Origin of the sequence: Streptomyces sp. NPDC088354 (genome assembly GCF_044753585.1) — a bacterium.
Taxonomy (GTDB): Bacteria; Actinomycetota; Actinomycetes; order Streptomycetales; family Streptomycetaceae; genus Actinacidiphila.
Genome location: NZ_JBIVNJ010000038.1, coordinates 1 through 57,671, shown reverse-complemented (window position 1 = coordinate 57,671; position 57,671 = coordinate 1). Strand labels below are relative to the sequence as shown.

The 57,671-nt window shown below is 70.7% G+C and carries 43 protein-coding genes, 2 pseudogenes and 1 riboswitch (1 of these 46 running past the window's edge); of the genes and pseudogenes, 23 read left to right on the top strand and 22 right to left on the bottom strand.

Going from position 1 to position 57,671, the window contains the following annotated elements:
- Together ACIP98_RS34780 and ACIP98_RS34775 are read left to right on the top strand one after the other, a co-directional pair.
- A protein-coding gene (locus ACIP98_RS34780; RefSeq protein ID WP_401979960.1) for an aldehyde dehydrogenase family protein crosses the window boundary here: on the top strand, nucleotides 1-290 show its 3' portion. Its footprint begins 1,144 nt before the window's first position; 290 of the gene's 1,434 nt are visible here — the last part of the coding sequence; its start codon lies off the left edge, out of view; the stop codon is at nucleotides 288-290.
- 272 nt (nucleotides 291-562) lie between these two features.
- Nucleotides 563-1,387, top strand: coding sequence for a helix-turn-helix transcriptional regulator (locus ACIP98_RS34775; RefSeq protein WP_319661014.1), 825 nt, complete (start codon nucleotides 563-565; stop codon nucleotides 1,385-1,387).
- 124 nt (nucleotides 1,388-1,511) lie between these two features.
- Here ACIP98_RS34775 and ACIP98_RS34770 read toward each other — a convergent pair whose 3' ends face one another.
- Nucleotides 1,512-2,060: a GNAT family N-acetyltransferase gene (locus ACIP98_RS34770; protein WP_401979956.1), complete on the bottom strand. Its 549-nt coding sequence runs from the start codon at nucleotides 2,058-2,060 to the stop codon at nucleotides 1,512-1,514.
- Nucleotides 2,061-2,635: 575 nt separating this feature from the next.
- Here ACIP98_RS34770 and ACIP98_RS34765 point away from each other — a divergent pair.
- Genes ACIP98_RS34765 through ACIP98_RS34740 form a run of 6 tightly spaced genes read left to right on the top strand, consistent with a single transcriptional unit; the run spans nucleotide 2,636 to nucleotide 8,329 of the window.
- Nucleotides 2,636-3,364, top strand: a complete 729-nt coding sequence (locus ACIP98_RS34765) for a DUF1684 domain-containing protein (protein ID WP_401979955.1) — start codon at nucleotides 2,636-2,638, stop codon at nucleotides 3,362-3,364.
- Between the two features lie 46 nt (nucleotides 3,365-3,410).
- Nucleotides 3,411-4,934: an ABC transporter substrate-binding protein gene (locus ACIP98_RS34760; RefSeq protein ID WP_401979953.1), complete on the top strand. Its 1,524-nt coding sequence runs from the start codon at nucleotides 3,411-3,413 to the stop codon at nucleotides 4,932-4,934.
- A complete protein-coding gene (locus tag ACIP98_RS34755; protein ID WP_319661009.1) occupies nucleotides 4,934-5,899 on the top strand; it encodes an ABC transporter permease in 966 nt (321 codons plus the stop codon). The genes ACIP98_RS34760 and ACIP98_RS34755 overlap by 1 nt, the downstream gene beginning before the upstream one ends.
- Nucleotides 5,896-6,771 (top strand): ABC transporter permease, encoded by an 876-nt coding sequence (locus ACIP98_RS34750; RefSeq protein WP_401979950.1) that lies wholly within the window; start codon nucleotides 5,896-5,898, stop codon nucleotides 6,769-6,771. Before ACIP98_RS34755 ends, ACIP98_RS34750 begins: the two co-directional genes overlap by 4 nt.
- On the top strand, nucleotides 6,768-7,568 hold the full coding sequence (locus ACIP98_RS34745) for an ABC transporter ATP-binding protein (RefSeq protein WP_401979947.1): 801 nt from the start codon (nucleotides 6,768-6,770) through the stop codon (nucleotides 7,566-7,568). The genes ACIP98_RS34750 and ACIP98_RS34745 overlap by 4 nt, the downstream gene beginning before the upstream one ends.
- Nucleotides 7,565-8,329 carry an ABC transporter ATP-binding protein gene (locus ACIP98_RS34740; protein ID WP_401979945.1) on the top strand — a complete coding sequence of 255 codons (765 nt, stop codon included), beginning with the start codon at nucleotides 7,565-7,567 and terminating at the stop codon, nucleotides 8,327-8,329. The genes ACIP98_RS34745 and ACIP98_RS34740 overlap by 4 nt, the downstream gene beginning before the upstream one ends.
- Here the strand turns inward: ACIP98_RS34740 and ACIP98_RS34735 are convergent.
- The 13 genes from ACIP98_RS34735 to ACIP98_RS34675 form a co-directional block, all read right to left on the bottom strand.
- Nucleotides 8,284-9,453 carry an LLM class flavin-dependent oxidoreductase gene (locus ACIP98_RS34735; RefSeq protein WP_401979944.1) on the bottom strand — a complete coding sequence of 390 codons (1,170 nt, stop codon included), beginning with the start codon at nucleotides 9,451-9,453 and terminating at the stop codon, nucleotides 8,284-8,286. The two genes, ACIP98_RS34740 and ACIP98_RS34735, sit on opposite strands and share 46 nt — an antisense overlap.
- Before the next feature lie 13 nt (nucleotides 9,454-9,466).
- On the bottom strand, nucleotides 9,467-11,128 hold the full coding sequence (locus tag ACIP98_RS34730; RefSeq protein ID WP_401979941.1) for a dipeptide ABC transporter ATP-binding protein: 1,662 nt from the start codon (nucleotides 11,126-11,128) through the stop codon (nucleotides 9,467-9,469).
- A 41-nt stretch (nucleotides 11,129-11,169) separates the two neighbouring features.
- On the bottom strand, nucleotides 11,170-12,099 hold the full coding sequence (locus ACIP98_RS34725) for an ABC transporter permease (protein ID WP_401979938.1): 930 nt from the start codon (nucleotides 12,097-12,099) through the stop codon (nucleotides 11,170-11,172).
- A complete protein-coding gene (locus tag ACIP98_RS34720) occupies nucleotides 12,096-13,055 on the bottom strand; it encodes an ABC transporter permease (protein ID WP_319661001.1) in 960 nt (319 codons plus the stop codon). Before ACIP98_RS34720 ends, ACIP98_RS34725 begins: the two co-directional genes overlap by 4 nt.
- Nucleotides 13,056-13,059: 4 nt before the next feature.
- A complete protein-coding gene (locus tag ACIP98_RS34715; protein ID WP_401979984.1) occupies nucleotides 13,060-14,625 on the bottom strand; it encodes an ABC transporter substrate-binding protein in 1,566 nt (521 codons plus the stop codon).
- 281 nt (nucleotides 14,626-14,906) lie between these two features.
- A complete protein-coding gene (locus tag ACIP98_RS34710; protein WP_319661000.1) occupies nucleotides 14,907-15,023 on the bottom strand; it encodes a putative leader peptide in 117 nt (38 codons plus the stop codon).
- A gap of 35 nt (nucleotides 15,024-15,058) precedes the next feature.
- Nucleotides 15,059-15,172: riboswitch (SAM riboswitch) on the bottom strand.
- A 10-nt stretch (nucleotides 15,173-15,182) separates the two neighbouring features.
- Complete coding sequence (locus ACIP98_RS34705; protein ID WP_401979935.1) at nucleotides 15,183-15,707, bottom strand: hypothetical protein; 525 nt, start codon at nucleotides 15,705-15,707, stop codon at nucleotides 15,183-15,185.
- 55 nt (nucleotides 15,708-15,762) lie between these two features.
- A complete protein-coding gene (locus ACIP98_RS34700; protein WP_319660998.1) occupies nucleotides 15,763-17,454 on the bottom strand; it encodes an ABC transporter family substrate-binding protein in 1,692 nt (563 codons plus the stop codon).
- Nucleotides 17,455-17,530: 76 nt separating this feature from the next.
- Nucleotides 17,531-19,618: a dipeptide ABC transporter ATP-binding protein gene (locus tag ACIP98_RS34695; RefSeq protein WP_401979933.1), complete on the bottom strand. Its 2,088-nt coding sequence runs from the start codon at nucleotides 19,616-19,618 to the stop codon at nucleotides 17,531-17,533.
- On the bottom strand, nucleotides 19,615-20,532 hold the full coding sequence (locus ACIP98_RS34690; RefSeq protein WP_401979931.1) for an ABC transporter permease: 918 nt from the start codon (nucleotides 20,530-20,532) through the stop codon (nucleotides 19,615-19,617). The genes ACIP98_RS34695 and ACIP98_RS34690 overlap by 4 nt, the downstream gene beginning before the upstream one ends.
- Nucleotide 20,533: 1 nt before the next feature.
- Complete coding sequence (locus ACIP98_RS34685) at nucleotides 20,534-21,475, bottom strand: ABC transporter permease (RefSeq protein ID WP_401979982.1); 942 nt, start codon at nucleotides 21,473-21,475, stop codon at nucleotides 20,534-20,536.
- Between the two features lie 412 nt (nucleotides 21,476-21,887).
- The gene (locus ACIP98_RS34680; protein ID WP_401979928.1) at nucleotides 21,888-22,598 is read right to left on the bottom strand and encodes a response regulator; all 711 of its coding nucleotides are present in this window, start codon (nucleotides 22,596-22,598) and stop codon (nucleotides 21,888-21,890) included.
- Complete coding sequence (locus ACIP98_RS34675; protein WP_401979925.1) at nucleotides 22,595-23,866, bottom strand: sensor histidine kinase; 1,272 nt, start codon at nucleotides 23,864-23,866, stop codon at nucleotides 22,595-22,597. The genes ACIP98_RS34680 and ACIP98_RS34675 overlap by 4 nt, the downstream gene beginning before the upstream one ends.
- A gap of 132 nt (nucleotides 23,867-23,998) precedes the next feature.
- Between ACIP98_RS34675 and ACIP98_RS34670 the strand changes: the two genes are divergently transcribed.
- Complete coding sequence (locus ACIP98_RS34670) at nucleotides 23,999-24,565, top strand: class I SAM-dependent methyltransferase (RefSeq protein WP_401979923.1); 567 nt, start codon at nucleotides 23,999-24,001, stop codon at nucleotides 24,563-24,565.
- 128 nt (nucleotides 24,566-24,693) lie between these two features.
- Here ACIP98_RS34670 and ACIP98_RS34665 read toward each other — a convergent pair whose 3' ends face one another.
- Both ACIP98_RS34665 and ACIP98_RS34660 read right to left on the bottom strand, forming a co-directional pair.
- Nucleotides 24,694-27,600 (bottom strand): S8 family serine peptidase, encoded by a 2,907-nt coding sequence (locus ACIP98_RS34665; RefSeq protein WP_401979921.1) that lies wholly within the window; start codon nucleotides 27,598-27,600, stop codon nucleotides 24,694-24,696.
- Nucleotides 27,601-28,169: 569 nt separating this feature from the next.
- Nucleotides 28,170-28,874, bottom strand: coding sequence for an SDR family oxidoreductase (locus ACIP98_RS34660; protein ID WP_319660989.1), 705 nt, complete (start codon nucleotides 28,872-28,874; stop codon nucleotides 28,170-28,172).
- 103 nt (nucleotides 28,875-28,977) lie between these two features.
- Here ACIP98_RS34660 and ACIP98_RS34655 point away from each other — a divergent pair, with 103 nt between their 5' ends.
- Both ACIP98_RS34655 and ACIP98_RS34650 read left to right on the top strand, forming a co-directional pair.
- Entirely contained in the window at nucleotides 28,978-29,943 is a 966-nt protein-coding gene (locus ACIP98_RS34655; protein WP_401979919.1) for an AraC family transcriptional regulator, read from the top strand.
- Nucleotides 29,944-29,983: 40 nt separating this feature from the next.
- Nucleotides 29,984-30,679, top strand: a complete 696-nt coding sequence (locus ACIP98_RS34650) for a PP2C family protein-serine/threonine phosphatase (RefSeq protein WP_401979916.1) — start codon at nucleotides 29,984-29,986, stop codon at nucleotides 30,677-30,679.
- Nucleotides 30,680-30,730: 51 nt separating this feature from the next.
- Here ACIP98_RS34650 and ACIP98_RS34645 read toward each other — a convergent pair whose 3' ends face one another.
- On the bottom strand, nucleotides 30,731-30,946 hold the full coding sequence (locus tag ACIP98_RS34645; RefSeq protein ID WP_401979914.1) for a DUF2945 domain-containing protein: 216 nt from the start codon (nucleotides 30,944-30,946) through the stop codon (nucleotides 30,731-30,733).
- 561 nt (nucleotides 30,947-31,507) lie between these two features.
- Between ACIP98_RS34645 and ACIP98_RS34640 the strand changes: the two are divergent.
- Nucleotides 31,508-32,072 (top strand): annotated as a pseudogene (locus tag ACIP98_RS34640) (endonuclease).
- Nucleotides 32,073-32,230: 158 nt separating this feature from the next.
- Here the strand turns inward: ACIP98_RS34640 and ACIP98_RS34635 are convergent.
- Nucleotides 32,231-34,057 carry a thiamine pyrophosphate-requiring protein gene (locus ACIP98_RS34635; RefSeq protein WP_401979911.1) on the bottom strand — a complete coding sequence of 609 codons (1,827 nt, stop codon included), beginning with the start codon at nucleotides 34,055-34,057 and terminating at the stop codon, nucleotides 32,231-32,233.
- Between the two features lie 483 nt (nucleotides 34,058-34,540).
- On the opposite strand from ACIP98_RS34635, the gene ACIP98_RS34630 reads away from it, so the two are divergent.
- The 11 genes from ACIP98_RS34630 (at nucleotide 34,541) to ACIP98_RS34580 (ending at nucleotide 47,822) form a co-directional block, all read left to right on the top strand.
- Nucleotides 34,541-34,771 (top strand): hypothetical protein, encoded by a 231-nt coding sequence (locus ACIP98_RS34630; protein ID WP_319660982.1) that lies wholly within the window; start codon nucleotides 34,541-34,543, stop codon nucleotides 34,769-34,771.
- A gap of 693 nt (nucleotides 34,772-35,464) precedes the next feature.
- Nucleotides 35,465-36,673 (top strand): PP2C family protein-serine/threonine phosphatase, encoded by a 1,209-nt coding sequence (locus ACIP98_RS34625; RefSeq protein WP_401979980.1) that lies wholly within the window; start codon nucleotides 35,465-35,467, stop codon nucleotides 36,671-36,673.
- 256 nt (nucleotides 36,674-36,929) lie between these two features.
- Nucleotides 36,930-38,240: an aldehyde dehydrogenase family protein gene (locus tag ACIP98_RS34620; RefSeq protein ID WP_401979909.1), complete on the top strand. Its 1,311-nt coding sequence runs from the start codon at nucleotides 36,930-36,932 to the stop codon at nucleotides 38,238-38,240.
- Between the two features lie 395 nt (nucleotides 38,241-38,635).
- Entirely contained in the window at nucleotides 38,636-40,030 is a 1,395-nt protein-coding gene (gene lat / locus ACIP98_RS34615) for an L-lysine 6-transaminase (protein ID WP_401979906.1), read from the top strand.
- A gap of 50 nt (nucleotides 40,031-40,080) precedes the next feature.
- Nucleotides 40,081-40,788, top strand: a complete 708-nt coding sequence (locus tag ACIP98_RS34610) for a TauD/TfdA family dioxygenase (protein ID WP_319660977.1) — start codon at nucleotides 40,081-40,083, stop codon at nucleotides 40,786-40,788.
- 9 nt (nucleotides 40,789-40,797) lie between these two features.
- The gene (locus ACIP98_RS34605; protein WP_319660976.1) at nucleotides 40,798-41,526 is read left to right on the top strand and encodes a TauD/TfdA family dioxygenase; all 729 of its coding nucleotides are present in this window, start codon (nucleotides 40,798-40,800) and stop codon (nucleotides 41,524-41,526) included.
- Between the two features lie 132 nt (nucleotides 41,527-41,658).
- Nucleotides 41,659-42,624: a cysteine synthase family protein gene (locus tag ACIP98_RS34600; RefSeq protein ID WP_319660975.1), complete on the top strand. Its 966-nt coding sequence runs from the start codon at nucleotides 41,659-41,661 to the stop codon at nucleotides 42,622-42,624.
- Between the two features lie 49 nt (nucleotides 42,625-42,673).
- A complete protein-coding gene (locus ACIP98_RS34595; RefSeq protein WP_319660974.1) occupies nucleotides 42,674-43,588 on the top strand; it encodes an EamA family transporter in 915 nt (304 codons plus the stop codon).
- Between the two features lie 70 nt (nucleotides 43,589-43,658).
- Nucleotides 43,659-44,774: a GNAT family N-acetyltransferase gene (locus ACIP98_RS34590; protein WP_319660973.1), complete on the top strand. Its 1,116-nt coding sequence runs from the start codon at nucleotides 43,659-43,661 to the stop codon at nucleotides 44,772-44,774.
- Between the two features lie 79 nt (nucleotides 44,775-44,853).
- Nucleotides 44,854-46,233 carry an AMP-binding protein gene (locus ACIP98_RS34585; protein WP_319660972.1) on the top strand — a complete coding sequence of 460 codons (1,380 nt, stop codon included), beginning with the start codon at nucleotides 44,854-44,856 and terminating at the stop codon, nucleotides 46,231-46,233.
- 14 nt (nucleotides 46,234-46,247) lie between these two features.
- Complete coding sequence (locus tag ACIP98_RS34580) at nucleotides 46,248-47,822, top strand: aldehyde dehydrogenase family protein (RefSeq protein WP_401979902.1); 1,575 nt, start codon at nucleotides 46,248-46,250, stop codon at nucleotides 47,820-47,822.
- A gap of 202 nt (nucleotides 47,823-48,024) precedes the next feature.
- Here the strand turns inward: ACIP98_RS34580 and ACIP98_RS34575 are convergent, their stop codons facing one another.
- The 4 genes and pseudogenes from ACIP98_RS34575 to ACIP98_RS34560 form a co-directional block, all read right to left on the bottom strand.
- The gene (locus tag ACIP98_RS34575; protein ID WP_401979901.1) at nucleotides 48,025-51,714 is read right to left on the bottom strand and encodes a S8 family peptidase; all 3,690 of its coding nucleotides are present in this window, start codon (nucleotides 51,712-51,714) and stop codon (nucleotides 48,025-48,027) included.
- Between the two features lie 756 nt (nucleotides 51,715-52,470).
- Nucleotides 52,471-55,275, bottom strand: a complete 2,805-nt coding sequence (locus ACIP98_RS34570; protein WP_401979900.1) for a kelch repeat-containing protein — start codon at nucleotides 55,273-55,275, stop codon at nucleotides 52,471-52,473.
- Between the two features lie 367 nt (nucleotides 55,276-55,642).
- Nucleotides 55,643-56,152: pseudogene (locus tag ACIP98_RS34565) on the bottom strand (S8 family serine peptidase); the annotation flags it as partial.
- Nucleotides 56,153-57,111: 959 nt separating this feature from the next.
- Nucleotides 57,112-57,474, bottom strand: coding sequence for an HIT domain-containing protein (locus ACIP98_RS34560; RefSeq protein ID WP_319660967.1), 363 nt, complete (start codon nucleotides 57,472-57,474; stop codon nucleotides 57,112-57,114).
- Nucleotides 57,475-57,671 lie beyond the last annotated feature (197 nt).

Genomic DNA, 57,671 nt, shown 5'->3' with positions numbered 1-57,671 from the left:
CGCAGGAGGAGATCTTCGGCCCTGTGCTGGCCGTGATCCCGTACACCGACGACGACCACGCCGTCGAGATCGCCAACGGCACCGTCTACGGGCTCAGCGGTGCCATCACCGGTGACGAGGAGCACGCCATGGCGATCGCCCGGCGCCTGCGCGTCGGCCAGGTCGACGTCAACGGAGGGAAGCACAACTTCCAGGCCCCCTTCGGCGGCTACAAGCAGTCGGGCAACGGCAGGGAGATGGGCCGCGCAGGCATCGAGGAGTTCCTGGAGAGCAAGGCGATCACCCGCTGACGCCCTCCTGGTGAAGACTCCCGGAGGGCACGGGTTCCCCCACCCGAGCCCTCCGGGTGCCGAGGGCGGCCGTGGACGGCACCACTGTCCGCGGCCGCCCGTGAGGGATGGTGCCGGACGGCACACCCTCCCTCGGATGGGAATCGTCGGCCACGTCACGTTGCTCACCCCCACATGGGTCACCTCCTCGGCCGTGGCTGCCGTCTTTGACGCAGGCGGGGCCCGTGGCCCACGGATCGCACGGGAACGGCCGGCAGAGCGAAAGGACGACGATGGCGGATCGGGCAGGACTGGCCGCGTTTCTGCGGGCACGGCGCGAAGCCCTGCAGCCGGAGGACGTAGGGCTGCTCCGCGGCCGGCGCAGGCGCACCCGCGGGCTGCGCCGAGAGGAGGTGGCCGCGCTGTGCGACATGTCGGCCGACTACTACAGCCGGCTCGAGCAGCCACGCGGCCCCAACCCGTCGGAGTCCATGCTCGCCGCCATCGCCCGCGGTCTCCACCTGTCCCTGGAGGAGCGCGACCACCTCTTCCAACTCGCCGGTCACGCCAAGCCCCGGCAGCGGCGGCGTGACGACCACATCAATCCGGGGATGATGCGCGTCCTGGACCGGCTGGAGGACACTCCCGCCCAGGTCATGAACCACCTGGGCGAGACCTTGAAGCAGACGCGCATGGCGGCCGCGCTGCGAGGCGACGAGACGGGCCACACGGGACTGGCCCGCAGTGCGCACTACCGGTGGTTCACCGACCCCGCGTCGCGTCTTGTGCACCCGGAGAGCGACCACCCCGAGCAAAGCCGGCTGATGGTGGCGGACCTGTACGGCGCCTACACCCGGGACGGCGCGGACTCACGAGCCGCCGAACTCGTCGACGCGCTGCGATCCGAGAGCGCCGAGTTCGCCGGGCTGTGGCACGAGCGGCCGGTGCTGGGGCCGTACTGCGCCTCCAAACGCTTCCGGCATCCGCAGGTCGGCACGCTGGAACTGCACTGCCAGACGCTCGTCGACCCCGACCAGTCCCAGCGGCTTCTGGTCTACACCGCGGTGCCGGGCACCGAGAGCCACACCAGCCTCCAGCTCCTGTCGGTCGTCGCGTGACGGTTCGGGCGGCGGGCACCGGGCCGGGCGGCGGCCCGTATGTTCCGACCCGCTCACCTCGCGCGCCCACCCGCTGAAACGCCTGGTCGCGTCCCACCGCCGGAACCCGCGCCGTTGAAGCTCTCTAGACCTGGGGAAGCGAAGGATCGGCCGTCCAGGGAGATGGTGCGGTGAGGGACCAGCGTTCGTGGTCGTGCCAGGCCCCATTGACGTAGAGATAGGCGGGCGACAGGCCTTCGTAACGAAAGCCCAGGCGCTGGACCAGGGCCGAAGACGCCTTGTTCGCCGGTCTGATGTTGGCCTCCAGGCGGTGGAGGCGCAGGTCGTCGAAGGCGTGGTGCAGGGCGACGGTGACCCCTTCGGTCATGTAACCCCGGCCCGCGGACGGGGCGAAGGCCGCATAGCCGATGGAAGCGCCCTGGTAGCGGCCCCGGATGATCGAGTTGATGTTGACCATGCCGGCAGCCGTACCGGTCTCCTTGACCCGGATCATGAAGCCGAGGTTGGTGCCGTCGCTGAAGCGGTGCATCCATCCGTGGAACTCCTCCGCGGTCGCGGGCAGTTGCATCCACGGTAGGTGGAACTCGGCGCTGGCCCTCACGAGCGAGCAGAACTCCTCCTGGTCGGCGAGGGTGAGCGGACGCAGGTCGACCCGTGACGGCGTAGTGGGCATGGGCCAATGGTAGGGCTGTGTACGGAGCGGAAGATCACCGCGAAGCGCTGCCGCCGACGATGGCCGAGCTGATGAAGCCGAGGACAGCGTTCGGCGGCTCCCGTACCCCGTCGGCTTCGATGCCCCCGTGGCAATGCGGGTCAGGACCGAGCCGCCCGCCGGCCGCGGTCCACGACGCACACGTCAGGCATGGCCGGACGGTCGCCGGTGGTGACGCCGGGTGGCGGGCCGGTGACGCTTCGGAAGGCGCAGCGGTGTCGCAGAGTCGGCGGCCGACGCGCTCAGTCCTAGCAATCGTCTCGAATAGTGGACGCGCGTGGACCTGGTCACCCTCGGACTCGGGGTGCAGCGATGAGGTGCGTCTTCCCAGCTCAAAGGCGCCTTTGTGGCTTCGTGCGAGAGCGAACACAGTCGATGTCGGCTTCCGTTTCCGGCGAGAATCGTCTCGCTATATGGGACGCCTTTGACGTGGGATCTCCGCCTGGCGGATAAAGAACACACCCATAGGCCATTTCTTCGCGCAGCGTCACCTCGCGGCGTGAGTGCCGGCGATCCTCTACGCGAATGAGTGCAACGTGTCCCACCCCACCGCCATCGGACCCGCGTCCGTCCCCAACGGGCTGTGGCACGCGTGGCGCGCCGAGCGCCATCGCAGCCTCACCTCGCCGACGGGGAACCTCGCCCTCGTGGAGACCCGCTGGCTCCCGGCGGGTGAGCACTCCGACGGGCAGAAGGAGGGCGAGGGGCAGCCGGACACGGTGACCGTCACCGCGCTCCAGCGCACCGACATCGTCACCGGCGAGCCGGAGAACGGCCTGCGCTTCTGGGACGCCGACTCACCGGCCATCCGGCACTTCGACCGCGTCGACGTCTTCCCCTACGATCCGGCCTGGGTGGTGCACGCCACCTATACCCCCGTGCCCGGCGCCCGACGGATCGCCTTCGAGCACCTGCGGGACAACGGCGGCACGCGGGACCTCGTCGTCCCGGGCGACATCACCCTCACCGTGGACGGCCACGAGTACACCCTCAGCGCCTTCGACGACGACGGCACGCTGCTGCTGGTCTTCGGGGACCCCACCAACGGGGCCACCACCTACGGCGCCGGCCGCTTCCTCTTCGTGCAGCGCACCCAGGACGACGACCGCGTCCTGCTCGACTTCAACCGCGCCTTCGTCCCGCCCTGCGGCTTCTCCGATCAGTACAACTGTCCGATGCCGCCGCGGCAGAACCGTTTCCACCTGCCCGTCGAGGCCGGCGAGAAACTTCCTGTCTTCCGCGGCGGCTTCCTCGCGCAGCACTGAATCGCCCGCAGACGCCACGTCACCGCAGCACGAAAGCGCCTTCACCATGAACCTCAAGAAGACCTCCCTCTACGGCACCGCGACGGCCGCCACGCTCGCTCTGACCCTCACGGCCTGCGGCGGCTCCGGCTCCGGCTCCGGCGGGAGCGCAGGCGGCGCCTACGACAAGGACGCGACCGTCAACATAGGCTCGGTCTACGAGCCGCAGAACCTCGACAACACCGCGGGCGGCGGCCAGGGTGTGACCGAAGCGCTCAACGGCAACGTCTACGAGGGCCTGTTCGGACTCACCGACGGCGGCAAGGTGGAAAAGCTCCTCGCGCAGGACTACAAGGTCAGCCCCGACGGGCTCACCTACACCTTCACCCTCCGCGACGGCGTGAAGTTCCACAGCGGCAAGGAACTCACCAGTGCGGACGTCAAGTACAGCCTGCAGAAGGTCATCGCCGACGACTCGCAGTCCGCGCGCAAGAGCAACCTCGAGGTCATCAAGGACATCGCCACCCCCGACGCGCGGACGGTCAAGGTCACGCTGTCGCAGAAGTCGATCTCCTTCGTCTACAACCTCTCGTACGTCTGGATCATCAACTCCCAGGCCCAGAATTTGAAGACGACGGAGGACGGCACCGGCCCGTACAAGCTGGACAAGTGGACCCGCGGCTCGGCCCTGAGCCTGAGCCGCTTCCCGGGCTACTGGGGTCAGGCCGCCGCGAACAAGAAGGCCGTCTTCCACTACTACAAGGACGCGACGGCCCTCAACAACGCGCTGCTGACCAACGCCGTCGACGTGGTCACCAGCGAGCAGTCGCCCGACGCCCTGGACCAGTTCAAGAACAACCAGAACTACAAGGTCAGCGACGGCAACTCCACGACCAAGCTGCTGCTCGCCTTCAACGACAAGGCCAAGCCCTTCACCGACGTCAAGGTGCGCCAGGCCGTGTCGGCCGCCATCGACGACAAGAAGCTGCTGGAGTCGGTCTGGGGCGGCTACGGCAAGCTCATCGGATCGATGGTGCCGCCGACCGACCCCTGGTACGAGGACCTCACCAAGGTCAACGCCTACGATCCGGCGCACGCCAAGCAGCTGCTCTCCGAGGCCGGATACGGCAAGGGCTTCGCCTTCACCCTCGACACCCCGAACTACGACCCCCACCCGACCGCCGCCACGTTCATCAAGTCCGAACTGGCCAAGGTCGGCATCACCGTCACGATCAACACGATCACCCCGGACGAGTGGTACACGAAGGTCTACAAGAACCACGACTTCACGGCGACGCTCCAGGAGCACGTCAACGACCGCGACCTCGTCTGGTACGGAAACCCCGACTTCTACTGGGGCTACGACAACAAGCAGGTCACCCAGTGGGTCCAGCAGGCCGAGGAGGCCGCCACCACCGATGAGCAGACCGCGCTGCTGAAGAAGGTCAACGAGAAGACCGCCGAGGACGCGGCGAGCGACTGGCTGTACCTGTACCCGCAGATCGTCGTCGCGACCAGCAAGCTGTCGGGCTACCCGCTCAACGGCCTCAACTCGCAGTTCTACGTCTACGACATCAAGAAGAAGGGCTGATGGCGCGTTACCTCCTGCGCCGTCTGGTCTTCCTCCTGGTGTCACTGGCCCTGGCGAGCGTGGTCCTGTTCGTGCTGCTCCGCCTGCTCCCCGGTGACCCGGCCAACGCCCTTACCGCGGTGGGCGCGAGCCCGGAGCAGATCGCCGCGGCACGGCACTCGATCGGGTCCGACCGGCCGCTGCCCGAGCAGTTCACCCACTGGCTCGGGCAGCTGGCCCAGGGCGACCTCGGGGCATCCTTCGTCAGCTCGCTGCCCGTCGGACCCGAGGTCGCGTCCCGGCTGAACGTCACCCTCCCGCTGACCCTGGCCGCCTTCCTGCTCGCCGTTCTCATCGCCGTCCCCGCCGGTTTCGTCGCCGCCCACAAGCGGCACACCTGGTACGGGGCCCTGCTGAGCGGTGTCTCCCAACTGGGCATCGCCATACCGGTGTTCTGGCTGGGCATGATCCTCATCGCCGTGTTCGCCCTGAACGCGGGCTGGCTGCCGGCCGGTGGCTTCCCGCCGGACGGCTGGTCCGCGCCCGCCGACGCGATCCGCTCCCTCGTCCTGCCGGTCGTGACCATCGCCCTGGTGATGAGCGCCTCCCTGATCCGCTACGTGCGCTCCGCGTCCCTCGACGTGCTGGGCAGCGACTACCTGCGGACCGCCCGCGCCCTCGGGTCCTCCTTCGGCCGGGCGATGTGGCGGCACGGACTGCGCAACGCCTCGGTCCCGGTGATCTCCGTCCTCGGCATCGAGCTGGCCACGACCCTGCTCGGCGCGGTCGTGGTCGAGTCGGTGTACGCGCTGCCGGGTCTCGGCTCGATGCTCGCCACCGGCATCGCGCAGCACGACTACCCGGTCATCCAGGGCGTGCTGTTCGTCTCCACGCTCGCCGTGCTGGTCATCGGCTTCGTCGCCGACCTGGTCCAGCGGATCATCGACCCGCGGCTGCGCGCACGGCTGTCGGGAGGAGCCCGATGACCTCCGACGTTCTCGAACCCGCCCGGAGCGGGCGGGCGACACGAGCCGGGCGCGGTTTCCGGGGCTCCGCCACGCTCGTCGTCGGCGGTGTCCTGGCCGGCCTGATCGTGCTGCTCGCCCTGGTCTCCCTGTTCTGGACGCCCTACTCCGCCGACGACACCTCCGGCGGACGGCTGACGGCCCCCGGCGGGGGCCATCTGCTGGGCACCGACAAGCTCGGCCGCGACCTGTTCACCCAGGTGATGGCGGGCTCGCGCATCGCCGTCGAGGCGGGGCTGGGGTCCGTGCTCATCGCCGCCGCCCTCGGCCTCACCCTGGGCATGCTCGCCGCCTTCGCACAGGGCTGGCTCGACGACACCCTGTCCGCGTTCCTCGACATCCTGATCGCCTTCCCGACGCTGCTGCTCGCCATGCTCATCGTCGCGGCGCGCTCGGCGACCCTCGGCTCCGCGGTCCTCGCGATCGGTCTGGCGCAGAGCGCCGTCGTCGCGCGGCTGGCCCGCATCCTGGTCAAACGCGTGCTGGCGCAGGACTACATCACCGCAGCGCGCACGTCCGGCACGTCCTGGCCCCGCACCGTGCTCGGCCACGTCCTGCCGAACATCTGGCCCACCCTCGTGGTGAACCTCGCCCTGCAGTTCGGCCTCGCCGTACTGGCCGAGGCGGGCCTGTCCTACCTCGGCCTGGGCGCCCCGCCGCCCAACGCCTCGTGGGGCCGCATGCTCCAGGAGGCGCAGGCCACCTTCACCACTGCCCCCGCCGGGGCACTCGCCCCGGGCATCCTGCTGGTCCTGCTCGTCATCGGCGTGAATCTGATCGCCGACGGGCTGCGGGACTCCCCCGACCCCGCGGCCCGCCGGAGGCGCACATGAGCCTCCTCGACGTACGCGGGCTGACCGTCAGGACCACCGACGGCCGCACCCTCGTCGACGACCTCTCCTTCAGCGTGGAGAGTGGTGAACGACTCGGTCTCATCGGCGAGTCCGGCTCCGGCAAGTCCCTCACCACGCTCGCCGTCCTCGGCCTCCTGCCCGACGGCATCACCGCCACCGGCAGCATCGAACTGGCCGGAACCCAGATCGTGGGCGCCTCCGACAGGCGGCTCACCGCGGTACGCGGCCGCGACGCGGCCATCGTCTTCCAGGAACCGCTCACCGCGCTCGATCCGCTGATGCGCGTGGGCCGGCAGATCGCCGAACCCCTCGCCCGGCGCACCGGCCTGAAGAGAGCCGCCCTGCGTGAGGCCGTGCGTGACGCGCTGACACAGGTGCGGCTGCCCGATCCGGAGCGTGTCGCCCGGGCGTTTCCGCACGAGATCTCCGGCGGACAGCGACAGCGCGTCGCCCTGGCCATGGCCCTGGCCTGCGCGCCCGCTCTGCTCATCGCGGACGAGCCGACGACCGCGCTGGACGTGTCGGTCCAGGCGGAGATGCTGGACCTCGTCGACGCCCTCGTGCGGGAACGGAGGATGGCCGTGGTCTTCGTCAGCCACGACCTCGCCGTCGTCGCCCGGGTGACCGACCGCGCCCTGGTCATGAAGGACGGCCGCGCCGTCGAGGAGGGCACGGTCCGTGACCTCGTCCGCTCCCCTCGCCATGAGTACACCAAGGCCCTCGTGGCCAGCGCGCGGCGACTGGAGTCCGCTTTGGACCTGAGGAGCGCACCGTGACGCCCGTGCTGGAACTGAAGGACGTGACCCTGCGGCACCGGGGCAGCACGGCCGACGCGGTGCGGGACGTCTCCCTCGCCGTCGAGGCGGGGGAGAGTCTCGCCCTCGTCGGTGAGTCCGGGGCCGGCAAGACGACGCTCATGCGCCTGCTGCTCGGACTGTCCCGTCCCACCGCCGGAAGTGTCCACTTCGACGGCGCCGGCCTCACCCTTCGCGACCGGGAGCAGATGCGCCGGTTCCGGCGCAGCGTGCAATGCGTCTTCCAGGACCCCTACTCCTCGCTGGACCCCCGCCGGCGCGTGGGGGCCATCGTGGCGGAGCCGCTGCGCTCCCTTGGAATCGACACACGGTCCGCCGCACTGCCGAAGGCGGCCGCCGCCCTGGAGCGCGTCGGGCTGCCCGCCGACGCGCTGCACCGCTACCCGCACGAGTTCTCCGGCGGACAGCGCCAGCGCATCGCGATCGCACGAGCCGTGGTGTGCCACCCGCGGGTGCTGCTCGCCGATGAGCCGGTCAGCGCACTCGACGTCACCACCCGGGTCAAGGTCGTGGACCTGCTGGCGGAGCTCAAGCGGGAACAGGGGCTCACCCTCGTGATGGTCTCCCACGACCTGTCGGTCGTGGCGTCCCTGTGCGAACGCACCGCTGTGCTGGAGCACGGCCGCGTCGTCGAACAGGGCGACACCGGCCAGGTGCTGGGCCGCCCCGCCCACCCCTACACCCGGCGGCTGATCGACAGCGTGCCGCGACTGCCCGCCTGACCCGGGCGATCGAGGCCCTGGCCGGCCGACTGCCCGCTCGGCCTGTCGTTCAGCGCGCGGCCTCCGCCACGGGGTTCGGGCTGTGGTCGGGGTCGACCTGAAGGGCGGGCCGCCACCCGAGTTCCGGCGCGATCAGGTGTCGTACGTCGTGCAGGATCTGCTCGTACTCCTCGTGACGGAACTCGTACGGCAGCTCGAGGCGGAGTTCCGACACCGACGCGAGCACGGGGTCCGCGGTGAGCCGTTCCAGGATCTGGTCCGCGGTCCCGACGAGGTCCGGGGCGAAGAGGATCCGCCGCGTGCCGATGGTCTGCGGCGCCAGTGTGCGCTGGTGCCGGCCGGCGGCGTAGTCGGCATAGCGGGTCCGGGTGGCGGCGTCGGCACTGTCGAACGGGACGACGACGCGCCCCAGGGCGATGCGTGCCTCCGGGCGGACCGCGTGCGGTGCGCCGGTACTCGGAGAGCATGCGCAGTTGGGCCGAGGTGAAGTCGTCGGTGTCCCCGTCGGCGCTGACGATGTTCCCGGACAGCAGGTGCAGGCCGTGTTCGGCGGCCCAGCGGACGGAGGTGAGGCTGCCCGCGCCGTACCAGATGCGGTCGGTCAGTCCGGGGTTGTGCGGTTGCAGCCGCGGGCGCTGGATGGCACCGGGGGAGCGGATCACCGTGTCCGGGCCGCCCAGCCATCGGCCGCGCAGGTTGTCGACGAGGCGGGCGATTCTGCCGTACGACAGGTCGAAACTGCGCCAGTCCCCGTCGTACACCAGGTCCCCCAGCAACTCGGCGTGCGGCATGCCGGTGCTGAAGCCGGCCTGCAGTCGCCCCTGGGACAGCACGTCGGCCAGCGACAGATCCTCGGCCAACCGGAACGGGCTCTCGTACCCGATGGGGATGACCGCGGTCCCCAGCTCCACCCGCCGGGTGCGCTGGGCGGCCGCGGCGAGGAACACCGCGGCCGACCCGACGCCGTGTTCGAGGTGGCGCTGCCGGACCCAGGCGCCGTCGAAGCCGAGCCGTTCGCCGTACTCGAACAGGCGCAGTGTCTCCTCCAGCCCGGTGTGCGGGTCCTCGTCGTCGAAGTTGCCCGGGGTGAGGAACGCCAGCGAGGTGATCCGGTCGGTGCTCATGCGGGTTGCGTCCTCACGTGGTGGCGGGCTCGGCGGCGGGGCCGGCGGGGGAGGAGGTGCTTCGGCCCGGTATCGCCGCGAGCAGTTCGCGGGTGTACGCGTGGCCCGGGCGGGTGAACAACTGCTCGACGGTTCCGGTCTCCACGATGCGACCGGCCCGCATGACGGCGACCTCGTGTGCGATCTGCCGCACGACGGCCAGGTCGTGCGAGATGAACAGGTACGCCACCTCGCTGCCGGCCTGGAGTTCGGCCAGGAGGTCGAGAACCTGGGCCTGGACCGACACGTCGAGCGCCGACACCGGTTCGTCGCAGACCACCAGGTCCGGCGAGAGCGCGAGGGCGCGTGCGATGGCCACGCGCTGGCGCTGCCCCCCGGACAGCTCCGCCGGGCGGCGGCCGAGGACCGAGGCCGGCAGCGCCACCCGGTCCAGCAGCTCGCGGGCCCGGTCGAGCCGGGAGCGCCGGTCGCCGACCCGGAAGGCGCGCAAGGGCTCGGTGATCACCTCCCCGATGGAGAACCGCGGGTCCAGCGAGGCGTACGGGTTCTGGTAGACGAGCTGGGCCCGGCGGCGCAGGTCTCTGGCCCGGGACCCGCGGGAGTCGGTGACGTCGTGGCCGTCGAACAGGATCTGCCCGGAGGTCGCTTCGGTCAGGCGCAGCACGAGGCGGGCGGTGGTCGACTTCCCGGACCCGGACTCGCCCACCAGGGCCAGGGTCCGGCCGCGGCGCACGGTGAGACTGACGTCGTCGACCGCGCGCAGCGTCCGGGACCCGCCCGCCGCGCGGGGCAGCCTGAACTCCTTGACCGCGTTGCGGACCTCGACCAGGGGCGGTGCCTCGGCATCGCCGGCGGACGGCGCGCGGACGGCGACGGGGCGGGCCGCGCCCAGGCTGGGAGCGCTGTCCAGCAGCCGGCGGGTGTAGGGATGCTGCGGGGCACGGAGGACGTCCCGGGTCGGTCCGGCCTCGACGACCTGGCCCTGGGACATGACGACGATGTGCTGTGCGCGGTCGGCGGCCACCCCGAGATCGTGGGTCACGAGCAGCAGCGCGGTGCCGTACTCCGTGGTGAGGTGCTGCAACTGGTCGAGGATGAGCCGCTGCACGGTGACGTCGAGCGCGCTGGTCGGCTCGTCCGCGATGATCAGCTTCGGTGTGGCGGCGATGGCGATCGCGATCAGCGCCCGTTGGCGCATGCCGCCGGAGAGCTCGTGCGGGTACTGCCGCGCGCGGACGGCCGGATCGCGCAGCCCGGCCTGCTCCAGTACGGCCAGGGCCTCCGAGGCGGCGGTGCGGCGACTGGCCCGGCCGTGGATGCGCAACACCTCGGCGACCTGCTCGCCGACGCGCTTGACCGGGTTGAGCGACACAGAAGGGTCCTGCGGGACGAGGCCGATCTGCGCGCCGCGCAGCACCCGCAGTTCCGCCTCCGTCAGCGTGGTGAGGTCGTGCCCGCCGAACCGGACCGTTCCGGCGTCGATCCTGCCGTTCGCCGCGAGCAGCCGGGTGACGGCGTGCGCCGTGGTGCTCTTGCCGGAGCCCGACTCGCCCACCACGGCGGTCACCTCGCCCGCCCGGACGTCCAGGTCGACGCCCCGCACGGCGTGCACGGGACCGCTGCGCGTGTCGTACGACACCGACAGGCCGCGTATCTCCAGCAGGGCTGTGGTCATGTCCCCATCCGTATGCGTTCGGGAGCGGGTCGCGGGCCGGTTCATCGCTGCTCCGACCATTCGCCGTCCAGGGCCCGGGCGACGCGATTGGTGGCCAGTACCGTCGCGGCGATCACCAGGCCGGGCAGGGCCGTCAGCCACCAGGCGTTGGCCTGGTAGTTGCGGCCGACGGAGATGAGGGTTCCCCACTCCGGGGCCGGGGGAGGCGCCCCGTAGCCGAGGAAGCTCAGCGACGACACGGACAGGATCGCCGTCCCCAGTTCGAGGGTGGCCAGGACGACGATCGGGCCCGCGGCGTTCGGCAGCACGTGCCGTCCCAGCACGGAGTACCAGCGGGCCCCGCAGGACCGCGACGCCTCGACGAAGACGGCCTGCCGCACCCGCAGCACCTCCGACCGGGCCACCCGCGCGAAGCTCGCGACGCCGGCGATCCCGACCGCGAACGCCACCTTCACCGTCCCGTACCCCAGCGCGGTGACCAGGGCCAGGGACAGGAACAGCGCGGGAATGGAGAGCAGCACGTCCACGAAGCGCATCAGGACGTCGTCGACCCACCGGCCCACGAACCCGGCCACCAGACCGAGCAGGCCGCCGAGCACGAACGCCACCGCGACGGCGATCAGCGTTGCCTTGAGGGACAGTTGCGCCCCGTGCACCACGCGGGAGAACAGGTCGCGTCCCAGTTCGTCGGTGCCGAACCAGTGCTCGCCGCTGGGCCCGCGGAAGTTCTGTGAGGGCGTCCCTTCCAGCGGGTTCCGCGAGGTGAACAGCTCCGGGTGGAACGAGGCGAGCAGCACCAGGACGACGACGACCACCGACGCCAGCAGGCCGGGGCGGCGCAGCAGGAACCGCAGCGCCCGCCGCGGGCCCCCGTTCCGCGGACCCGGCGGTGTACCGTCGCCCGGCCCCCCCGGCCGTTCCGGGCCCGGCGCCGCGGGTTCGGCGGCGTCTTGGACAAGGCTCTGGCTCATGCGAAACTCGCCCTCCTGCCCGAGGCCACCACGATGCGCGGATCCAGCAGCGGGTAGACGAGGTCGACCGCCAGGTTCGCCAGTACGAAGATCAGCGCGCCGAACACCACCACGCCCTGGACCAGCGGAAGGTCCTGCGCCGTGACCGCGGCGACCGTCACCCGGCCCAGACCGTCACGGGCGAAGACGGTCTCCACGACCACGGAGCCGGCGACGAGCTGCCCGACCAGCAGCCCCACCACCGTGAGCGCCGGCAAGGACGCGTTGCGCAGCGCGTGCCGCAGATGGATGCGCCGGCGGCCGGCGCCCTTGGCCCGCGCCGTCTCCACGTAGGCCTGGCCCAGTGCCGTGAACAGGCTCTTGGCCAGCACCTGTGCGACCAGTGCGCCGGTCGGGACGGCCAGCGTCACCGCGGGCAGCACCAGTGCCCGCAGCCCGTCGTTGCCGAAGGCCGGGAACCAGCGCAGCCGGAAGGAGAACGCCTCGACGAGGACCAGCCCGACCCAGAATGTGGGAACCGACACCCCCAGGGGCGGCAGTGAGAGCAGTACCTGCCGCAGCCACCGCCGCCGGGTGAAGGTCGCCAGCATCGCCAGTGCGCCGCCCCCGGCGACCGCGAGCAGCAGCGCGGCCCCGGTCAGTTGCAGGGTCTGCGGCAGTGCGTCGGCCAGGGTCGAGGTCACGGGCCGGCCCGTGGAGATCGCGTCGCCGAAGTCGCCGCGCACGGCCCGGCCGAGGTACTCGATGTACTGCTCGGGAACCGGCTTGTCGAAGCCGTACTGGTGCCGGAGCGCCGCGAGCCGGGCCGGATCGATGGCGGCCGAGTCCGCCCCTGCGCCGGCCAGCGCCGACACCGGGTCACCGGGCAGGTAGTCCAGCACGAGGAACGACAGCGTGTAGGCCGCCCACAACACGCCGAGCGCCTGTGCGAGCCGCTTGATCACGTAAGTGGTCATGCCGTCAGCCGATCCAGGTGTCGTGCAGTTGGATCCGGCTGGAGGCGTCGAAGTCGAGGTGGTGCACCTTCTTCGACACGCCCAGTTGGGTCTGCAACTCGACCACCGGGACGGTGTAGGCGTTCCGCACGATCAACGTCTGCGCCTGTGCCACCAGTTGTGCCCGCTGGTCGGCGTCGGTGGCCGCCGCCTGCTGGTCGAGCACCGCGTCCAGCGGGCTCGACGGCACGCGGTAGGTGTTGGCCAGCTTCGTGGAGTACGAGGTCCGCAGGATGTCCGGATCGGCCCGCGTGAGGTTTCCCCACAGCGCGTCGAAGTCACCGGACTGCTGCACCTGGGCGATCTGGGAGATCTGCAGCTCCTTGAGTACCAGCTCGATGCCGGCGGCCTTCAGCTGCTGCTGGATCAGTTCAAGTGCCGGCTGGTTCGTGGCCGCGTTCGCGAACCACTTGACGGTCAGGCTCAGCCTGGTCCCGTTCCTGGTGCGGATGCCGTCCTGGCCCGGCTTCCAGCCGGCCGAGTCCAGCAGGGCCCCCGCCTTCGCGACGTCGTGCGCCAGGTCGGCGGTCAGGTCCGCGTAGTCAGGGGTGGTGTGCGCCAGGACGCTGGTGGCCGGCCGGGTGCCGGTCGGGAAGACCGTGGCGGCGACCTGTTGCCGGTCGACGGCGTACCCGATCGCCTGCCGCACCGTGGCGTCCTCGAGGATCGGCCGGGAGTTGTTGAACCCCAGGCCGAACACGACGCCGGGGTTCGCCCGCCGCTGAAGGCTCACCGGCCCGCCCTTGAGCGTCGCCTCGTCGGCCCTGCCGACGCTGCCGATCGCGTCCACCTGGCCGGACCGGAGGCTGCCGGCCCGTACGCCCGCCTCGGGAACCACCTTGAACACCAGCTGGTCCAGGTACGCCTCGCCCTTCTTGGTCCACAGCGAGGAACCCCACTGGTATCCGGTCCGCTTGGCCAGGGTGATCGACTGGTTCTGGACGTACTGCTTCAGCACGAAGGGCCCGGATCCGACCACTCCCTGGCTGCACCTGTCCTGCGGCGACTTCCGCACGCTCGCCGACGACTCGATCCCCAGCGAGTGCGTTGCCGTCGCCTGGAGGAACTGGGCGTTGGGCGCCGTGAACTTCACCCGCACCGTGGTCGGGTCGACGGCGGTCGTGCTCTGCACACCGCTGAGGTACCCCTGGGCGAGGGTGGCCAGGGCGCCGAGCTTCGGTACGGCGTCGAAGTTGTCCTTGACCACCTGAGCGGTCAGCGGTGAACCGTCGCTGAAGGTGACGCCCGGTCTCAGGTGGAAGGTGAACGTCGTGGCGTCCGGGCTGACGTCCCAGCTCTTGGCCAGCCACGGCACGATCCTGCCGGTCTTCGGGTCCTGGTCGGTCAGGGAGTCGACGACCTGGCGCAGGGAGTAGATGGTGTCGTTGCTGGCGACCTGCTGCGGATCCACGCAGCCGGCGTCGGAACCGACCGCGAACGTCAGGGTGCCACCGGACCTGTGCCGTCCGCCACCGCCGCCGGAGTCACCGGTGTCCGAACCGCAGGCGGTCAGCAGGACGCCGGTGGTCATGAGGGCGGCCAGGGCAGCGGCGGCTCGGCCGGCGCGTGCACCGTGATGAGTTGTCACCGAGGGTTCTCCTACTCGTGTCACCGCGCACCGGCAGCGAGCGAGAGCGCACGGACATGACGCCCCGTCAGGCACGCTGCCGCGACGAGGTGACGCTGTTCAGAGGCTGGGAAAGGGGAAGGAGAAGGCGGGCCCGGCGAGGGGCGCGGCGAACACACCCTGCGGAGGGCGTGGGGTGCGGGTGGCGGCCGGCGCGCGTGCTCAGCCGGCCGGGCGGATCCCGGTCAGCTGTGACACAGACAGCTGGCGAAGCGCTGCAGATCGATGTGGCGTCGCCGCGAGAAGCCGGAGAAGAGCATCGCGGCCGCGAGGGAGGCGCTCAGGTGGCCGTTGTGCCGCATGCCCTGTCCTCCCCCTCTCGGACCCCGTCCACGGAGTCGCGCGCTTGCGGAAGTCGCCGATGACTCCGCCGGGCTTTCACCTGGAGCACCCCGCCGCGTCGGAGGGTTGCCGGTCAGCCAGCCAGGGCTTGACGCTGACGCTCAATGCCGTTTCGGAGCTTACGGAGCGGTCTCGCCGTCCGTCAATGGCGCGAAGCCAGCGGTCCGTTCAGCCTCCGTCGCGACGCCGCCGGGCACCGGGCGACGGGTCAGTGGCGGCCGCAGCCCCAAGTGGGAGCGGAGCGTCGTGCCGGCGTACTCGGTCCGGTAGACGCCGCGTTCCTGCAGTTCCGGGACGAGCAGGTCGACGACGTCGTCGAGGCCGTCCGGGATGCCCCACACCAGCCCCGCGATGCCCAGCGCCGTGGCGGGAGTCACCTGCCGCCGGCGGATCCAGCGCTTCTTCTTCCTGCGACTCGTCCTCGGTGGCGCCGAAGATGATCTCCGTGCCGGGCAGCATGCGCAGGTCGTCGTCGGGTCGTCAGGCCACCCGCAGCCGACGCCGGATGCCTCGGCGAAGGCCGGTGCGTCGTCGAAGTCGTCGCCGTGCGCGGAGAAGACGTCGTCGGCGTTGCGGGCGGCGAAGTCGCGGCCCTCGCCGGAGTCCCCGGCCGGACATGGGCGTCCCTTCCGAGAGCACGGCAAGCCGGCCGGGAGCGCGACGCGCGTCCCGGCCGGCCCGGGTGGGCCCGTGGGACGGCTACTTCTGCCAGCCCACGGTCTCCGGCAGGGGAGTGCCGAAGATGGTGGCGCCGACGTTGGCGAGGCCCTTCTTCACGGCGTAGATGGACGGTCCGCTGAACAGGGGCAGGAAGGCGTACTGCGCGAGTTCCTTGCGTTCGATGGCGTTGGCCTGGGCGGTCTGCCGGTCCGGGTCGGGGATCGAGGCCGCGGCGTGGATCGCCTTGTCCAGTCCCGGGGTTCCGGCGCCGGTCAGGTTGGAGTCGCTGTCGGTGCCGTAGAACTGGTAGAGGTAGCGTGCGCCGAAGGGGTCCGTGGAGCGGTTGCCCGACAGGAAGAGGTCGAAGTCCCGGTCGCCGAGGATCTTCGCGAAGTCCGCTTCGTCGGCCTTCTTGATCTCCAGCCGGATGCCGACCGGCTTGAGCATCGCGGCGAACGCGTTGGCGGTGGCCTTGTCCAGAGGGTCGTCGCCGAGGAGGGTGTAGCCCACGGTGAGCTTGGTGCCGTTCTTCTCGCGTATGCCGTCGCCGCCCGGCTTCCAGCCGGCGGCGTCCAGGGCCTTCTTCGCGTCGTCGGGGGCGTAGTCGATCAGCGGGGAGACGTTGTCGCTGTAGCCCTTCTGGAAGCTGAAGAGCAGGGCCGAGCCGGGAAGCGGTTCGGAGTAGTCGAGGCCCTGGAACTGGATCGTGGCGATCTGTGCTCGGTCGATGCTCTTCAGCAGGGCCTCGCGGACGTGGACGTCGCCCAGGACCGGCGACTTGGTGTTGACGTAGAGCGAGTACTCGAAGGGGCTGCCGCCACGGCGGATCTCGGTTCCCTTGACACCGCTGATCTGCTTGAGGCCCTCGGCGCTGCCGGTGGCTGCGTAGTCGACCTGCCCGTTCTTGAAGGCGTTGAGCGCGGCGTCCGAGTCCAGGTTGACGTAGATCCGCTTGTCGAGCTTGCCCTTCCTGCCCCACCACTTGGGGTTGCGGACGAAGGTGAGGTTGCCGCTCTTGGTGTCGAGCGTGCCCACCGTATAGGGGCCGGCGCCCCATTCGGGGTGCGCTTTCTTGACGTAGGCGTCGTTGAAGGCGCCGACCGTGGCGGCCTTGGGGTGCAGGAAGGTCGTGAACAGGCTGGACCACCAGGGGTCCACACCCTTGAACTCGATGATCGCCTGCTTGTCGTCGGTGCCGCGGGTGACCGAGGTGATGTTGCGGTAGCCCTCGGTGTTGCTCGCGTTGTAGTCCTTGTTCGTGCCGTTGTTGGCCTGCCAGGTCGCCTTGACGGCGTTCCAGTCGATGGGGGTGCCGTCGTTGTAGGTGGCCTTGGGGTTGATGGTGAGCACCACCCGCTGGTTGCCGCCGGTGGTGGTGACCTTGACGTCGCTGAGGTAGTCCGGGTTGTACTGCACGTCGCCGGTGGGGGAGTAGGTGATGACGTCGGGGTTGTACCAGAACCAGATGCGGGAGGCGGTGAGGGTCGCGTTGGCGTTGAACGGATTGCCCTGGTCGTCGAAGGTGCCGGGGGTGGTGTAGGTCCCGCCGTCCTTGATGTTGTCGTACGGCTGGGGGTTGTAGTCGACCTTCGCCGAGGCCACGGTGGGTGCCGCGGCCTTGCCGGTGGGCTTCCCGGCGCCGGGCGTGCCGGACCCGGAGGAACTGCAGGCGGTGGCGGCCAGCGCGAGGGCCGCGACGAGCGCGGCTGTGGGGGTGATGTGCGATCGCATGGGGGAGTGGTTCCGTTCCTGTGTGGAGGCGTGCGGCACCGCGGGGCGCGGTGCCGGCAGGGTGGGGGGCCTTGATTCAGCGGGCGTGGCAGGCGTGCCGGTGGCCGGAGCCGGGTGCCGCGGCGGCCAGGGCGGGCCGTTCGGTGCGGCAGCGTTCCCGCAGTGCCTCGTCGAGCGACCGGTACAGCGGACAGCGGCCGACGAAGACGCAGCCCGGCGGCAGGTCAGACGCGTTCGGCTGCTCGCCCTGCAGCACGATGTGCTCCCGTGAGCGCTCGACCCGTGGGTCGGGAACCGGGATCGCGGAGAGCAGGGCCTCGGTGTACGGGTGCCTGGGGTCGGCGAAGAGGTCCTCGGTGGCGGCTGTCTCGACGATGTGGCCGAGGTACATGACCGCGATGCGGTCGGCCACGTGCCGCATCACCGCGAGGTCGTGCGCGACGATCAGGTAGGCCAGGCCCAGTTCGCGCTGGAGTTTCGCGAGCAGGTTGACGATCCCGGCCTGCACGGAGACGTCCAGCGCGGACACCGGCTCGTCGAGTACCACGATGCGCGGCTCGGTCGCCAGCGCGCGGGCGATGCCGACCCGCTGGCGCTGCCCACCGGACAGAGCGGCCGGGAAGCGGTCGGACACCGACGCCTCCAGCCCGACCAAGTCGAGGAGTTCGGCCACGCGTGCGCGGATCTCCGCACGGCCCGCGCCCACCGCCTGCAAAGGCTCGGCCAGCAGGTCGAAGACCGGGAGCCGGGGGTCGAGGGAGCCCAAGGGGTCCTGCATGACGATCTGCACCGCGCGGCGCAGCTCCCGCGCCCGCTCGGCGGAGCCCGGCTCGGCCACGTTCGTGCCATCGACCTCGATCAGCCCGCGCTCGGGCCCCTTGAGGCGCAGGATCTCCAGCAGGGTGGTGGTCTTGCCGCTGCCGGACTCGCCCACCAGGCCCAGGGTCCGGCCCGCCCGCAGTTCGAAGCCGACATCGCCGACAGCGTGCAGCGTGCCGACGCGGCGCCTGAGGAACGCGCCTGTGGTGACGGGAAACGTCTTGGCCAGGCCGGAGACGCGGAGCACCACCTCACCGTGGGAGCCGGCGGTCCTCTCCCCGCCGTCCGCGGCGGCCGGGAAGAGCGACTCCCTCGCCAGGCGGCCGTCGGCCAGCTCGCCGGCGCGCAGGCAGGCCACCTGCCCGTGCCCGGCGACCGGGGCCAGTGCGGGCTCCTCCGCGCGGCAACGGTCGACCGCGGCGGGGCAGCGGTCCGCGAACGGGCAACCGGCCGGCAGCCGCACCAGCGACGGGGGCTCGCCGACGATCGGCACGAGGGGCCGGTCCGCCCGGACGTCGGGCCGGGGCACGGCGCCCAGCAGCCCGATCGTGTAGGGCATGGTGGGGCGGCCGTACAGCTCCTCGGCCGCGGCCTGTTCCACGATCCGGCCGGCGTACATCACCGCGACCTCGTCGGCGTAACCGGCCACCACCCCCAGGTCGTGGGTGATGAGCACGACAGCCGCACCCGTCTCGGCCTGCGCGGTACGCAGCACGCCGAGAATCTGCGCCTGCACGGTCACGTCGAGGGCGGTGGTGGGTTCGTCGGCGATGATGACCGAGGGCGAGTTCGCCATGGCCAGCGCGATCACGACGCGCTGGCGCATGCCGCCGGAGAACTCGTGCGGGAACGACCGTGCCCTGCGGTGCGGTTCGGGGATGCCGACCAGGTCCAGCAGTTCGACCGCCCGGTTCCACGCGGCCTGCCTCGTCAGGCGCTGGTGCACCCGCAGTGCGTCGGACAGCAGCCTGCCCACCGAGAAGATCGGGGTCAGCGCGGACAGCGGGTCCTGGAAGACCATCCCGATGTCCTTGCCGCGCACCGCGGACAGCTGCCGGTCGTTCAGTCCCACCAGGTCACGGCCGCCGAGCAGCACCTGCCCCGACACCCGGGCGGTCTCCGGCAGCAGGCCCATGACGCCCATCGCGGTGGCGGACTTGCCCGACCCCGACTCGCCGACGATGCCGAGGGTCCGCCCGGGCAGAACGTCGAAGCTGACTCCGCGCACGGCCGGGACCGGACCGGCCTCGGAGGGGAAGGAGATGTGCAGGTCCCGCACCGACAGCACCGGTGCCGTGGTGCCGGACGCCGTGGCGGGATGTGTCCGGGGGGTGGTGAACGTCATCGCCGACCTCCCGGGGCCCCGGTGGCCGACGCGGGGTCGAGGGCGTCGCGCAGGCCGTCGCCGATGAGGGTCATCGACACCGTCAGCAGCACCACCAGGCCGGCCGGGTAGCCGAACAGCCAAGGAGCGCTGGTGATGGTCCCCGCGCCGTCGGCGAGCATGGTGCCCAGTGACACGTCCGGCGTCTGGACCCCGAAGCCGAGGAAGGACAGGGCGGTTTCGCTGAGCACGGTGGCGACGACTCCGAGGGTCAGGTTGACGATGAGCAGGGAACCGAGGTTGGGGATGATGTGCCGCAGGACGATCCGCCACGGCCGCACGCCCATGAACTCGGCGGCCAGCACGTAGTCCCGCTCCCGCAGGGAGGTGGAGACCGCCCAGATGACCCGCGCCGTCGACATCCAGCCGAACACCGTCAGCACCAGGATGAGCACGCGCCAGTCGCCGGCGAGGTGGTGCGAGACCAGGGCCAGGATCAGGAACGACGGCACGACGAGCAGAAAGTGGATGACCGTGAGGGTCAGCTTCTCGACGCGCCCGCCGAAGTAGGCCGCGCCCGCGCCGATCACGGCGGCGAGCACGATCGTCAGCACCGAGACGCTGACCGCGATCGCCAGGGAGCGCCGCAGGCCGTGCACGGCCTCCGCGTAGACATCGTTGCCACCCTGGTTGGTGCCGAAGTAGTGCGTCGCGCTGGGGGGCTGGGTGAGCGCCGTGAAGTCGGTGTCGGTGTACGCGAAGCGCGTGCACAGGCCCCCGAACACCGTGAAGAACACCAGGAGCGCGAAGAGCGCCACCCCGAGCAGGGCTCCGCGATTGCGGGCGAACCGCCGCAGGTACAGCAGTCCGCTGCCGAGCCGGAGCGCGGCGGCGTCGTCGAGCGGCCCGGGCAGGGGAGTCACCGTGGTCGCCATCTCAGCTCACCCGTACCCGCGGGTCGAGGAGGACGACCGCGACATCGGCCAGGATCGCCCCGACCGCGGTCATCGCCGCGCCGAAGGCCGCCACGGCGACGGCGCCGTGCACGTCGTTCTTGGCGAGTGTCTGGATGAAGTACTGACCCATGCCGTTCCACCCGAAGACGGTCTCGGTGATCACCGCGCCGGTGAAGATCGCCGGGATGCCGAACGCCACCGACGTGGCCGTCGGGATGAGCGAGGCGCGAAGTGCGTGCCGCCGGATCGCCTGGGCACGCGTCAGGCCGGTGGCGCGCGCGGTGCGTACGAAGTCCGCGTTCACGCTGTCCAGCAGCAGCGAACGCTGGGTCAGGTGGTAGCCGACGTAGCCCAGCAGGGTCAGGCTCGCCGTCGGCAGGATCAGGTGCTGGAACCGGTCGGCGACCGTCGGCCACAGCCCGCTGACGGTCGGGGACTTCTCCCCGGCGACGTACAGGAAGCGCCACCCGAGGTGCTGGTTCAGCCAGATCCCGGCCAGGACCACCGCCAGGGCGGCGACCGCCGCCGGGACGTTGAACAGGAACACGGAGGCGAACTGGGTGATCCGGTCCCACCAGCCGTACTGCCGGGACGCGCCGAACACACTGAGCGCCACACCCAGCACCACGGACAGGAGCGTCGCGGCGGTGACCAACTGGCCGCTGACCAGGGCGCGGAAACCGATCTCCGAGTTCACCGACACACCGACCGGTGACTTCCCCCAGTCGAAATGGAGGACCACGTCGCTGAACCAGTGCCACCACCGATCCGCCAGCGGGACCCGCGGATCCAGGCCGTACGGTGCCAGGGCACGGTCGATCTGCTCCTCCGTACGGACCGGGCGCAGTCCCCGGTAGTTGGACCTGGGGTCGAGGAACCACGCGGCCAGCACGTACGTCACGTTCGTGGCGATCACGATCATGGCGAGCCATCCGGCGGCCTTGCCGATCAGGTGACGGAGCACGAGCGTGCCTCCCTCCGGATGGGGGATGTGGCGGCGGTGACGGTGCGGGGGGCCGGCGGGGGTGTGCCGGTTCTGGGCATGCTGGCGCTGCTTTCTGACATGGTGAAGTGCGCGTACGCGGTCCGGTACGACGGTGCGCCGGTGTCCGGACCTGTCGCTTCCTGATCGGGGACCGACAACAGAAGAGTCTGGAGTCGTGATCGCGTTCGCCACCAGACTTCCCAGGCGTCTGCCATACGAATGCAACGCCGGCGTCATGAACGGGCCGCCCACGGCAGGCAGCCCCGCACTGCCGGCCCCGGATGCCCACCCACCGTCCGGGGGCCGGATCCTCAGCCCCCGGCAACCCGCGCCTGCCGAGTCGCACCCTTCAGCGCACGGACTCGTCCCCGACCCGTACCAGACCGCTCTCGTAGGCGAAGATCACCGCATGGATCCGGTCGCGGAGGCCGAGCTTCGTCAGGACCCGGCCGAGGTGGGTCTTGACGGTCGTCTCCCCGATGAAGAGGCTGTCCGCGATCTCGCCGTTGGCCAGTCCCCGGGCGGCCAGGGCGAGGACGTCCCGTTCCCGTTCGGTGAGAGCCGACAGACGGCCGCGCTGGGCGGGCGCGGACGCGGGGGTGTGCAGGACGAAGCGCTCCACCAGACGCCGGGTCAGCGAGGGCGCCACCATGACCTCTCCGCGCAGCACCGCACGGACGGTCACCAGAATCTCCTCGGCGGGGGCGTCCTTGACGAGGAATCCGCTCGCGCCGGCACGCAGGGCCGCATAGGCGTACTCGTCGAGGTCGAAGGTGGTGACGACGAGGATCCGGGGCCCCTGGGGCTGCGCGCAGAGATGTTCCGTCGCCGCGAGGCCGTCCCGACCGGGCATGCGGACGTCCATCAGGACGAGGTCCGGCTCCAGGGCGGCCACGCCCGCGATCGCCGCGTCGCCGTCGGCGGCTTCGCCCACCACGGTGAGATCGGGCTGGCTGTCGATGACCATCCGCAGCCCCATCCGGATCAGCTCCTGGTCGTCGCAGATCAGCACACGGGACGACGACGGAGCGGGAGTCGGCGTCGGGGTCGGGCCGGTCATGCGGTCTCCGCGGTGGGCTCGGGCTCGGTGGGGCGCAGGGTGGCGGCGACCCTGTAGCCGCCGTCGGGTGTGGGACCGGCGTCGACCCTTCCGCCGTACAGCGCGGTGCGTTCGCGCATGCCGGCCAGTCCGCGACCGGAGGAGAGCAGCGGGGCGGGGCGCTCGGCGGTGGTTCCCCTTCCGGCTCCCGCCGAGTTCTCCACCCGGACGCGGACCAGCCGCCCGGGCCCCTGGGTACCGGTGTCGACCCGTACGCGGATCGTGGCGTCCGGCGGCGCGTGCTTCACGGCGTTGGTGAGCGCCTCCTGCACGATGCGGTACGTCTGCACGGTGAGATCGGCGGGAAGGCCGGCTCCGTCTCCACGAAGTTCCAGGAGCGCGTGCCTGCCGCTCGTGTTGAGGCGGCCGACCAGGCGCCGCAGATCGTCCGACAGGGACTCGGCGGCCCCACCGGCATCGGTGCCGGGGTCGCGGCCGACGGCCGCGGCCTCGGTGCCGGGCGTGCGCAGTACCTCCAGCAGTCGGCGCAGTTCGCCCAGGGCCTCACGGCCGGTCGTGCTGATGACGCCAAGGGTGCGGTCCACGACAGTGGGGTCGACATGCCGCATCAGCCGGCCGCCCTCGGCGTTCAGCACCATGACGCTCATACTGTGCGCCAGTACATCGTGGATCTCGCGGGCGATGCGCGCCCGCTCCTCGGCGACGGCGACCCGGGCCAGCGCGAGGCGCTCCGACTCGGCGAGCGCGGCCCGCCGCTCGAACTCGGCGACGTAGGCCCGCCGAGCGCGGACGTATTCGCCGAACACCCAGGCAGCGGCCAGCAGAAGCCCCACCGTGAGCGGGGTGAGCCAGGCAGCACGAGCGCCCGGGCCCACCGGCTCGCGTTGCCATGCGGGAATCCACAGCAGTACCAGGACGGTGGCACAGACCACCGTCGCCGCGGACCGGCGCAGGCCACGCACCGTGAGGGTGGCCAGGACCGCGGCCAGGGCGACGGCGCCGCGTCCCGATTCCTGTCCCCACACCTGGCCGAGGTTCTGCGCCCAGAACGCCGACGTCACCAGGGCCGCGACGAGCACTGGCCGACGTCGGCGCGCCAGCAGGGGCAGCACCAGGGCCATGTAGACGCCCGTCTGCACCCAGACCGGCCGCCAGCCCGGCTGCGGATGGATCACCGGGGGCATGGCCACCAGCGCGACCAGCAGCAGGTCCGCCAGCCACGGGTGGCCGCGGCGCAGGCGGGGCAGGGTCTCGATCAGCCAGTGCACCGCCTCACGCTACGGTCGGGGCCCGCCGCCTCACATCGTCCTGCGGGGCGCCTTGGGGTCCTCCCGTGGTCGTACACGCACCGGCCGGGAACACGATGTGCGGCTCCTCGGGGCGCTTCCAGCATGGCCGCCATGTCGATCACCAGCGAGTTCCTCAGACGGCCCCTCACGACCGGCGCGGTAGCCGCCAGTTCCCGGCGGCTGGCGTGTGCGATGACCGAGGACATCGGTCTGGGGAGGGCCGGGCTCGTCGTGGAGCTCGGCCCGGGGACGGGGGTGTTCACCGATGCGATCCTCGCCCGGCTCGCGCCCGGCGCACGCCTCGTCGCGGTCGAGCTCAACCCGGCGCTCGCGGCACGGCTGGCGGGAAGCCGGCGGGACGCGCGGCTGACGGTGGTACGCGGATCGGCGGCCGAGCTGGCCACCGCGGTGGGCGAGCCGGTCGATGCGGTGGTGTCCGGGCTGCCGTGGACGGTCATGCCGCGGGAACGCCGCGGGCACATCCTGGACGCCGTGACCGAAGTCCTCGCACCCGCCGGGCGGTTCACCACCTTCGCGTATCTGCACGCGGCCTGGACTCCGCCGGCACGGCACTTCGCCGCCGAACTGGCCCGCCGTTTTGACCGGTTGGAGCGCTCGACGGTGGTGTGGCCGAACCTTCCGCCCGCCTTCGTGCACCGGGCCACCCGGAAGCCGTGATCGCGGACCGGCCGGCGCGGCAGTGAGAACCCGAGGAGTCTGCCCCGGCCCCGCTGTGGAGGCCGGCCTCCTTCGGGGAGGCCGGCCTCCGGCTCAGCGGGACCGGATCAGCCGACTGGTCCGGCGGCTCAGCGGGAGCTGATCAGCAGGCCGGGTACCGTGGTTCGGCCGGTGCGGAATTCGGTGTACGCCCACTGCTCGACGTCGGGCTGCGGGCCCACCGGGTTCAGTGTCACCTGAGCGCTTCCGCCGCGCTGCACACTCGCCGGCGTTGTCAACGTGGCGTTGTGCCGGTCAGCCTGCTCGGGGACGACGGTCACCCCGAGCTGGTAGGGGACGTCCGAGGAGGCCGCCGTCTGGGCGTGCACATAGGCGGTGTAGACGCCCGGTTCCGGGAAGAACCGGACACTGCGCTCATTGCTGTGCCAGGATGCCCAGCTCCGATCGACCCGTTTGCCGTCCTTGTAGAGGTAGAGGTCGAGGTTCGTGTCGGGGTCGTCCGAGGCGGTCTGCACGATCAGTCCCGCCGTGCCACGCGGCACCACGATCTTCGTGGCCTGTGTGCCCACCCCGCCGGGGGAGAAGACACCCCCGCTGACGGAGGTCGTGAGCTTCTTGTCCTTCCAGGCCACCGGCGTGTACCCGGTGGTGCGCCCGGCGAGCGGTCCGGTGAAGCCGGGCTCGAGGAACCCCTGGCCCTGCCCACCGGTGCGACCGAACTCTATGCCCGTGTCGTCGTACGGCCGCGGTGTGAAACCCCACGGCCGCCCCGCGACGGTCAGCCGCACCCGGTGCTTGGCGCTGCTGAAGGTGAGCGAGCCGGTGGCGTAGCGGTCCCAGGTGGCGGTGCCGCGCTCGAGCGTGATGGTCACCGTCTTGGTGGCGCCGGGCTTCACCGAGAACGTGCGCGGGGTGACCGTCACCTTCATCCCGGTGAGCCCGTCGACGCGCGCCGTGTACGTCTCGGTGCGCGTGCCGACGTTGGTCAGTCGCCGCACGAGCCGGACCGGCTTCGTCCCGTCGTACTCGCGCAGCGCGATCGACGGGAGGTTGATCTCCTTGCCGTCCGGGTTCGCCGCGGCCGCGAAGGCCTTGAGCTCGGCGGCGGAGGGCTCGATCACCAGTCCGGGGTCGTCGGCGGACGCCGGGCGGGGCAGACCGGAGCCCTGGCGCAGCGGACTGGTCGTGCCCCGGGTGTCGGTGGCGCTGGTACGCAGCGCCGACGCGGTCGCGCCGGGCGACCACTTCGCGTGCCGGGCACGCAGCACCGCGGCCATGCCGGCCACGTGGGGGGCCGCCATGGACGTGCCCGAATACGCGTCGAACAGCCGTCCGCCGGACACGGGCGAAACCGCCGCCACCACGTCGATCCCGTCCGCGACCAGGTCGGGCTTCTGCAGTCCGGTGTGCACCTGGTCGGGCCCGTAGGACGAGAGGCCGGCCACGCTCGGCAGCCCCACGAGGCTGCTGCCGTCGCCGCCCGTCACCAGCGACGCGGTTCCGTCGCTACGGTGCGCCCACAGGTAGTTGAAGAGCTTGCCCGCCTGCTCGTCGCTCCACAGGTAGACGGTCGGGAAGTCGTAGATGACGTTCAGCCGCACGTTGCCGGTCGACTGGAAGAGCACCACTCCGACACCGCCGGCGTCCTTCACCGCGGCGACCGCGGCCACCGAGTCGATGAAGTCGCAGGCGACGATCTTGCCCTTGACCTTGGCGGGGTCGAGGCTCCCGGGCCAGCAGAACTGTGCGCCGTCGTCGAGCGATCCGGCCTGGTCGGCGAAGACGATCGGCGTGCGGCGGTCCGACGGCAGCCGGTCCATCGACGTCCCGACGATGCGGGAGCCGTCGCCGAGGCGGACGGTCGCCTCGTGGGACCGCTCAACGGTCGCGCCCACCGTGGTCACCCACGGCTCGGCGTTGCTGATCATTCCGGACATGCCGTCGTTGCCCGCCGAGGCCGCGACGAAGACGCCGGCGAGGTACGCGTTGAGGAAGGCGTCCCCGATCGGGCTGTTCGGCTGGTAGTCGCCCATCGACGAGCCGATCGAGTAGTTGATCACCTGGACACCGTCGGCCACCGCCGCGTCGATCGCCGCGACGATGTCGGCGTCCGTACCCGAGCCGCCCCACAGTGCCTTGTAGACGGCGATCCGCGCGTCGGGCGCCACCCCGGAGATCGCCCCGTAGTCGTGCCCGAGCACCATCGCGTGCTTGACGGGCAGGCCGGCCGCGGTCGACGCGGTGTGGGTGCCGTGTCCGTTCATGTCGCGCGCGGACAGGACCTCACCCTCGGGGAGCGAACCGTAGGCGCTGAGCCAGCCGTCGGCGAAGTACCGGGCTCCGACGATCTTGCCGTTGCAGGCGGTCGCGGGGAAGTTCTCGTCGGTCTGGCACGTGCCGTGCCAGCCTGCCGGGCGCGGCATCGTGGCGGCGAAGGAAGCGCTCTCCGGCCAGATCCCGGTGTCGATCACCCCGATGACAACGTCGGAGCCGTGGACCGGCTTGGTCTGCGCTGCCTTCTGCGCCGCTGCCGTCTTCGCCGCCGCCTGTCCGGCACCCTGCCCTTCCGGCGCGGTTGTGGTCGCGGCGTCGGCCTTGACGAGACGGGCCGGCGTCACGGCCGCAACGCGGGTGTCCCTGGCCAGCTTCGCGGCCTGAGCGTCACTCAGCTTCGCGGCGAAGCCGTTGAAGGCGGTCGTGTAGGTCTGCTGCGCCCGGACACCGAAGTCGGCGAGTACGTCCCGCTGCGCTTGGCCCAGGTGCTGCCGGTACCTGTCCGCCGCAACCGAATGCGGCTGCAGTTCCTGCCCGTTCGCGGGCCTGGTCGCCGCAAGGCCCTTGACGCCGCCGGCGTACGAAGTGACGGGCGCCTCCCGCAGCCGTACGACGTACTGCCCGTTGACGGCCTTGGGCTGTGCGGGGGAGTGCAGTGCGCCACCACCGGTGAGGGTGGGCCGGGAGTGGTCGTACTGACCCAGCCTCAGGTCCGGCAGGGAACTGGCGGGCTGTGCTGTGGCCGGCCCGGCGGTCCCCAAGCCGGCGCATATGGTGGCGAATATGGTGACTATCGACGCCGCGGTGAATCGGCGTCGTCTTCGAAGGCTCGCGCTCGTGGCCACGAGTCTCCTCCCATGAGGTGAAGGTTACGAATATCTGTCCTACTCAACCCTCACCCGGTTAAACCAAGATCACGGCCGAATGACAATCCGCTCACTGGGTTCGTCCGCTGCTGACCAGCCGTCAATGACCCCTCGTGAGCTGTGATTCCGACCGCACCGTGTGTTCACCCACCGGTACGGGGGATTTCCGGCGTATATGCCGCGTTGGGAGTTCTGATGGTCCACCAGCAGCTGACATTGCCCCTCTTCCGCTTTTCCTGCGGTGTGTTCCGATAATGTGCGCTTCCTCGGCGCGACCGCGGTGCGCAAGCCCGGACACAACCGGCGGTGTGTCCTCTGGCGGAAGGAATGCGGAGAAAGCCTGGGAGGCTTTCCGGTGATCCAGGCGTACGGACCACGGAGGGCGCCGGAGGCGGCCCGGCGGCGACGCGTCACCGCCTCCGGCTGCGACAGGGCCTACCCGCCCGCGGGGCGAGGGGGGTTGCTCACGGTGCGAGAAGTTCGCCGTAGGTCTCGCTCGGGTCGGCGCTCAGCGCCGCCTTCGCCAAGCGGGTGTCCTCGTCCGCGAGGACTTCCAGCACGCCGGCCTCGAGTCCGTCCAGGGCCTGGCGCACGACGTCGGCGGGGTCGTTCTTCGGAACGTCCCAACCGCTCATCATGTCCGTGTCGGTCGAACTCATCAGCAGGCCGGTGACCTGGGTGCCCTGTTCCGCCAGCTCCAGGCGGACACCGTTGGTCAGGCTCCACGCGGCCGCCTTGGCGACCGCGTAGGAGTTGGCCCCGGGATAGGAGAGCCACGACAGGCGCGAGAGCACGTTCAGGATCGCGCCTCCGCCGTTCGCGGCGAGCACCGGCGCGAAGGCACGCACGACCGAGAGGGTGCCGTAGAAGGAGGTGTCCAGTTCGCGACGGATCTTGTCCAGGTCACCGGTGACAAGGTTCTGGTAGAGGCTGATGGCCGCGTTGTTGATCAGCAGCGTGACGTCCGACGCGGCCGCGGCCGCAGCGGTCACGGAGGCGGGGTCGAGGAGGTCGAGGCGCAGGCGCTCGGCGCCCGCGATGTCCACGCGCTCGGGGTCGCGTGCGGTCGCGTACACCTTGGCGCCGCGCGCGAGGAGCTGCTCGGCGAAGTGACGGCCGAGCCCACGGGAGGCCCCGGTGATCAGTACGGTACTTCCGGAAATCTTCATGGGTTGACCGTATGGCGCGGGCGGTGAGTGGTTCGATGGCTCCACGACGCAATTGCATACCCCTTTGTCTCAGACCAGACCATCCGCCGGGTAGCCTGTCCGTATGGATCTGCTCGCCGAGGTACTGGCCCTGTCGGACGTGCGCGGAGCCGTCGGCGCGCGCATCGAGGCCGGTGAGGACTGGGGCTGGTGGTGGTCGTCCGCCACGCCGCGCGCATCGCTTCACGCGGTCACCGCGGGGACGGTCTGGGTGGGCCTGCCCGACGGCCCGCCCCTCCAGTTGATGCCGGGCGACGTCGTCCTCATGCCCGGTGGGGCCGAGCACGCGCTCGGCAGCGACCCGGCGGCGGTGGCCCGCACGGGGCCCCGCACGTTCGACGACTGGCACATCACCGGATCCGGAACCGTGTCGATCGGCACCGGACCGCCGCGCTCCCGCATCCTGTGCGCCGATTACGATCACGACCGGACCGTCTCGACGCAGGTGCTCGCGCTGCTGCCCGCGGTGGTCCACCTGCGTGCGGGCGACGACCCGGACGGCCTGGCCCAGGACACCGTGCGCCTGCTGGGTCGAGAACTCGCCGCCCCGCGAGCGGCAACCGGTGTGGTCCTCGACCGGCTGGTGGACGTACTGCTCGTCCACGTGCTGCGGGCCTGGCTCGCCTCCGGGGGCACCTCCGCACCCTCCTGGCTCGGGGCCCTTGACGACCCGGTGGTGGCGGCCGCCGTGACCAGGCTCCACGAGGAACCCGCCAGAGCGTGGACCACCGCCGCCCTCGCCCGTGAGGTCGGGGTCTCGCGCGCCACTCTGGACCGCCGCTTCGCCGCCACGACCGGCGAATCGCCCGGCGCATACCTCACCCGCTGGCGCATGGACCTCGCCGCCCGGCGCCTGCGCGACACCGACGACAGCCTCGACGCGATCGCCGCCGCGGTCGGCTACTCCTCCGGCTACGCCTTCAGCCGGGCCTTCCGCCGTGCACGCTCTCAGCCGCCGGGCAGGTTCAGGACGACCGCTCGCACCCAGGGCGGCCGCCTCCCGGCAGGCGACGCCACTGCGGCCGTCTGACCACCGGACCACGAGCCGCCGGACCCTGTACCCGGAGGGCATGGGCGGGCCGCTGCGGATAGTTTGGGAGCATGGCCCCTTCGGGGCGAGTGGCGACCTGTACGCCGCCGCCCGGGCCGGGTACGTGACCCGTTTCCTGATCGGGGACGTCCGGGGAAAGGGCCTGCCGGCGATCGAGGACGCCGCCGCGCTGCTGGGTGCCTTCCGGGAGGCCGCCCACCGGCACGGCTCCCTTCCCGAACCGGCTGCCGCCCTGGAAGGCAGCATCCGCAGGCACCTCACCCAGGTGGCCGACAGCGACCCCGAGGGCTGCGAGCGGTTCGTCACCGCCCTCCTGGTCGAGATCCCCGACGAAGACCCTGTCCTGCGGGTCATCAGCCGCGGCCACCCGGGCCCGCTGGTGAGGCACGACGGCCGGGTCACCGTGCTGCACGCCTCCCGGCCCGCACCGCCGTTGGGCCTGTCCGGGACAAGGCCGGACGACTACGCCATGGACACCTTTGCGTTCGGTGCGGGCGACACCCTGTTGCTCGACACCGACGGCCTCATCGAAGCCCGGAACACCACCGGCTGCTTCTACCCGGTCCTCGACCGGGCCGCCACGTGGACCTGGGAGTGTCCCCGTGCCCTGCTGCAGCAGGTCAACCAGGACCTGGACAGCCACACCGGCAAGAGGCCGGGCGACGACCTCGCGATGGTGGCCGTTCAGCACACAGCCGGCCGGCCGGCGACCTGAGCACCGCCGACAGCGCCGCGAAGGCCGGGGCCCTCACGTGCCGGCCGTGGCTCACCCCGCTTTGCCCAGCGACCCCGGCTTGTGCACCGCTGAGCGCCCGGACTTGTCGCTCTCCACTTCGTACTGCGGTTCCTCGCTCGAGGCGTCGACCGTGCGACCTGCCGCCCGGGTCCGCTTGGTGATCTTCTTTTTCACCTTGCCGGTCACCTTCTGGCCGTGGCTCTTCCACAACACCTCGTCGCCCTTGCTCAAGTCGCGCTCGGCCATGGATTCCTCCTCGACGACGGTATCGGCGTCCGGTCCAGCCCATGCCCCAACAACCACGAGCTGGTTCCCGCCCCACCACCAACGGACGGGAATCAGCTCATCGTTGCCGAGGGCCGCGTAGGGGCACGGCCCCCGGGACGGTACTTCACCACTCCTCCAGCGTGCGCCCCGCAACGGCGAGGCGGCATCTCGCCTGCACCGCTTCCAAGGGCGCGGCCCTTGCGACCGGACGGCAGGAGATTCGCCTCCCAGGGAGGCGGTTCGTGGAGGCCGCAGCCTTGCCGCTCGGCGGGACGAGTCGGGGCGGCGAGCCCGGGTGGCAGCAGCCAGGATCTGGAAGCCGTGCCGCGCCCAGAGGATCATGGACCCACGGGCTGCCCATGGCTTGGTGTGCGGCGCACTCGGTCCCCACCGCACCGGACAGTCGCACTCTCCCGCCGCCCGGAGAAGGTGATCGCAGATGGCCGGGACCACGCAGCGCGACATGGCGAAGGACCGGCAACGGTCGAGGCCCTTTTGGAGGCCGAGGGCCACACCTACGCCCAGGACGCGGGCATCACGATGAAGAACACCCCGCAGCCGCTCTATCAGGCGCTGGTGGCGGCCTGCCTGCTCAGTGCCAGGATCAAGGCCTCGGTTGCCACCGCGGCCGCGCGAACGCTTCGCGGCCGGTATGCGGGACTATCGCCGGAGGCACGAGGCGACCTGGCAGCAGCGGGTGGACGCGCTCGGCAAGGGCCACTACCGCCGCTACGAACCAACCGCGGCAAGGGTCGGCAAGGGCGCGCAACGGCTACTCGACCGCTACGGCGGAGACCTGCGCCGCTTGCGCGACGAGGCGGGCAGGGACCCGGACGAGTTGCGCCGCGCCCTGCGCCGGATCCCGCAGTTCGGCCCGGTCGGGGTCGACATCTGCCTCCGCGAGGTGCAGTCCGTATGGCCGGAGGTGGGTCCCCTGCTCGACGGCAAGGCGATCGACGGCGCGCGGGGACTGGGCCTGCCCCAGCAGCCTGAGGCACTGGCCGAACTGGTGCCCCGGGAGGCTCACGCGGCCTTCGCGGCGGCACTGGTCCGGGCGGCACTCGACCGGCGGGTCGTCGACGAGGTGGCGGAGGCGCGCGGCTGAACGAGGGGGCGCAGGGACACCCTGTCCGTATCTCCGGGCGCGGCCATGCGGGGCGTTGTGCGCCACGGCCGACGTCGCCGCTATCGGCCCGGAGTGCCGTCACCCCCGAACGCGGTGGTGGGCGGGGATCGCGACAGTGCGCACCTCGACGGAAGGGGTCATCGTCCTTCGCGGTCCGCGTGCTCGTCCTGCTCCCGGTGCTTGTGGCCGGGGAGCATTTCCTGCACCTTCGCCTTGAAGCCCTGCCGGACCATGGCGGTGCGGTCGGAGTCGACCTTCAGGACGGAAGCGGCCGCGGCCTCGATCTGGTCCAGCGTGGCGTGCGGCGGGATCGGGGGCACCGCGGGGTCGGTGCGGAAGTCCAGGACGAACGGACGGTCCGCTGCCAGTGCCTGCCGCCAGGCGCCCTCGACGTCGCCGGGCTTCTCCACGCGGATGCCGTCCAGCCCGATGGAGCGGGCGAAGTCCGCGTAGGCCACGTCCGGCAGGGACTGGGAGGGCAGGAATTGCGGAGCGCCGGACATGGCGCGCATCTCCCAGGTGACCTGGTTGAGATCGCCGTTGTTGAGGACGGCCACGACCATGCGTGGGTCGGACCATCCCTCGTGGTACTTGGCTGCCGTGATCAGTTCGGCCATTCCGTTCATCTGCATCGCGCCGTCCCCGACGAGGGCGATCGCGGGCCGGTCCGGGTGGGCGAACTTGGCGCCGATCACATACGGGACGCCCGGCCCCATGGTGGCCAGCGTGCCGGACAGGGAACCGCGCATGGAGCCGCGCATCCGCAGGTGGCGGGCGTACCAGTTGGCCGCGGAGCCGGAGTCGGCGGCCAGGATCACGTCGTCCGGCAGCAGGCTGTCCAGGGCGTGCACGACGTACTCGGGGTTGATCGGATCGGCCGCGACGGCGGCGCGCCGCTGCATGACCTCCCACCAGCGTGCCGTGTCCTTCTCGATCTTCTTCCGCCAGTCGCCGTGCTCCTTGCGTTCCAGCATCGGCAGCAGCCGTGCGAGGGTGCGCCGGGCATCGCCGACGAGGTTGACCTCGAAGGGGTAGCGCAGGCCGATCATGAACGGGTCGATGTCGATCTGCACCGCCCGGGCCTTCCCGAACTCCGGCAGGAACTGCGAGTACGGGAAGCTGGAGCCGATCACCAGCAAGGTGTCGCAGTCCCGCATCAGCTCATAGCTCGGCCGGGTGCCGAGCAGGCCGATGGCACCCGTCACGTAGGGCAGCTCGTCGGACAGGGCGTCCTTGCCGAGCAGCGCCTTGGCCACGCCGGCACCCAGAGTGTCGGCCAACTGCTCCACCTCGGCCCGCGCTCCGCGCGCGCCCTGGCCCACGAGGACGGCGACCTTCTCGCCGGCGTTGAGCACCTCGGCGGCCCGCGCCAGGTGGGCGTCGTCCGGCACGGGGGCGGAGGAGGACATGCCGAGGCTGGACGGCACCATCTTGAACGCGTGCTGCGGAGGGGAGTAGTCGAGTTCCTGGACGTCCGCCGGGATGATCACCGCGGTGACCGTGCGCTTGGCCTGGGCCGTGCGCATCGCCCGGTCGATGACATTGGGCAGCTGCTCGGGGACGGTCACCGTCTCGACGAAGTCGGACGCGACGTCCTTGAAGAGGCTGTGCAGGTCGACTTCCTGCTGGTAGGAGCCGCCCATGGCGCTGCGGTTGGTCTGGCCCACGATCGCCACCACGGGAACGTGGTCGAGCTTCGCGTCGTAGAGCCCGTTGAGCAAGTGGATGGCCCCGGGCCCGGACGTGGCCGCGCAGACGCCCACCCGGCCGGAGAACTTGGCGTACCCGACCGCCTGGAAGGCGGCCATCTCCTCGTGCCGGGCCTGCACGAAGACCGGCTTGTTATCCGCCCGGCCCCAGGCGGCGAGCAGCCCGTTGATGCCGTCACCGGGATAGGCGAAGACATGCTCCACATCCCACTCCCGCAGGCGCTGCAGGACGAAGTCCGAGACCTTGATCGACACGGGGTTTCCCTTCCTGGTCTGTCTGTCCGGCTTTCCTGACCGCCGCGGCGGCCGGCAGCCGGCCGTCCCGCCGCGGCAACCGCGGACGGGGCCCGGCCGCTGTTCTCACCGCGGGAACGCCACGCGGACCGTCGGCGTGCTTGCACGGCATGCGCTCGGACCCGGCAGCGTCCGCGCCGGCCCGCTGTCCGCTGGGGACCCCGAGCCTCGCGCCATGCATGCCGCCTTCCGCCGCCGACCGGACGGGCCTCGTGCCCCTGGGGCACGCGTGCCCGGCCACCGAAGTCCCTAACGTTCCCGGGAGCGGCGAGCCCGCCCAGGACTGCCGGCGCGGGTGCCCCGGGCAGTGCCGACCTAAGGCCGTCCGCCCGCTCCTCAACCGGAAGATGGGCCGGCCGCCTCCTGGCACCCATGAAGCCGCTCGGGCTGTTTTGTGCCCCGTTCGGCGGGAAGCCGAGTTGGAGACAGTGAGGAGTGACTTCGGTGGATCTGCCTGATGACATGGCTCCGGCGACGGTGACGCAAGACCTTCCGATAGCCGACTACAAGCACCTGCCGCGGATCTCGGTCGAGGACCGGGTGGGCGAGCTGGACCGGGACGGAGCGGAGAAGGTACTGCGGTACGAACGCGAACACCGGGACAGGACTCCGGTCATCCAGCTGCTCATCGCCCGGCTGCGGCAGCTTCGTACCAGCGGGGGCAAGACCGGCTGATCACCTGAGGACGCAAGAGACCGCCGGAGGCACCCGTCCCGGGAGCCCGAAGACGACGTCTCATACCGCCGCAGCCGAATGGAAGAACGCCGCCGCCTCACCTCGCGAGCTGACCGCAAGTTGGGACAGGATGTCGGCGACGGTGACGCGCGATGCGGTGACCCTGAGAGTCGAGACGCGGATCGACCGTGCTCGGTTCGGGATGGACTGGAACCGAATGGGGATGATCAGAGGCCGCACCACGGTCGCCGTCGAAGCGGTCTTCGTCCGGTAGAGCCCTCGACGACAGCGACTCGCGGTGTATTGGCCGGCTGTCGGCGAACTCACCCCGCCGCCGGGTCCGCGTCCTCACCGTTGCCGGCCGACCGGACACGGAGGGGCGCTGCGCGAGGTCGTGACCGGCGGGATGCGGTCCGTGGGCCGTGCCCGCCGTGCCCAGCCGCGCACCTGGGCCGGGGTACGGCCACGGGTCACCATCCGCAGCGGCCCTCCTCGCCTCGCGGCTCTACGCGTAGTGCTTCCGCGTAGAGCCGGCTCTGTTGCCGTTGGTGCCCATGGGAGCGGCGGAGGTCACTGTGCCGATCTTTACCGTGAGCGGGCACGGATTGACGCTCACCGCTGAGGTGGCCAAGCTGGTGAGAGGGGTGGTGGAAGGGGCCGGCCGTGACCGGTGGCGAGAGTGGAGTTTCCCGGCTGCTGACGGCGGCGGAGACAGCGGCGCCGGCGGATGCCGTCGACGTGGTCGCGGAGAGCCTGCGGCGGCGCTTTCAGGCGACGAAGGTCTCCTTCCTCATCGTGGACCTGACGGGGAAGGCGGTGGCCCGGCTGTCCACCGCCGGGGCAGCGGGGGGCGAGCGGGAAGCGGAACGGATCCCTCTGTTCGGGAGCGTCTACGAGGAGGTGATCCGTACCCAGCGGCTGTACCAGGAGGTGACGGGCCGGGGGCAGCGGGTGATCGTGCCGGTCACCAACCGCGGGGACGCCATCGGGCTGCTGGAACTGCTCATGCCGACCGCCTCCGGCGACGATGTCCTTCACGCGGTCGGGGAAGCCGCCCATGTCCTGGCCTATGTGGTGATCGCCAACGGGCGCTTCACCGATTTCTACACCTGGGGCAAACGCACCAGGCCCCCCACCCTGGCAGCGGAGATCCAGTATCAGCTGCTGCCCCCGTCGCTGTCGTGCGAGGCCGCGCAGTTCACCCTGTGCGGGAGTCTGGAGCCCTCCGAAGATCTCAGTGGCGACACCTTCGACTACACCGTCGACCGGGACACCCTGCACCTGTCGGTGACCGACCCCATGGGTCACGACATCGGCGCCGCGCTGGCCGCCACGGTGCTGGTGGGCGCCCTGCGCGGTGCCCGCCGTGCGGGTGCCGACCTGGCCGAGCAGGCCCGTCGGGCCGACCAGGCCCTGGGCGACCACGGCCACGGTCACGCCACCGGGCAGATCCTGCGGATCGACCTCCACACCGGTCGGGCCCAGCTCGTCAACGCCGGACACCCCTGGCCACTGCGCGTGCGCAAGGGGGTCGCAGAGGTGGTCACCTGCGAGGTGGACCATCCCTTCGGACTGTCCGTGCACGTGCCGCACGCCTACCGGGTTCAGGAGCTCGATCTGCGCCCCGGCGACCGTCTGCTCATGCTGACCGACGGCATGCTCGAACATCAGGGGCAGAAGGTCGACCTGCCCGCCTTGTTGGAGCGCACCCGGGACCTGCATCCGCGGGAGACCGCGCTGACGCTGACGTCCGCGGTCCGGGACGCCGCCGACGGCCGGCTCGAAGACGATGCCACCGTGATGTGCCTGGACTGGCACGGCCCCCAGGAGACCCAGCGGCACGTCAGCTCCGGCGCGGACACTCAGCAGGCCTCGGCCGGCCGCAGGAAGCATCAGCCGTGATCAGCGAGCTTTCCTGGGCGGTGCCGGATTCGGGGCTCTCGCCGAGGGGACCGGAAGGGCACCGCGTCAACCTCGCGATCTGCACCCGCGGGGTCCTTGCGCGGGTACGGGAGACGGCCCAACTCCCCGTTTTCCGGGCGACGTTGTCCATGTGGACACAGCTCGCAGGGCCGCCTGCCGCGGCCGTCGGCGACCCTCCCGGATGCTACGGTGGGTCCACGCAATCTGACCGTCCGTGCGCGAGAGGCTGACCGCGTTGACGAGCCATCATGACCATGGTCCCGCTGCCGCCGCGGTGCGCGCCTGCGCTGCCGGGGCGCTGGAGGCGTCCCCCGCGCTCGCCCGGGCCTCGGACGCGACCATCGACGCGGCGTTGCGTGAAATGGCCCGCCGGATCGAGTCGGTCCAGCCGGCGCTCGTCGCCGCGAACGCGCAGGACCTCGACGCTGCCGTGGCCAACGGCATGTCCCCGGCGCTCCAGGACCGGCTCCGGCTCGATGCCCCGCGCCTGCGCACCATGGCCACGGAGCTGCTCGCCCTCGCGGACGTACCGCACGAGCCGTTGGACAGGGTGGTCGAAGAGCGCCCCGACGGTCTCACCCTGATGGAGCGGCGCCGCCCGGTCGGTGTCATCGGCGCGAACTTCGAGGCGCGCCCGAACGTGACCGTGGACATCGCCTCCCAGTTCCTCAAGTCGCGCAACGCGGGCGTGCTGCGTACCGGTTCGGCCGCACTGCGCTCCGGGCGCGCGCTGGTGGACCAGGTGATCGCCCCGGCCCTCGACAAGGTCGGCCTGGATCCGGCGGCCATCCAGCTCGTCCCCAGCGAGGACCGCGCGGCGGCGTACGAGCTGGTGCGCGCACCCGAGTTCATCCCGCTGGTGATCCTCCGCGGCAGCGGCGACAGCACCCGCGACCTCGGTCGCGAGGCCGCCCGGCACGGTGTCCGCACGCTCGCGCACGCCGACGGCGGTGGGGTGCTGTACGTGGGCGCGGCAGCGGACGAGAAGGTGGTCCACGAGCTCATCGCGGAAAGCCTCGACCGCCTGGGGGTCTGCAACCGGCTCAACCTCCTGCTCATCGACCGGTCCGTCTACGAGTCGATGCTGCCCGGCGTCCTCAAGACCCTGGACGGCCTGGGCATCGCGGCCTCGCTGCCCCCGCACTCGCACCAGCGCGGGTACGAGTGGTCCCTCGACCCCGACCGCTCGGGGACCGTGACCATCGACGCCGCGGCCGGACCGCTGGACGCGGCCCGGATCGCGAACGAGGAGACCTCCGGGCTCGCGGCGGCTGTCGCGACCGAGGACCCGGCCGCCGCGGCGGAGTTCATCAACTCCTACGCCGGCTCCGGGGTCTTCTTCAACTGCACCACCCGGCTCCTCGACGGCTCCAAGCTGCTGCGCTTGCCCGAGACCGGTATCAACATCGACCGGGTGCCGGGCCCTCGCGGGCCGGTGACCTTCCGCGACCTTTCCCTGAGGCAGTACGTCGTCGTCCCGAGCGAACGTCTCGCTGCGCTCGTGGGCTCCGCCGGTGCGGGGTCCACGGGGCGCCTCCCGTCCTGAGGGCTGAGGGCTGAGGGCGGAGCGCTGCGGTGTGTTTCCTGTGCCGGCATGAAGACGGCGCCATGTTTCATGTGTCGTCCGGAAGACGGCTGTGTTTCCTTTGCCGACCGGCGGTCGGCGGTGTTGTCGGGCACCGTAACCCGGCCACCTCACCGAATGAATTCGGACAACGAACGCGCACCGCGAAAGCGGGCACACTCGTGCACGCTGCATGTATACAACAACCGGTCGGTTCTGTTCCGATTCCCCATCGTGCCGCCGCGCTTTTTCATTCACGGTTGATCTTGCATGCCAGCCTCAACGTCCGTTAGACTGCCGGGACTTGACGAGGTCGTACCACTCGCGGGCAGGCACCAGAGAACAGCGCACTATCCCTGTGGGCATTCATTTGCCCAGTGGGTGTTCCTTCACGGAAGACGCGGTTCATCCGAGATGCTTGGAGTGTTGATCCTGTGCATGCAGACGATGCCTTATCGACCCTCGGTCGCCATATGCTCCTCGACGGTTACAGCATGGTTCTCGACGTCGAGGACAGTCGCGGAAGCTATTTGCTCGACGGCTTGACCGGCACGAAGTACCTGGACTTCTTCTCGTTCTTTTCCACCGCCCCTCTCGGGATGAATCACCCGGGACTCAGGGACGACGAATTCGTCGTGCGGCTGGGCCGCGCCGCGGTCAACAAGCCCAGCAACGCGGACATCTACACGGTCCAGTACGCACAGTTCGTCGAGGCTTTCTACCGCCTGCTCGGTGACCCCGACCTGCCGCACCTGTTCTTCATCGACGGCGGGGCCCTGGCGGTGGAGAACGCACTCAAGGTCGCCTTCGACTGGAAGGCGCAGCGGCTCGGGGTCAAGGAGGGCGACAACTCGCCACCCCTCGTCGCCATGCACCTCACCGGTGCCTTCCACGGCCGCAGCGGGTACACGCTCTCGCTCACCAACACCGACCCGCGCAAGACGGACCTCTTCCCCAAGTTCGACTGGCCGCGGATCACCACCCCGGCGGTGACGTTCCCGCAGGACGCCCGGTCCTCCGCCGCGCTGGCCGAGGCCGAGGCGACCGCGCTGGCGGAGGCCGAGGCCGCGTTCGCCGACCCGCGGTGGCGTGTGGCGTGCTTCATCGCCGAGCCGATCCAGGGGGAGGGAGGCGACCGGCACATGCGTGCGGCGTTCCTGTCCGCCATGCAGGAGATGTGCCGGCGCAACGACGCGCTCTTCGTGGTGGACGAGGTGCAGACCGGCTGCGGACTCACCGGCTCGGCCTGGGCTTACCAGCAACTGGGCCTGCAGCCCGATCTGGTGGCCTTCGGCAAGCGGACCCAGGTCTGCGGGGTCATGGGCGGCCGGCGTGTGGACGAGGTACCCGACAACGTTTTCCGCACCTCGTCGCGGATCTCGTCCACGTGGGGCGGCAACCTGGCCGACATGGTGCGGGCCACCCGTATCTTCGAGGTGATCGAGAAGGAACAGCTCATCCTCTCCGCCGCCGTGACCGGCGCCAGGCTGGTGTCCGGTCTGCGGGCGATCGCGGGCGAGCACCCGGACGTGATGAGCAATGTCAGGGGCCGCGGCCTGATGTGTGCGTTCGACCTGCCGCACGCAGCCTGCCGGGACCAGCTGATCGAGGACCTCTACCGGCGCCACCAGGTGCTGGTGCTGCCGTGCGGGGAGCGGGGACTGCGTTTTCGTCCCGCGCTCAACGTGACGGCGGAGGAGATCGACCGCGGGCTGGACGCCGTCAGTGCCGCGGTGGCCGAGCTGCGTGCTCCGGTCGGACAACTCTCCTGACCCCCTTGTCGTTACTCATCCGGAGGTACGCAGTGACGCAGGTCGCTTTCATGCCCCGACGCATAGGCTTCGACAGCCTTGATCCCGGCGGCCTCGCCGCCGAACTGTCCGAGCACGGCAGCGTCTACGTGGACGGCATCCCCGAGGGCTTCGACCATGCCGCGTTCCTCGGCGAGTTCCTGGGCCCCCTGCTGCCCCAGTACGACGGCCAGAAGGTCTGGTCGATCAAGGCCGAACCGGGTTTCGACGACGTCTACCACTCGCTCAACACCAAGCGGCTGACACCGCACACGGAGTGCTACGAGTGGCAGGAGACGCCGCCGAAGTACCTGGCGCTCTGGTGCCTGGTACCCAACTCCGATCCGGGCGGCCAGACCACGTTGGCCGACGGCCGGGCGTTCCTGGACACGCTGGCCGAGGAAGAGCGGGAACTGCTGCGCAACCGCACGTACCACTACGTCTCCTCGGCCGGGCTGCAGCAGATGAAGCTGGGCCTGTCGGCGGAGCATCCGGTGCTCGAGGAGCGTCCCGGGCGGGAACCGATCCTGCGGTTCACCTGCCAGTGCATCGCCGACGCCGACGCGTTCTGCCAGGACGTCGGCCACAGGCTGCAGGAGTTCTTCGAGAAGAACAAGGCGGAGATCGATTTCACCCCCAGGTCGCTGTTGATCTGGGACAACCACCGGATTCTGCACTCCCGTAACGCCTTCAGCGACCCTGAGCGCCACCTGCGCCGGGTCTGGATCGCCGAGCAGTAGGAGTTTCCGATGACGACCGCACAGCACGAGGTCCGCAGCCATCTGTCGTACGACCTGCTCACCGCCGAAGCCCTGCGCGGCCTGCTGGACACGAACGGGTACGCCTATGTCAACGGCATCCCGGAGGGCTTCGACCACGTCGGCTTCCTGCAGCAGATCGGCCCGCTCATGCCGCAGTACGACGGCGAGCTGATCTGGTCCATCGAGGCCAAGGACCGGTACGCCAACGTCTACCACTCGCTCAACACCAACCCCCTGTTCCCGCACACCGAGTGCTACGAGTACCCGGGCAGGCCGCCCAAGTACCTGGCGCTGTGGTGCCTGGTGCCGAACGAGGACGAGGGCGGTCACACCACCCTCGCCGACATGTACGGCTTCGTGGAGACGCTCACCGACGAGGAACGCGACGTCCTGACGAGCCGGCGGCACACCTACTTCTCCAGCGACGGTGTGAAGGACATGCAGCTCGGCCGCACCGGCTTGCACCCCTTTATGGAACTGCGGGAGGGCCGGCCGCCGATCGTCCGGTTCAGCATCAACAACGTGCGCATCGATGACGACACGCTGCTGAAGTCCGTGCACGAGCGCGGGGTCGAGTTCTTCGACGAGCACCACGTCGCCGTCCGGTACGAGCCCCAGTCGCTGCTGATCTGGGACAACCACCGCATGACCCACTCCCGCACGGGCTACAGCGACCGCAGGCGCCTGCTCCGCCGGGTGTGGCTCGACGAGAACTGAACCGTGCCGGTGCGCAGCCACGGGACGCTGCGGCTGCGCACCCTCCCCGCCGAACCCCGCGGGGCGCGCTCATGTGACGACATCCCGGCAAGACCCGCCGCCCACGGCCGACACCACGATGAGGGAGTCCAGATGACCGACACCACCCTCCCGGTTCGCCCCGCCCTGCCCACCGCGCTGCAGTCCATCGGGAACACTCCGCTGGTTCCGCTCCGCCGGCTCACTCGAGGGCTGCGCGCGACCGTCCTGATGAAGCTGGAGTACTTCAACCCCACCGGCAGCTACAAGGACCGGATGGCGCTCGCCATGATCGAGGAGGCGGAGCGCCGCGGCCGCATCGAGCCGGGCAAGACCACCATCGTGGAGTACACCGGCGGCAGCACCGGATCCTCACTCGGGTTCGTCTGCGCGGTCAAGGGCTACCGGCTGCGGATCGTGACCTCCGACGCCTTCAGCGAGGAGAAGATCCGCACCATCACCTCGCTCGGAGCCGAGGTCGTCATCGAGCCCAGCGTCGGCGGCAAGATCACCCCGGATCTGATGCCGCGGATCATCGAGCGCACCCGGCAGCTCGCCGAGGAGGGCGACACCTACTGGACCGACCAGTTCAACAACCCGGACAACGCGGTCGGCCAGCGCACGATGGGGCGCGAGATCCTGGAACAGACGGACGGCCGCATCGACGCCTTCATCGCCTCCGTGGGCACCGCCGGCTGCGTGATGGGCGTGGCCCACGTGCTCAAGGGGCACGACCCGTCGACGTTCGTCGGCGTCGTCGAGCCCTCCACCTCGGCCGTCATCGCCGGCGGCGAGCCCGGTACCCACGGCATCGAGGGCATCGCCCTCGGGTTCGTGCCGCCGCTGCTGAGGCGGGAGCTCTACGACGCCGCGCTGACGGTCGACGAGGCCGACGCCCGAGCCTTCGCCCGCCGGCTGGCGCTGGAGGAGGGCATCTTCGCCGGCACCTCCACCGGGGCGAACGTGGCCGCCGCGCTTCAGTGGGCCGGGGAGCACGGAGGCGACCCCGTCATCGTGGTCCCCGCGGTCGACACCGGCCTGAAGTACATCTCCACCGACCTGTATCCGTCCGTCCTCTGAGGCGTTCCGTCGCCTCCCCGGCCCCCGACATGTGAGAGAGCAAGCACGCATGAGTCTGCGCAACCTGAGCCTGGCCCTCCTCGTCCCGCTCATCTGGGGATTCAACTTCGTGGTGGCGGACGAGGCCGTCCAGGGCCTGCCGCCCTTCCTGCTGGTGGCACTACGCTACGGAGTCGTCGCCCTGTTCTTCCTGCCCTTCACACGGCGGGGCGGCCTGCCCTGGCGGTACATCGTGGCCGTGGGCCTGCTGTACGGAGTGGTGCAGTTCTCCGGCCTCTTCCTCGGCCTCAAGGCCGGGGTGGGCGCGGGCATGGCGGGGACACTCATCCAGGCTCAGGCACTGTTCACCATCATCCTGGCCCGCATGGTGCTGAACGAATCGTTCACCGGCCCGCAGTGGTGCGGGCTGCTGCTCGGCGGCGGCGGACTGCTGGCCATCGCGCTGTCGGGGGGCGGCAACGCCCCGCTCGGCGGTGTCCTGTGGGTGCTGCTCGGTGCCCTCGGCTGGGCGACGTCGAACATCGTCCTCAAGAAGGCCGGAAGCCTGTCCGCCTGGAGGATGACGGTGTGGCAGTCCGTGTCGGTCATCCCCCCGATGCTGCTGCTCTCGGGCATCTTCGAGCACGGCCAGAACGACGCCGTGATCCACATGTCCGCGAAGACCGCGGGAGCGATCCTCTACATCGCGCTGCTGGCCACCGGTCTGGGCAACTTCCTGTGGTACCGCCTGATCCAGCAGGTCGGGCCGTCCCGCACCGCTCCGTTCTCCCTCCTCGTCCCCGTGGTCAGCCTGGTGTCCGGGTGGCTGGTGCTCGGGGAGAAGCTCACCGCGCTGCAGGCCCTGGGAGTGCTCTGCGTGCTGCTCGGGGTCGCGGTGATCGCCCTCGCCCCGAAGGTGACCACCTGGCTCGCCGAGCGGGGCAGGGTGGAGACGCCCGCGGAACTCGACAGCAGCACCCCGTGAGCGGCGGCTGAACCGACAGCGCCGACAAGACGGTCCGCCGTTCGCGGCGGACCCGGCCCGTTGGAGACCGATGCCCGACGTACGGTTTGTGGACAGCGTCCGTGAGGTGCCGGCCGCGGCGTGGAACGCGCTCGTCGAACGCCATGGCGGGTCCGTCTTCCACCGCCACGAGTGGCTCGCCGCCATCGAGGACGCGGACATGGTGCGGGCGGCGCCCCGGCACGCGGTGGTCACCGGCCCGGACGGGCTGCCGCATGCGGTCGCGCCGCTGCTGCACACCGAGTCGTGCCCCAAGCTGGAGATGTTCCGCAGCAGGTACGTCGACGCCGGCATCGCGGGAACCGCCCTGCTCGTCGGGCACAGTCTGTACGCGCAGAGCAGCGAGATCCTGGGCACCGCCGCCCACCGGGCGGCGGTGCTGGACGCGATGGGCGACGTGATCGGACTGCCGGGCCGGGCACCGGCGGTGCTCCTGCCGCTGGTGCCGGGCGATGCCCCGCTCCTCGGTGAGCTGCGGGACCGCGGCTGGGCGACCGGGCTGCTGTCCTGCACCAACATGCTGCCCGTCCGCTGGGACAGCTTCGAGGAGTACCTGGACTGGCTGCCCAGCAGCAAACGCAAGAACATCCGCAAGTCGATGCAGCGCAGTGAGGCGGCCGGAGCGGTGTGCACGGTCGAACGCGGCGGCGCCGACACCACCGCCATGGCCGCGCTGATCCGCAGCACGGCCGAGCACCACGGAAGCCCCCTCTTCTTCGACGAGCAGTTCCTGCGCACCGTCATGGACCGCCTCGGGCCGGCCGCGGTGGTCTTCACCGTGTACGGCGGTGGGCGCCCCGTCCTGGCCTGCCTCGCCCTGGACGCCGGCGGTGAGCTCGCGCCCTGGAGCATCGGACTCGACTACGACTCGCTCCCGCGGTACGGCCAGTACAACTACCTGTACTCCCAACTGGTGCGCTATGCCGTCGAGAACAGGCGCCGCATCGTCAACTTCGGCCGCAGCACGTACTACATCAAGCGCAAGTACGGCTGCTCACTGCGGCCCGTGTACGCCGCCGCGACCGGAACCGAGGAACTGCGCCCGGCCCTGGCCGACTGGGTCGACCGGATCGACACCCACGCCCGCGCGGAGCTGACGGCCGTCGGCCTGCCGCAACCGCCGCGGACACTCCTGGGCATCGGGTGAACCGGCGCCCCCGGTGAGAGCCGCGGGGCAGCACGACCGGCGTCCGGCGGGCGCAGACGCGAACGGAGAGGGGAACAGCGTGAGCAGTGCCGCACCCACGCCGACACCGGCCCCGACGACGCAGGATCCGCGGATCGCGGAGGGCTTCCGGCGGCAACGGGCCCACCGTGCCGCGCTGCCGGCCGGCCCGGCCGACCGCCGCGCGGCCAACGCCGCGGCCGCCGAAGCGCTGGCCGCGGGGCTGCGCACCGCCAATCCCGGATACGCCCGGCTGTGGGACAGTCACACCGGCGAAGGACCGCCCGTGCTCGACAAGACGTTCCTGGCCGGGCACTTCGACGCGTTCGCCGACGGGCTGCCGGTGACCGCCGCGAGCGCCGCGGCCTTCGCGGCGGCACCGTTCCGGCTCGGCAGCCGCTACGACGACGACCACCTGGTCTTCACCTCCTCCGGCAGCAGCGGCCGGCCGCTGCCGGTGGTCTACACCGTGGAGGACTTCGGCCGGACGGTGGAGGCGTTCCTGCACCGCGCCGTACGGGCGGAGCGCCCCGACGCCCGGTCACTGCTCTACGTCGGCCTGCTGGACCGGCACAACGGCGGCAACGCCTGGATGTACTACCTGGGGGGAGCGCTGGAGACCGTGCTCGCCGACGTGTTCGCCGAGCCCGAGCAACTGCTGAAGACCGTGGACGACGTCCGCCCCGACGTGCTCCTCACCCGCCCCCACCAGCTGCACGCACTGGGCGAACTGGCCTCGTCCGCCGGCACCGCGCTGCCGGGCACGCACCTGCTCAGCGTGGGCGAAGCGCTGCAACCCGAACAGCGCGCCGGCATAGCCCGGCACTGGGGGCGCCCCCCGCACAACAGCTACTCGACCGTGGAGACCGGCCCCCTGGGCTACCAGGAGGACCCCTGCGACGACAGCCTGTCGCTCTACGACGACCTCCACCATGTCGAACTGCTCGACACGGCCGGCACCCCCGTGACCGCCCCCGGCGTTCCGGGGCGCGTGGTGGTCACGACCCTCTACCGCCGCACCCTCCCGCTGGTGCGCTACCGCATCGGCGACGTCGCCGCGTGGGCCGACGACACCCGCACCCGACTCACCTTCCCTCTCGGCCGAGACACACAGACGTTGGAGATCCGCACGCGGACCGGCCGCGCCCGGATGCCCGAACTGCCCCTGTGGACGCTGGCCGTGGAGGGGCTGCGGCAGTACCAGGTCGTCCAGATCGCGCCGGACCGGCTGCTGGTGCGCTGCGAACCCGCCGAGGGCGCGCGGTGGACGGTACTGGAGCGCCGGGTGCGTGACCGGGTCACCGAGCTGGTCTCCGGCGAGGCGGGGCTGCGGGACGTCCGCGTCGGCTGCGAACGGGTCGACGCGCTGCTCCCGGACCGCGCCAGCGGCAAGATCAAGCGGGTCGTCCCGCTGTCAGCGCCGGCCCAGGACAACCATTGAGGACCACCGAAGGGATGCTGGACGTGACAACGCCCGAGATCACCTCCGTCGTCGGCGGCAAGCCGCTGTCCACGCACGGCCACGACCCGCGGCTGTACGCGTCGGTGGACCCGTCGCGCACCGACCGGACGGTGGCCTTCGTCCAGCTGGCGGACGCCCGGATCCTCGACGCGGCGTTCGCGTCCGCCAACGAGGCCCAGCCCGCCTGGGCCGCCGTCCCGGCGCCGGTGCGCGGCAGGGTGGTGGCCGCCCTCGGACGCCTGGTGGAACAGAACAAGGAGGCACTGGCGGCCCTGGTCACCCGCGAGGTCGGCAAACCGTACCGGGAGTCGCTCGGAGAGGTCCAGGAGATCATCGACACCTGCGACTTCTTCCTCGGGGAAGGGCGCCGCCTGTACGGCCAGACGGTGCCCTCCGAGATGCCGGACAAGCACCTGGCGACCTACCGCCGGCCGCTGGGCACGGCGCTGGTGATCACCGCGGGCAACTTCCCGGTCGCCGTCCCGTCCTGGTACCTGGTCCCGGCGCTGCTCACCGGCAACACGGTGGTCTGGAAACCGGCCGAATACGCCTCCGCGAGCGCCCACGCGCTGTTCACGCTCTGTGAGAAGGCCGGGCTGCCGCAGGGCGTGCTGAATCTCGTGCTGGCCGACGGGCGGGAAACCTTCGCCGGGCTGGAGCGGGCGTTGGCGGCGGGCAGGGTGCAGAAGGTCGGCTTCACCGGCTCGAGCGCGGTCGGCACCCGGATCGGCGAGCTGTGCGGCCGCCATCTGCAGTCGCCCTGCCTGGAGTTGGGCGGCAAGAACCCCATGGTGGTGTGCGCCGACGCCGACCTCGACCTGGCGGTGCACGGTGCCCTGTTCTCCGGCTTCGGCACGGCCGGCCAGCGCTGCACATCGCTCGGGACGGTGATCGTCCACGAGGACGTCCACGACGCCTTCCTGGAGCGCTTCTCACAGGCCGCCCAGGACGCGGTGATCGGTGACCCGGCCGACGGTGACGTGCTCTACGGCCCGCTGATGGACGACCGGTTCGCCCGCAACCACGAGGAGCATCTGGGCTGGATCCGCGACGCCCACCGGGTCCTCGGTTCGACCGCCACCGGCCGGATCACCGCCGCGGCCCCCCGGTCCGGCTTCCGCGGTGACCCCTCCCGGGGCCTGTACTACCACCCGGTGATCGTCGACGGAGTCCTGCCCGACGACCGGCTCTTCACGGAGGAGACCTTCGGACCGCTGGTCGGTGTGACCACCTTCCGCACCCTCGACGAGGCGGTCGAGCTCGCCGAGCTGCCCGGCTACGGTCTGTCCTCCGCGATCTACACACGGGACGCCGCCACCGCGTTCCGCTTCAGCGGCGCCATACGCTCCGGCATGGTCAGCGTCAACAACACCACCTCGGGCGCGGAGGCTCATCTGCCGTTCGGCGGGAACGGGCGTTCCGGCAACGGCTCACGGCAGTCCGGCATGTGGGTCCTGGACCAGTTCACCCGCTGGCAGGCGGTGAACTGGGACTGGTCGGGAGGACTGCAGAAGGCGCAGATGGACACGGCACAGCTGCGCGGCGAGCCGGGCTTTCTCCTTCCGTGACCGGGGCGGTGAAGGTGCCGGCCCGGCACCAGGTCGGGGGCCCGTAGCCGCCGGATCGGACAGCAGGGCTCTGCCGTTCTCGCGGTCGGTCCAGCTTCGCCGGCCTCCGGTGTCGGGGAGGGAGGGGGAGGGGAGGGGCCATTCAGCCCCTCCCCTCGGGTCCGGCCGACGGGCCCCTCAGTTCAGCCTCACCTCGCCTTCCTCACGGTTTGAGGCCGAAGGCCCGGGTGATGGTCTGAGTGACACCGCCACCCTGCTGCCCGGCGGCGGTGACCCGGAGCGACACGTACTCCGCTGCGGAGGGCGCGGTCAGCGACGCCTGCCACGCTCCCTTCTTCTCCTTCAGCTTCTGCGCGTGCCAGGTCTTTCCGTCGTCGTAGGAGACGTCGAGCAGGACCGAGGAGACCGCGTCCTTCGCGGTGGATCCGCCGACCACCGTGGGCTCGATGGCGATGTCCGTCTTGCGCTTCGCCCGGCCCTGAAGGTCGAGGTCCGTCGTGTAGTCCAGCTGGACCAGGGGGATCGCCTGCGATTCGGTGACCGCGCCGGAGGTGAAGCGCCACTCGGTGTGGGTGGTGGAGGAGTAGGGGCCGCCTGCCGGGTCGCCGGTGGTGTCGACGACCAGCCGGTACGGAAGCCTCTCCGGTGCCACGTCGCCGACGTTGAGGCTGGGGAAGGGGGTCTCGGCCAGTTTCCGGTCGCCCTGGTACAACGCGGTCAAGTGGGTGGACGCGCCGTTGTGCGCGGATCCCGCGTCACCGCCTCCGTCGATGTCGGCGCCGAACCCCCCGTCCGGGAAGCGGTGCAGAACGTCGTCGCTGAGCAGGCGCGGCCGGGTGACGGGACCGAACCAACGGTCCTCCTGCTTGCTGCCCGGCGTGAAGGTCACCGTGTCGGTGTGCGTCGTGTACGAGTTCACCGCGGCGAACTGCTGCCACCGGACACCGTTGCCGGAGACCCAGTCGGTGCGCGTCCCCGCGACGACCGGAGCCGACGGGAACGGAAGGTGCACGGTGCCCGGCCACTGGAGCGAGGACTCGCCCGGGAACTGGTACGGGGGATAGTCGTTCCGCTTCTCGACGCCGGCCTGACCGGGAGCCAGCGCGAAGTCCAGGTCGATCCGGGCGAGGTCGCGGGGATCGGTGTCGGCGGAGGGATCCTCGGGCACCGCGCCGATGTGGTAGTCGGCCAGGTCGTACAGGTATTCGGGCGTGGCGTGGACCTCCACCGCCAGTTTCACCTGCTTCTTGCCGGCCTTGGAGATCTCCTTGATCAGCTCCTCGCCCTCGTCCAGGGTCACCGACGCGACCGGGACCGGCCCGGTCGTCGTGAAGTCCGGCTTGCCGTACCACAGGTCGCCCAGGCGGCCGGATTCCCTGTTGACGACCACGAGCATCGCGGCGCCGGCCTCTGCGGCCGCCGCTTCCTGGTCCGTGGAGACCACGTCGCCGAGGCGGACGACCACGGCCTTGCCGCGTGCCGACAGACCGGCGTAGTCGGCCCGCGAACCGTCGCCGGCGAAGACGGCGTCCAGGTGGGAGGTGCCGTCAGGCAGCGCCTTGGTGCCGGGTTGCAGCAGCGCGTCGTCGAGGTGATGTCCGCCGTACGACACCGCCAGTGGCGTCTGCTCCGCGCGGAACCTGGTGCCGAACGCGAAACTGCCCTTCTTCACCTTGCCCTTGGTCGGCAGGGCCCACAGGCTGTCGTAGGCGACAGGGGGGAACACCGCGTCGAACATGTCCTCGGCGGCCGGGTCGGGCTCGGTCGAGGTGAAGGAGCGCCAGACGTCGATCCTGCTCTGGACGACGGCGGTCGGCTTGGGTGTCGCCACCTTCACCTGGCGGGCCTGCGAGGCGTCGAGCACCACCGTCCGGTCGGACGTCAGATCGACCTCCGGATCGACCAGCACGGCCTCTCCCAGCGAGTGGGGCCCGTGCAGGCCCTGCACGTCCGCGTAGCTGCGGACCGTGTACGTGCCGGGGATCCAGCGGCTGGTGAGCGTCCCGTCCTCGGGTACGTACACACTGGAGTCGGCACCGTTGTCACCCGTGATCAGAACCGCACCGCTCATGGGCCGGCCGGAGCGGTCCTTCAGCTTGATGGTGAGGTTGTGCTTCTCGGGTTCGACGGAGACACCCGCAACCGTGTGCACGGTGACGCGGCCGGCCGGACCGCGGCCGCTCGCCATGACCTGCGCGGAGTACTGACCCGGGGAGAGCCCCTTCGGGTCCACCACAAGCTCGGCCTGCGCGGTCCCGTGCGCCGGCACGGTGACATGGGCGGCGCCCAGCGCGAAGGCCTTCGCGGGAGAGCTGCCCGCGTCGACGGAGAGATCCAGCTTGAGGGGACTGCCCGTGACGTTGGTGTAGGTGATCGTGCGTGAGATCGGCCGGCGGTCCGCCGTGGACGACCAGGGGACCAGTCCCGCGTCCACCGACCCGGTGGCGAAGGCCTCGGCGTCGTAGGCGGAGGGCAGCGCCACCCGGCCGGTGCCGGCCTGGTAGGGGGTGTAGTCGGGGGTCCGCATGCTGGTGCTCATCAAGGTGTTCTTGATGTCCTGCGCGGTCCACTCGGGATGCTTCTGCGCCAGCAGAGCAGCGGCCCCGGCGACGTGCGGAGTCGCCATGGAGGTGCCGTCGAGGTACCGGTAATAGCCCTCGCTCCCGTCGTTGAGGTAGTGCGAGCGCGCTGCCAGCACACCCACACCGGGCGCGGTGATGTCGGGCTTGAGAGCGTCGTCGAGCAGACGCGGCCCGGCGCTGGAGAACGGGGCGAGCACGTCGGACTGGTCGACCGCACCGACGGTGAGCGCGGCGTCCGCGGTCCCCGGCGCTCCCAGGGTGTAGGGGCCGGGTCCTCCGTTGCCCGCGGCCACGACGAAGAGTGCGCCCGTCTCGGCGGTCAGCTTGTTCAGTGCCTGGCTGACCGGATCGTTCTGGCCGTGCCGGGTCGAGTCGCCGAGGCTCATGCTGATCACCTTGGCGTGCTCGGTCCGTGCCGCCCACTCCATGCCGGCGATGATCCAGGAGTCCTGCCCGTACCCCTGGTTGTTGAGGACCTTGCCCACCAGCAGATCGGCCTCGGGGGCGACTCCCCGTTCGGTGCCGCCGGACGCGGCGCCGGTCCCCGCGACGGTCGAAGCGGTGTGGGTGCCGTGCCCTTGGACGTCAGCGGTGCTCTCGCCCGGAATGAAACTCCGGGACGCCACGATGCGCTTCGCGAAGTCGGGGTGCTCGGCGTCGATGCCCGTGTCGAGAACGGCGACGCGGACCCCGGCGCCGGTGCCGCCGGCAGCCCAGACAGCCGGGGCCCCGATCTGCGCCGTGGAGTCGGCGAGGGTGGCCTTTGCCTGGCCGTCGAGCCAGACCTGGTCGACGCCCGCGGTGAAGGGCGGCGCCACCGCGGTGTCCGGCGTGCCGCTGTCCCGGTCCGTCGACGGCTTGGCCTGGTGCCGGGCCGGACCGGTGAGAGCCGACCAGAAGGCGGCAGCCTTCGACCGGTGGGTGCGGACCGCTTCGCCGTGGACGGCGGGGAGGTTCAGCGTGGTCTCGGTGCCCGGAAGCGCTGCGTCGGGCTGGGTGGTCCTGCTCTTCGCGGCACCGTCCGCGAGGGTGGCTGAATCCTTTGTGTGGGTGAGGATCAGCGGGAGTTCACTGGTGTGCTTGTCGTCATAGCCCTGGGATATGAGCTGGGTGACGTTGAAGAGCTCCTTGTCGAGCCGACCGGCCGCAATGTAGGTCGTGGCCTCCTCGGGGTACACGTAGGTGCCCGTGCCCTCGGTGGACACGCGGACCGAACCCGTCGCACCCGGTGCGCGCTTGACGCTCACCTCGGGAGCCGTCCCGGCGGCTCCGGGAGTCACCGTCACCTTGTCGCCCGTGATCAGTGTCACCGTGGCCGGCGCGTGGGGCGTGCTGTCGCTCGGGGCCGTCGGCGCTGTGGGCGATTGCGTGAGAGCAGCAGCACTGTGGGCCGTGACAGGCGGCACTAGAGCGACGAGAAGAGCGACGCCCGCATACATCGCATGTCTTCGGGGATGGGAGAGCCTCACAGTAACTCCGGAGTTGATGAACGGCTGAAGAGATCAGCCCTGCGCGGAGTAATGTACTGGGCTCGAGTTGCCTGAATTCACACCAAGTTGACATGTAGTCGACGTTGTTTCCGGGCGTGGCACGACCGATGACACCACGCTTCTACCAGTGGCCCGCGCAGGCAGGTCACCCCTGATGTCGGATTGTTCCGGAAGTTATGTCAGGGACACCGTCCCTTTTCGTCACGACTGTGCAGGTTGTGCTCGCCCCGCACTCGATTCGCAACCCTCCCGTACCTTCTCATGGGAGCCTCGATGGCTGGGTTGTGGCCGTCTCACACGCTGTCAGTGGGAATTGACAGGCAACCGAATGGACTCGGGGAATTTACATCCCACCATCATGACGGGCCCATGGCTTGCGGATCGTGAGCAGGGCCTCGTCGTTCGCGTGATCGGCCGGGCACGATCACGTGACGCCGGCGTATGCGCGTCAGCAGGACACGGAGCGGCGGCGGTACGGCCGAGGTCCGCCGACCGCCCCCTGGGGGGAGGTTCGGCGGACCGTCGGCATGACGCGCTTGCGGGCGCAAGAGCGCCGACGTGCCAAGGCCGCGGCCGCTACGACCGCTTCAGAGTGACGTTGTGAGTGACGGTGACTGCCTTCTGGAGCCGCACCGTGGCCACGGTCGGCCGGTAGCCGTCCTTGGCGACGATGACGGTCAGCGGGTTGTCACGGGTGTCGAGCCACAGCCCGAAGGTGCCGTCCGGACGCGTCGTGAGCGTGTGGGAGCCGGCCCAGCTGTCGATCTGCACGGTCGCGCCGGGCAGAGGGGCCGTGCCTCCCGTGGCGGTCGCCCCGAGGATCGTTCCGCTGATGTTGCCCCACGTTCTCGGCGGGCTGACGTGCAGGGAGACGGGGATGTCGGGCAGGGCGTAGGGGGTGTCGGTGAACAGTGCGAGCCGGGCGCCGAAGTCGCTGGGCTGTGCGACCTCCAGCGCCGTGGTGTCGAGGGTGAGCGTGAGCTGCGCCTTCTGACCGGGGGCCAGGGTGATCTTCTTGGTGGACTCGCCGAGCCAGCTGACCTCCGACAGTCCCACCCAGTCGTAGCCGGGCAGGAGCTCGACGGTGGTGGTGGGGGAGAGCTCGTAGGCGTCGACCGTGCCGCCGACCTTGTAGAAGCCCGTCGCGCCGCCGCTCCTGAACGTGCTCGTGTTGGCGTGGGGCAGGGCGTCCCACGTGGCGGTAGCGGGGTCGAGGGCGAAGCCCTGGTTCGTGAGCTGACTGTCGTCGGTCACTCCGCTGGAGATCAGCAGCAGTCCGTTGGCCGCGGTGCACGCCGCCCCCCACAGCGGGATCGGCATGTCGGGCAGCGCCGACCACGTGTCCGTCGCGGGGTTGTAGACGTACGCGGAGGACACGGCGACGGCGCCTCCGCTCTCCCCGCCCGCGCAGTAGATCCTGGTTCCGATGGCGGCGCAGGACTGCCAGGCGATGGGCTCCGGGTACGGGGCGATCTCCGACCAGCGGTTGGCCCGGGGGTCGTAGACGGATGCGTCGGTCGTGCCGCAGCTTGTGGCCGCGCAACCGCCGATCGTGTACAGCTTGCCGTCCAGGACGGTGCTTCCCGATCCGGCGTAGGCCTTGGGTGCCTTCGCGCCGCTGTTCCAGGTGTTGCGGACTGGGTCGTAGATGTCCAGGCCCGGGTCGATGCCCCCCGTGCTGCTGCCCCAGCCGCCGGCGGCGTAGAACTTGCCGTCGATGAAACCGTGGGCGGGCGCGCGGCGCGGGTGCGGGGACGAGGTGAGCCGGGTCCAGGTTCCCGTGTCCGGGGTGAGACGGTACAGGTCGCCGGTGTCGTCCTCGCCGTCGTACCCGTAGGCCGAGTAGACCTTGCCGTCGTAGGTGTCGACGGCGTTGTCCATGATGGCCGTGGGCAGGTCGGCGACGGGCTTCCATGCGTCACCCGAGGGCCCGGCCGCGGCAGGGGCGGCCGCGCGCCCGGCGGTCCGCGTCGTGCGGCCGTCGATCTGCGCGGAGTGGCCGTCGGTGCCGGACGACGGGAGCAGGCGCTGGGTGACGCGGTGGAGAGGTGCGCCCTGGTCGGTGCCGCCGGAGCCCGCCCGTTCCGCCACCGTCAAGGTGGCCTGCGCGCCTCCGGTGTTGGTGACGGTCAGTTGGTGCGTCGCTCTCTTGCCCAGGATCGCGGTCGCCTCGATCGGGTCGGTCGTCAGGGACAGTTGACCCGCCGCGAGTTTCCACGACGAGGCGACGACGGTGTCGGCGCGGGCCGTGACCGTCCTGGTCCGCTCGGTGTAGCGCGGTGTCGATGCCGTGAGGGCGTGCCGGCCCAGAGGCGCGGTGAGCGTGAAGAAGCCGTCGCCGAGGTTCGGGTCGTCGGGTGTCGCCGCCGTGATCGTGCTCAGGCCCGGCTCGTCGCGGGCGGTGACGGCGGCGGATGCCAGCCCCGTCCCGGTGTTGGCGTCGGTGACGGTTCCGGTGATCAGTCCGGACGGTGCGGGGGTGAGTTCCCGGCCTCCGATGACGACGTTGTCCACGGCCCACCACAGGGCGTACGAGGCGGTGTAGTGGAAGCGCAGTCTGACCGAGGGCTTGCCCGCGTACGCGGCCAGGGGCACGTCGAGGTGCGTCGGGCCGGCCGCGTCGTCGGTCAGGGAACGGACGTTCTTCCAGGTCCTGCCGTCGTCGGTGCTGGCGTCGAGGTCGGCGGTCTGACCGAGGAAGGGCACGAGGTCGGTGTCGAAGGCCAGCTCGGGGGCCGCGACGCCGGTGAAGTCGAACCGCGGACTGACCATGCTGGAGTCCTGGGTGGCCGGGTAGCCGTAGTGGTCGCTGTCCACGACCGCGAAACCGCCGTCGCCTCCGGTGGTGTTGGGCCGCGATCCGGGATCGTCGAACGCCCAGCCGCCCTGGGTACCTTCGGCGTTGACGACCGACCAGCCCTCGGGCGCGGAGTCGGTGGAGGTGAACTCCTGCGTCGGGCCGGTCAGCCGCGGCGCGTAGGTGGGGGCGCCGGCCGACCAGACGTCGGCGGGTACCGGGATGTCGAGCCTCTGCGCCGACGTGCCGGCAGCGAGGTGCCGGGCGACCTCCTCGTAGCCGGGGAGGGAGGTGGTGATCCGCAGGGTGTGCGCACGGTTCTGGGGGAGCGTGACGCTGTACACGCCGGTGGTGGGGTCGGTCCACACCGGGCCACCGGGCGAGCCGTCCACGACGATCTTGGCGTAGAGCGGCCAGCCGTGCCCGGAACCGTCGGTGACCTTCCCCGTGATCGTGCGGCTGGGCACCGTGTGAAGCGCGTAGCTCCTCGTCAGCGCGGCCCCGTCGGCGATCACAACCTCTGGTGTGGATATGGTCGCGTAGCCGAAGGCCTCGACGTCGATGTCGTAGGTTCCGGCCGGCAAAGACAGCGTGTAGGCCCCCCGAGGCGTCGGAGTGCACCACGACGTCACCGCCCGATATCGCGGCACCGGCCAGCGGCTCGCCCGTCTCGGAGTCCGTCACCGTCCCGGAGACCGCCCCGCGCGGTCCGCCGCGGAACGCGCCCAGGCCGCGTGGAGTGCCGAGTCCGGTCGGCCCGTCGTATCCCGGCCCCGCGGTGCACAGATAGGACGGGTCGCACTCGCCGTTGGACCCACTGGTCACATCGTTGAGGCCGCTGTCGGCGGCGTAGGGGTAGGAGTTGGGGTAGCTGTCGGCCGCCGGCGTTCCGGCGGCCGCGTAGACCCCGGCGATGATCGGCGTGGCCGCGCTCGTCCCTCCGTAGACCTGCCAGCCGCTCTGCCCGTAGGTCTGGTACACCGCCACCCCGGTTGCCGGATCGGCGACGGCCGAGACGTCCGCGACGGTACGCCGGGGGCAGCCGGTGTCCTTCTGGAAGGCCGGTTTCGCCTGGTAGGCGGAGCAGCCCGAGCCGGTGCCGTCGTTCCCGTTGCTCCAAACCGACTCCGACCAGCCGCGCGGAGCGCTCGGGTCCCGTGCGAGGGAGGTGCCGCCGACCGAGGTGACGTACGGGGAGGCGGCGGGATAGGGGACCCCGTAGTTCAGGTCGCCCGACGCGACGACCATGGCGACACCGGGGTGGTCGTAGTGCGTGTCGGTGGTCTCGGCGGGGTCCTCACCGCCCCCGGGATAACTGTCGTAATACGAACCGTAGGAGTTGGAGACGAACTTGGCGCCGAGCGCGACGGCCTGGTCGACCGCGGCCCCGAGGTTCTCGCGGTCGGCGCTGTCGGCCTCGACCAGGAGGATGCGCGCGTTCGGTGCCACGGCCGAGACCATGTCCAGGTCCAGCGAGATCTCGCCCGCCCATTCGGGATCGGGCTGGGGGTAGTCGCTGCCGCCGCGCTGGTCGACCTTGCGGAAGCAGCCGTTGTCGGTCGTGCAGGCCGGCAGTCCGTACTGCTGCCGGTACACCGCTAAGTCCTGCTCGGCGGTGGGGTCGTCGTACGCGGCGACCACGGCGACGGTCTGGCCCCTGCCGCCGTTGGACGGCAGGTCATAGGCGCTCCGCAGGTCCCCGGCGCCGTATCCGGCCGGCTCCGCCGCCCGACTGGCGACCGCGAGGTCCGTGCGGCGCAGGGCGAAACAAGCGAATTCATTCCTCTTCGGCGTGGAGCAGGAGGGCTCCGTGGACAGGCCGTTGTCCCTGGCGGTGTCCGCCACCGGGCGCGTCGCGCCGGTCGGCGTCTGTGCGGCGGCCGACGCCTGCGTCCCCAGCATGGTGAGCACCGCAAGGCTCAGCACCGTCAGGACCGCCGTAACTCTGTGCCGCCCGCATCGCGTGAGCTTTCGTGATATGAGCAAGTAATCGTTCCCGTCTGGCCGGTGACACCTGATCCGCTGTGCAGACAGCGGGCCGAATGAATCCATTCACTGCGGGCTCCATTAGTGATCCACTGCAGATGGCTGTCAATACGGCGCGCAGGCCTGATCGGGCCACTGGGGGCTGTTCGCACGTGTCCTTCGAGGCCACTTCGAGCAGGCGCCAACCCCCGGGGGTGGGTTGCCGGATTCTCGACCCGGCTCGTCCCGCGGCGACGGCGCGATGACCGCGCCGGCGCCTGGGACGCCGTCCCAGGTGGACTCGTCCCGGTGCGCGATCGATTCCGTCAGCGTGCGGGCCCTCAATGGGGGCGGCTGACGGAACCGGATTCGACGGACCGCGGTGAGGGGACCGACGATCCAGCTCATCGTCGACCGCTCACGGCCAGACCCCGTCCCTCAGAGGCAGTCGTGGCTCAGCAGCCCTCGGGGTGCGGCCGGTCGTCATCACCTCGGTAGGTGACGTGGACATGGAAGTGCTGCGACTCCTGATACCGGCCAAGATTGGTGATCACAGCACAAGCGCCGTACTGGGCGGAGACCTTCGCCGCGACCTCGCCGACCACCATCATGACGTCGGTCAGCAGCACCGGGCCCTCCTCGCCGAGATCCGCGAGCGAAGGGACGTGCGCCTTGGGTACCACCACGATGTGGACGGGATGGGACGGTCGCGTGTGCTCGAAGGCGAGCACCGTCTCTGTCTCCGCCACCACTGTGACGGGCGTGAGTCCGGAGAGCGCTTGGTCGCAGTAGAAGTCGGAAACCGCAGGGGTGCTCACCGGATGCCACATCCTCACGCGTGGGAACCAATGCCTCATAGGGTACTGACGGGCAGTCCCATCTAGACGAGTAAGTCCTATGTGCTGGGCCGACGATCAGGCATGAACAGAGGGTGTTCAAGATCATGTTGTGACGCAAGACCTGAACACCCTCTTGACCGCACTGTACGTGAAGATCGACGACGAGCTGGGAGGAC

Coding starts and splice junctions, on each gene's coding strand:
- ACIP98_RS34650 (WP_401979916.1), top strand. CDS start 29,984: ATGGGCGGGCCGCTGCGGATAGTTTGGGAGCATGGCCCCTTCGGGGCG.
- ACIP98_RS34730 (WP_401979941.1), bottom strand. CDS start 11,128: ATGACCACAGCCCTGCTGGAGATACGCGGCCTGTCGGTGTCGTACGAC.
- ACIP98_RS34595 (WP_319660974.1), top strand. CDS start 42,674: ATGAGTCTGCGCAACCTGAGCCTGGCCCTCCTCGTCCCGCTCATCTGG.
- ACIP98_RS34715 (WP_401979984.1), bottom strand. CDS start 14,625: ATGACCACCGGCGTCCTGCTGACCGCCTGCGGTTCGGACACCGGTGAC.
- ACIP98_RS34760 (WP_401979953.1), top strand. CDS start 3,411: ATGAACCTCAAGAAGACCTCCCTCTACGGCACCGCGACGGCCGCCACG.
- ACIP98_RS34775 (WP_319661014.1), top strand. CDS start 563: ATGGCGGATCGGGCAGGACTGGCCGCGTTTCTGCGGGCACGGCGCGAA.
- ACIP98_RS34725 (WP_401979938.1), bottom strand. CDS start 12,099: ATGAGCCAGAGCCTTGTCCAAGACGCCGCCGAACCCGCGGCGCCGGGC.
- ACIP98_RS34695 (WP_401979933.1), bottom strand. CDS start 19,618: ATGACGTTCACCACCCCCCGGACACATCCCGCCACGGCGTCCGGCACC.
- ACIP98_RS34680 (WP_401979928.1), bottom strand. CDS start 22,598: ATGACCGGCCCGACCCCGACGCCGACTCCCGCTCCGTCGTCGTCCCGT.
- ACIP98_RS34660 (WP_319660989.1), bottom strand. CDS start 28,874: ATGAAGATTTCCGGAAGTACCGTACTGATCACCGGGGCCTCCCGTGGG.
- ACIP98_RS34670 (WP_401979923.1), top strand. CDS start 23,999: ATGTCGATCACCAGCGAGTTCCTCAGACGGCCCCTCACGACCGGCGCG.
- ACIP98_RS34755 (WP_319661009.1), top strand. CDS start 4,934: ATGGCGCGTTACCTCCTGCGCCGTCTGGTCTTCCTCCTGGTGTCACTG.
- ACIP98_RS34590 (WP_319660973.1), top strand. CDS start 43,659: ATGCCCGACGTACGGTTTGTGGACAGCGTCCGTGAGGTGCCGGCCGCG.
- ACIP98_RS34770 (WP_401979956.1), bottom strand. CDS start 2,060: ATGCCCACTACGCCGTCACGGGTCGACCTGCGTCCGCTCACCCTCGCC.
- ACIP98_RS34605 (WP_319660976.1), top strand. CDS start 40,798: ATGACGACCGCACAGCACGAGGTCCGCAGCCATCTGTCGTACGACCTG.
- ACIP98_RS34655 (WP_401979919.1), top strand. CDS start 28,978: ATGGATCTGCTCGCCGAGGTACTGGCCCTGTCGGACGTGCGCGGAGCC.
- ACIP98_RS34735 (WP_401979944.1), bottom strand. CDS start 9,453: ATGAGCACCGACCGGATCACCTCGCTGGCGTTCCTCACCCCGGGCAAC.
- ACIP98_RS34690 (WP_401979931.1), bottom strand. CDS start 20,532: ATGGCGACCACGGTGACTCCCCTGCCCGGGCCGCTCGACGACGCCGCC.
- ACIP98_RS34600 (WP_319660975.1), top strand. CDS start 41,659: ATGACCGACACCACCCTCCCGGTTCGCCCCGCCCTGCCCACCGCGCTG.
- ACIP98_RS34580 (WP_401979902.1), top strand. CDS start 46,248: ATGCTGGACGTGACAACGCCCGAGATCACCTCCGTCGTCGGCGGCAAG.
- ACIP98_RS34700 (WP_319660998.1), bottom strand. CDS start 17,454: ATGCGATCGCACATCACCCCCACAGCCGCGCTCGTCGCGGCCCTCGCG.
- ACIP98_RS34720 (WP_319661001.1), bottom strand. CDS start 13,055: ATGACCACTTACGTGATCAAGCGGCTCGCACAGGCGCTCGGCGTGTTG.
- ACIP98_RS34685 (WP_401979982.1), bottom strand. CDS start 21,475: ATGATCGTGATCGCCACGAACGTGACGTACGTGCTGGCCGCGTGGTTC.
- ACIP98_RS34745 (WP_401979947.1), top strand. CDS start 6,768: ATGAGCCTCCTCGACGTACGCGGGCTGACCGTCAGGACCACCGACGGC.
- ACIP98_RS34710 (WP_319661000.1), bottom strand. CDS start 15,023: ATGCGGCACAACGGCCACCTGAGCGCCTCCCTCGCGGCCGCGATGCTC.
- ACIP98_RS34750 (WP_401979950.1), top strand. CDS start 5,896: ATGACCTCCGACGTTCTCGAACCCGCCCGGAGCGGGCGGGCGACACGA.
- ACIP98_RS34610 (WP_319660977.1), top strand. CDS start 40,081: ATGCCCCGACGCATAGGCTTCGACAGCCTTGATCCCGGCGGCCTCGCC.
- ACIP98_RS34645 (WP_401979914.1), bottom strand. CDS start 30,946: ATGGCCGAGCGCGACTTGAGCAAGGGCGACGAGGTGTTGTGGAAGAGC.